Annotated in this window: 54 protein-coding genes (2 of these 54 cut by a window edge); 22 read left to right on the top strand and 32 right to left on the bottom strand. The window is 34.5% G+C overall.

Annotated features, from left to right (window positions below):
* From JE46_RS18175 to JE46_RS18165, 3 genes are all read left to right on the top strand, one after another.
* On the top strand, positions 1-420 hold the 3' portion of the coding sequence (locus JE46_RS18175) for an enoyl-CoA hydratase/isomerase family protein (RefSeq protein WP_031456711.1). The gene continues 363 nt to the left of window position 1, outside the view; the window shows 420 of its 783 coding nt (coding positions 364-783); its start codon lies beyond the left edge, outside the window; its stop codon occupies positions 418-420.
* A 100-nt stretch (positions 421-520) separates the two neighbouring features.
* Entirely contained in the window at positions 521-922 is a 402-nt protein-coding gene (locus JE46_RS18170) for a hypothetical protein (protein WP_031456710.1), read from the top strand.
* A gap of 54 nt (positions 923-976) precedes the next feature.
* On the top strand, positions 977-1,504 hold the full coding sequence (locus tag JE46_RS18165; protein WP_031456709.1) for a hypothetical protein: 528 nt from the start codon (positions 977-979) through the stop codon (positions 1,502-1,504).
* Between the two features lie 62 nt (positions 1,505-1,566).
* Here the strand turns inward: JE46_RS18165 and JE46_RS18160 are convergent, their stop codons facing one another.
* The 3 genes from JE46_RS18160 to JE46_RS18150 all read right to left on the bottom strand — a co-directional run bounded on the left by JE46_RS18160 (position 1,567) and on the right by JE46_RS18150 (position 4,649).
* Positions 1,567-2,220 (bottom strand): metal-dependent transcriptional regulator, encoded by a 654-nt coding sequence (locus JE46_RS18160; RefSeq protein ID WP_031456708.1) that lies wholly within the window; start codon positions 2,218-2,220, stop codon positions 1,567-1,569.
* A gap of 94 nt (positions 2,221-2,314) precedes the next feature.
* Positions 2,315-4,183: an Nramp family divalent metal transporter gene (locus tag JE46_RS18155; RefSeq protein WP_031456707.1), complete on the bottom strand. Its 1,869-nt coding sequence runs from the start codon at positions 4,181-4,183 to the stop codon at positions 2,315-2,317.
* Between the two features lie 73 nt (positions 4,184-4,256).
* On the bottom strand, positions 4,257-4,649 hold the full coding sequence (locus tag JE46_RS18150) for a Fur family transcriptional regulator (protein WP_031456706.1): 393 nt from the start codon (positions 4,647-4,649) through the stop codon (positions 4,257-4,259).
* Positions 4,650-4,744: 95 nt separating this feature from the next.
* Here JE46_RS18150 and JE46_RS18145 point away from each other — a divergent pair, with 95 nt between their 5' ends.
* From JE46_RS18145 to JE46_RS18110, 8 genes are all read left to right on the top strand, one after another.
* Entirely contained in the window at positions 4,745-5,098 is a 354-nt protein-coding gene (locus tag JE46_RS18145) for a MerC domain-containing protein (RefSeq protein WP_031456705.1), read from the top strand.
* Between the two features lie 11 nt (positions 5,099-5,109).
* Positions 5,110-6,015, top strand: a complete 906-nt coding sequence (locus tag JE46_RS18140; protein ID WP_031456704.1) for an NAD(P)/FAD-dependent oxidoreductase — start codon at positions 5,110-5,112, stop codon at positions 6,013-6,015.
* Positions 6,016-6,136: 121 nt separating this feature from the next.
* Complete coding sequence (locus JE46_RS18135; protein ID WP_031456703.1) at positions 6,137-8,353, top strand: TonB-dependent receptor; 2,217 nt, start codon at positions 6,137-6,139, stop codon at positions 8,351-8,353.
* A gap of 108 nt (positions 8,354-8,461) precedes the next feature.
* Complete coding sequence (locus JE46_RS18130) at positions 8,462-8,926, top strand: thioredoxin family protein (protein ID WP_031456702.1); 465 nt, start codon at positions 8,462-8,464, stop codon at positions 8,924-8,926.
* A gap of 17 nt (positions 8,927-8,943) precedes the next feature.
* A complete protein-coding gene (locus JE46_RS18125) occupies positions 8,944-10,101 on the top strand; it encodes a lycopene cyclase family protein (protein ID WP_031456701.1) in 1,158 nt (385 codons plus the stop codon).
* A 237-nt stretch (positions 10,102-10,338) separates the two neighbouring features.
* Complete coding sequence (locus JE46_RS18120; RefSeq protein WP_031456700.1) at positions 10,339-10,749, top strand: BrxA/BrxB family bacilliredoxin; 411 nt, start codon at positions 10,339-10,341, stop codon at positions 10,747-10,749.
* Positions 10,750-11,019: 270 nt separating this feature from the next.
* Positions 11,020-12,378 (top strand): oxygen-dependent tRNA uridine(34) hydroxylase TrhO, encoded by a 1,359-nt coding sequence (gene trhO, locus JE46_RS18115; RefSeq protein WP_031456699.1) that lies wholly within the window; start codon positions 11,020-11,022, stop codon positions 12,376-12,378.
* Positions 12,379-12,480: 102 nt separating this feature from the next.
* On the top strand, positions 12,481-13,485 hold the full coding sequence (locus JE46_RS18110) for a virulence RhuM family protein (protein ID WP_031456698.1): 1,005 nt from the start codon (positions 12,481-12,483) through the stop codon (positions 13,483-13,485).
* A 183-nt stretch (positions 13,486-13,668) separates the two neighbouring features.
* Here JE46_RS18110 and JE46_RS18105 read toward each other — a convergent pair whose 3' ends face one another.
* Complete coding sequence (locus JE46_RS18105; protein ID WP_236010648.1) at positions 13,669-15,006, bottom strand: ankyrin repeat domain-containing protein; 1,338 nt, start codon at positions 15,004-15,006, stop codon at positions 13,669-13,671.
* Positions 15,007-15,030: 24 nt separating this feature from the next.
* The gene (locus tag JE46_RS18100) at positions 15,031-16,212 is read right to left on the bottom strand and encodes an ankyrin repeat domain-containing protein (protein WP_031456696.1); all 1,182 of its coding nucleotides are present in this window, start codon (positions 16,210-16,212) and stop codon (positions 15,031-15,033) included.
* A 353-nt stretch (positions 16,213-16,565) separates the two neighbouring features.
* On the opposite strand from JE46_RS18100, the gene JE46_RS18095 reads away from it, so the two are divergent.
* From JE46_RS18095 to JE46_RS18065, 7 genes are all read left to right on the top strand, one after another.
* Positions 16,566-17,921, top strand: a complete 1,356-nt coding sequence (locus JE46_RS18095) for a PSP1 domain-containing protein (RefSeq protein WP_031456695.1) — start codon at positions 16,566-16,568, stop codon at positions 17,919-17,921.
* Complete coding sequence (locus JE46_RS18090; RefSeq protein ID WP_031456694.1) at positions 17,905-18,384, top strand: gliding motility lipoprotein GldH; 480 nt, start codon at positions 17,905-17,907, stop codon at positions 18,382-18,384. Before JE46_RS18095 ends, JE46_RS18090 begins: the two co-directional genes overlap by 17 nt.
* Positions 18,385-18,393: 9 nt before the next feature.
* On the top strand, positions 18,394-20,703 hold the full coding sequence (locus tag JE46_RS18085) for a penicillin-binding protein 1A (protein ID WP_031456693.1): 2,310 nt from the start codon (positions 18,394-18,396) through the stop codon (positions 20,701-20,703).
* 169 nt (positions 20,704-20,872) lie between these two features.
* Positions 20,873-21,574: a CoA transferase subunit A gene (locus tag JE46_RS18080; RefSeq protein ID WP_031456692.1), complete on the top strand. Its 702-nt coding sequence runs from the start codon at positions 20,873-20,875 to the stop codon at positions 21,572-21,574.
* 97 nt (positions 21,575-21,671) lie between these two features.
* Positions 21,672-22,562 (top strand): class A beta-lactamase, subclass A2, encoded by an 891-nt coding sequence (bla, locus tag JE46_RS18075; protein ID WP_031456691.1) that lies wholly within the window; start codon positions 21,672-21,674, stop codon positions 22,560-22,562.
* A gap of 76 nt (positions 22,563-22,638) precedes the next feature.
* The gene (locus JE46_RS18070; protein ID WP_031456690.1) at positions 22,639-23,292 is read left to right on the top strand and encodes a CoA transferase subunit B; all 654 of its coding nucleotides are present in this window, start codon (positions 22,639-22,641) and stop codon (positions 23,290-23,292) included.
* A gap of 337 nt (positions 23,293-23,629) precedes the next feature.
* Positions 23,630-26,395 (top strand): M4 family metallopeptidase, encoded by a 2,766-nt coding sequence (locus tag JE46_RS18065; protein ID WP_031456689.1) that lies wholly within the window; start codon positions 23,630-23,632, stop codon positions 26,393-26,395.
* 206 nt (positions 26,396-26,601) lie between these two features.
* On the opposite strand, the gene JE46_RS18060 is transcribed toward JE46_RS18065, so the two are convergent.
* On the bottom strand, positions 26,602-29,256 hold the full coding sequence (locus JE46_RS18060; protein WP_031456688.1) for a TonB-dependent receptor: 2,655 nt from the start codon (positions 29,254-29,256) through the stop codon (positions 26,602-26,604).
* Positions 29,257-29,448: 192 nt separating this feature from the next.
* Between JE46_RS18060 and JE46_RS18055 the strand changes: the two genes are divergently transcribed.
* Positions 29,449-30,336, top strand: a complete 888-nt coding sequence (locus tag JE46_RS18055; protein WP_083480902.1) for an SAM hydrolase/SAM-dependent halogenase family protein — start codon at positions 29,449-29,451, stop codon at positions 30,334-30,336.
* Between the two features lie 81 nt (positions 30,337-30,417).
* On the opposite strand, the gene JE46_RS18050 is transcribed toward JE46_RS18055, so the two are convergent.
* The 10 genes from JE46_RS18050 to JE46_RS18005 form a co-directional block, all read right to left on the bottom strand.
* Positions 30,418-32,022 (bottom strand): fumarate hydratase, encoded by a 1,605-nt coding sequence (locus JE46_RS18050; RefSeq protein WP_035136800.1) that lies wholly within the window; start codon positions 32,020-32,022, stop codon positions 30,418-30,420.
* 70 nt (positions 32,023-32,092) lie between these two features.
* Entirely contained in the window at positions 32,093-32,839 is a 747-nt protein-coding gene (locus tag JE46_RS18045; RefSeq protein WP_031456685.1) for a hypothetical protein, read from the bottom strand.
* Between the two features lie 18 nt (positions 32,840-32,857).
* Entirely contained in the window at positions 32,858-34,297 is a 1,440-nt protein-coding gene (locus JE46_RS18040) for a nucleoside recognition domain-containing protein (RefSeq protein ID WP_031456684.1), read from the bottom strand.
* 123 nt (positions 34,298-34,420) lie between these two features.
* Positions 34,421-35,497: a winged helix DNA-binding domain-containing protein gene (locus JE46_RS18035; protein ID WP_031456683.1), complete on the bottom strand. Its 1,077-nt coding sequence runs from the start codon at positions 35,495-35,497 to the stop codon at positions 34,421-34,423.
* Between the two features lie 76 nt (positions 35,498-35,573).
* On the bottom strand, positions 35,574-36,287 hold the full coding sequence (locus JE46_RS18030) for a 3'-5' exonuclease (RefSeq protein WP_031456682.1): 714 nt from the start codon (positions 36,285-36,287) through the stop codon (positions 35,574-35,576).
* An 84-nt stretch (positions 36,288-36,371) separates the two neighbouring features.
* A complete protein-coding gene (locus JE46_RS18025; RefSeq protein ID WP_031456681.1) occupies positions 36,372-36,596 on the bottom strand; it encodes a hypothetical protein in 225 nt (74 codons plus the stop codon).
* Positions 36,597-36,624: 28 nt separating this feature from the next.
* Entirely contained in the window at positions 36,625-37,101 is a 477-nt protein-coding gene (locus JE46_RS18020) for a methylated-DNA--[protein]-cysteine S-methyltransferase (RefSeq protein WP_031456680.1), read from the bottom strand.
* 207 nt (positions 37,102-37,308) lie between these two features.
* Positions 37,309-38,124 (bottom strand): NAD(P)H-binding protein, encoded by an 816-nt coding sequence (locus JE46_RS18015; protein ID WP_031456679.1) that lies wholly within the window; start codon positions 38,122-38,124, stop codon positions 37,309-37,311.
* Positions 38,125-38,264: 140 nt separating this feature from the next.
* Entirely contained in the window at positions 38,265-38,714 is a 450-nt protein-coding gene (locus JE46_RS18010) for a GNAT family N-acetyltransferase (protein WP_031456678.1), read from the bottom strand.
* Complete coding sequence (locus JE46_RS18005; protein ID WP_031456677.1) at positions 38,699-39,601, bottom strand: LysR family transcriptional regulator; 903 nt, start codon at positions 39,599-39,601, stop codon at positions 38,699-38,701. The genes JE46_RS18010 and JE46_RS18005 overlap by 16 nt, the downstream gene beginning before the upstream one ends.
* A gap of 143 nt (positions 39,602-39,744) precedes the next feature.
* Between JE46_RS18005 and JE46_RS18000 the strand changes: the two genes are divergently transcribed.
* The gene (locus JE46_RS18000) at positions 39,745-40,140 is read left to right on the top strand and encodes a rhodanese-like domain-containing protein (protein ID WP_031456676.1); all 396 of its coding nucleotides are present in this window, start codon (positions 39,745-39,747) and stop codon (positions 40,138-40,140) included.
* A 67-nt stretch (positions 40,141-40,207) separates the two neighbouring features.
* Here JE46_RS18000 and JE46_RS17995 read toward each other — a convergent pair whose 3' ends face one another.
* From JE46_RS17995 to JE46_RS17980, 4 genes are read right to left on the bottom strand one after another with little or no spacing between them, the layout of a single operon-like run.
* The gene (locus JE46_RS17995; RefSeq protein WP_031456675.1) at positions 40,208-41,077 is read right to left on the bottom strand and encodes a tetratricopeptide repeat protein; all 870 of its coding nucleotides are present in this window, start codon (positions 41,075-41,077) and stop codon (positions 40,208-40,210) included.
* A gap of 17 nt (positions 41,078-41,094) precedes the next feature.
* Positions 41,095-43,506 carry a M28 family peptidase gene (locus JE46_RS17990; RefSeq protein WP_031456674.1) on the bottom strand — a complete coding sequence of 804 codons (2,412 nt, stop codon included), beginning with the start codon at positions 43,504-43,506 and terminating at the stop codon, positions 41,095-41,097.
* A gap of 9 nt (positions 43,507-43,515) precedes the next feature.
* Positions 43,516-43,863, bottom strand: a complete 348-nt coding sequence (locus tag JE46_RS17985; protein ID WP_031456673.1) for a hypothetical protein — start codon at positions 43,861-43,863, stop codon at positions 43,516-43,518.
* Positions 43,860-45,389, bottom strand: a complete 1,530-nt coding sequence (locus JE46_RS17980) for a bifunctional GNAT family N-acetyltransferase/carbon-nitrogen hydrolase family protein (protein ID WP_031456672.1) — start codon at positions 45,387-45,389, stop codon at positions 43,860-43,862. Before JE46_RS17980 ends, JE46_RS17985 begins: the two co-directional genes overlap by 4 nt.
* A gap of 176 nt (positions 45,390-45,565) precedes the next feature.
* On the opposite strand from JE46_RS17980, the gene JE46_RS17975 reads away from it, so the two are divergent.
* Positions 45,566-45,889: a single-stranded DNA-binding protein gene (locus JE46_RS17975; RefSeq protein WP_031456671.1), complete on the top strand. Its 324-nt coding sequence runs from the start codon at positions 45,566-45,568 to the stop codon at positions 45,887-45,889.
* A 137-nt stretch (positions 45,890-46,026) separates the two neighbouring features.
* Here JE46_RS17975 and JE46_RS17970 read toward each other — a convergent pair whose 3' ends face one another.
* From JE46_RS17970 to metG, 9 genes are all read right to left on the bottom strand, one after another.
* Complete coding sequence (locus JE46_RS17970) at positions 46,027-46,719, bottom strand: DUF2461 domain-containing protein (RefSeq protein ID WP_031456670.1); 693 nt, start codon at positions 46,717-46,719, stop codon at positions 46,027-46,029.
* A 90-nt stretch (positions 46,720-46,809) separates the two neighbouring features.
* Entirely contained in the window at positions 46,810-46,995 is a 186-nt protein-coding gene (locus tag JE46_RS17965; protein ID WP_029271150.1) for a hypothetical protein, read from the bottom strand.
* Positions 46,996-47,074: 79 nt separating this feature from the next.
* Entirely contained in the window at positions 47,075-47,593 is a 519-nt protein-coding gene (locus JE46_RS17960) for a ferritin (protein WP_031456669.1), read from the bottom strand.
* An 81-nt stretch (positions 47,594-47,674) separates the two neighbouring features.
* On the bottom strand, positions 47,675-49,153 hold the full coding sequence (locus JE46_RS17955; protein ID WP_031456668.1) for a hypothetical protein: 1,479 nt from the start codon (positions 49,151-49,153) through the stop codon (positions 47,675-47,677).
* Between the two features lie 39 nt (positions 49,154-49,192).
* Positions 49,193-49,822, bottom strand: coding sequence for a chloramphenicol acetyltransferase (locus JE46_RS17950; protein ID WP_031456667.1), 630 nt, complete (start codon positions 49,820-49,822; stop codon positions 49,193-49,195).
* A complete protein-coding gene (locus JE46_RS17945) occupies positions 49,822-50,529 on the bottom strand; it encodes an HAD family hydrolase (RefSeq protein WP_031456666.1) in 708 nt (235 codons plus the stop codon). Before JE46_RS17945 ends, JE46_RS17950 begins: the two co-directional genes overlap by 1 nt.
* 139 nt (positions 50,530-50,668) lie before the next feature.
* Entirely contained in the window at positions 50,669-51,559 is an 891-nt protein-coding gene (locus JE46_RS17940; protein WP_031456665.1) for a DMT family transporter, read from the bottom strand.
* A gap of 92 nt (positions 51,560-51,651) precedes the next feature.
* The gene (locus JE46_RS17935) at positions 51,652-53,073 is read right to left on the bottom strand and encodes a hypothetical protein (RefSeq protein ID WP_031456664.1); all 1,422 of its coding nucleotides are present in this window, start codon (positions 53,071-53,073) and stop codon (positions 51,652-51,654) included.
* 134 nt (positions 53,074-53,207) lie between these two features.
* Positions 53,208-55,265: a methionine--tRNA ligase gene (gene metG / locus JE46_RS17930; RefSeq protein WP_031456663.1), complete on the bottom strand. Its 2,058-nt coding sequence runs from the start codon at positions 55,263-55,265 to the stop codon at positions 53,208-53,210.
* A gap of 304 nt (positions 55,266-55,569) precedes the next feature.
* Between metG and JE46_RS17925 the strand changes: the two genes are divergently transcribed.
* A complete protein-coding gene (locus JE46_RS17925; protein WP_031456662.1) occupies positions 55,570-55,797 on the top strand; it encodes a CDGSH iron-sulfur domain-containing protein in 228 nt (75 codons plus the stop codon).
* 51 nt (positions 55,798-55,848) lie between these two features.
* Here the strand turns inward: JE46_RS17925 and JE46_RS17920 are convergent, their stop codons facing one another.
* The 3 genes from JE46_RS17920 to JE46_RS17910 all read right to left on the bottom strand — a co-directional run.
* Positions 55,849-56,343: an SMI1/KNR4 family protein gene (locus JE46_RS17920; protein WP_236010649.1), complete on the bottom strand. Its 495-nt coding sequence runs from the start codon at positions 56,341-56,343 to the stop codon at positions 55,849-55,851.
* 5 nt (positions 56,344-56,348) lie between these two features.
* The gene (locus JE46_RS17915) at positions 56,349-57,251 is read right to left on the bottom strand and encodes a PhzF family phenazine biosynthesis protein (protein WP_031456660.1); all 903 of its coding nucleotides are present in this window, start codon (positions 57,249-57,251) and stop codon (positions 56,349-56,351) included.
* Positions 57,252-57,408: 157 nt separating this feature from the next.
* Positions 57,409-57,671 carry the final stretch of a YdeI/OmpD-associated family protein gene (locus tag JE46_RS17910; RefSeq protein ID WP_031456659.1) on the bottom strand. Its footprint extends 316 nt past the window's final position, so the window shows 263 of its 579 coding nt (coding positions 317-579); the start codon falls outside the window, past its right edge; the stop codon is at positions 57,409-57,411.

Raw genomic sequence — 57,671 nt, 5'->3', positions numbered from 1 at the left:
TTCAGAATAGCTTCTGACAATGCCAAAATGGGTTTGCCGGAAGCTTCTTTAGGATTGATTCCGGGTTATGGAGGAACACAACGTTTACCGCAATTAATTGGCAAAGGACGAGCGATGGAAATGATTATGACGGCAGGCATGATTTCTGCCGATGAAGCAAAACAATACGGATTAGTAAATCATGTTGTTCCTCAGGCAGAACTTTTATCATTTACAAATGTAATTGCCCAAAAAATCATCAAAAATGCCCCGTTTGCAATCAATAAAGCAATAAAAGCCATCAATGCAAATTATAAAGATGGAAAAGATGGTTTCGAGACAGAAATAAAATCATTCGGAAAATGTTTCGGAACTCAGGATTTTAAAGAAGGAACAACGGCATTTTTAGAAAAACGAAAAGCGCAGTTTACAGGAAAATAAAATTATACCACAAAGTTGTATAGAGATTTTACACAGATACACAAAGTAATTAAAAAACACACTTTGAATCTTGAAACTTTAGCAACTAAAACATTAAAAAATGTCATACGAACCTATATTTGCTCTTTTTTGTGAACGCGTAAAAGAAAGCATTCAAAGCGGCACCTTTGCCAAACTTACCTTAGCTAAAACCATTGGTGATACAGAACTGAAAAATATTTATTTCAGATTGGTTTTAAATGAAGATGAGACTTTCTCAATTTCGTTAACTTTCCGCTATAAAACTGAAGAAATCGAAAGTATTCATACTCTCGATGAAGCTTTGTTGGTTTTAGGCACTTACATCAAAAACCCATTTTTAACAGCACTTTTATTCACAATAGAAAATGATTTGACTTTCAAAGTGAATAAAAAAAATGCCGGAAGTATTATCGAACAGCCGCCGACTTTCAAAAATGCGTCGCCGGTTATGCTGGAAATGATTGATAAAGGTATTGTTTAACAGGTTTGTAAATAAAATTTAAGTTTAAGAAATCCAATAATTAGAATTTAACCAATGAACAAAAAAATTATCATTATTATAATTGCTTTGGCTTTTATAGGTACCGGAGTTACTGCTCAGACTAAAATGAAAGAATATAAAGCCGGACATGTTTTTAATATTAGTCTACCGGATTATATGAATAAAACGGCAGGGATAAATACCTCTTCGGCTATTCAGTATAAAAGTGAGGTTAAGGAAGTTTACGGATTTGTAATATTTGATACTAAAGAAGAATTAGGGTATTTAGAATTAAATTACAATTCTATAAATGACTTTTACGAAGATTTTATGAAAGATTTTTTAACGGATGAAGATAAGAAAGAGATTTCTAAATCTGTTTCTAAAAAAATAGGAGAAAATAATTTTATAGAGTCAGATGCTACTTATTTTGATAAAGATGCCAATATGGAGATTTATTATCTGATTGGGATTGTCGAAACTAAAAAAGCATTTTATAAAGTGTTGTCATGGACTTCTAAAGAAAAGAAAGATACGTTTAAAGCCGATTTTCAAAAGATATTATATAGTTTGAAAGACTAAATTGCAAAAGCCCAAAAAGAATAAATTTTCTTTTTGGGCTTTTTTTAATAGTAATGTTGAACTTAAATCAGCTTCACAAATAAATTAGAAGCAATTTTGTTCGAAATAGATAATTCTCTTTCGTCCACTTTGATTTTTACGGATAAATCAAAAGCTTCTTTCGACTGAAACATAATTTTAGATCCCAAAGCTATTCCTTGTTTATCCAGATATTTTAAAAACTCAGACGAAGTATCTTTTACACCTACACAAACACCAATTTGTTTTTCTGCCAATTCTGAAAGTAAGTGTTTTTCAATTTTAATGATTCGTCCGTTAGCATCCGGAATGGGGTCTCCATGCGGATCCTCTGTTGGATTTCCCAGAAAATCATCCAAACGGTTGATTAGTTGTTCTGATTTGATGTGTTCAAGCTGTTCCGCAATATCGTGCACTTCATCCCAGCTGAAATTTAATTTTTCTACTAAAAAAACTTCCCACAAACGATGTTTTCTAACAATCATTTTTGCAGATAGTTTTCCGTTCTCAGTCAATGAAACTCCCTGGTATTTTTTATAATTCACCAAATCCTTTTCGGATAGTTTTTTAAGCATATCAGTAACCGATGATGCTTTTGTTTCCATCATTTCGGCTATAGCATTCGTGCTGACTTCAGTTTCTAATGAAGCCGTAAGATGGTAGATCGCTTTAAGGTAGTTTTCTTCTGAGAAAGTCATTTCTTTTGAGGTTCTAAGGTTCTGAGATACTAAGGTTCTAAGTTTAAAAGCATTCAAAGAAAAACCTTAGCAACTTAGGGCCTCAGCACCTTTTTTATTTAACAATCAACAAAGGTATCGAAATTTTATGTCTCAATTTGTCTACTGTTGTGCCAAAAAGAATATCTTTTAATCCTGTGTGACCGTGCGTTCCCATTACTAAAATATCAAAATTGCCCTGATTGATTATCTTCGGAATCACGCTGTCAGGTTTTCCAAAACCAAGTGCAGTTTCTATTTTGAAGCCTTTATTCGAAAGCAGCTCTTTATATTCTAATAATAATTTTTCGTCTATTGTTGTTTCGTGATCATCAACATTGCCGCCATACATTAAGGCACCAACAGTTTCAACAATATGAATTATGGTATATTGTGCATCGATTCCGCCCAGTTCGAAAGCGTTGTTTAGTGCGGCTTCATCAGCTTTTGAAAAATCAACTGAGATGGCTATATTTTTCTTAGTATAAGTTTCTTTTGGAGTGTATTGTAATTTTAAATGATGAGGTGAATGATTTTCAATATTTGATTTTGCTCTTGCAATAAAAGGCTTAAATACAATATAAAGTAACAATCCAAGAAATCCAAAGGCTAAAGGAACAACGGTAAACCAAAGAATCGTTGGATTACTTGAGCTTTCGAGCCAGGAAGTGATTTCGTCATAAACCAATTTAGCATTTAGAGAAACAATAATGGATGCGATTATCCAGGCAGCGATTTGAGTGGTCTTTGAAATATGGAAACCTTTCATTTTGGTTTTATCGCTCACAAAATGAATCAAAGGAATAATTGCAAACCCCAATTGTAAACTCAAAATAACCTGACTTAAGATTAGTAACTTTCCCGTTACGCTTTCCCCATAAATTAAAATCACAACAACTGCCGGGACTATAGCAATCAAACGTGTTATGATTCGACGAACCCAGGGCTGAATCCTTAAATTCAAATAACCTTCCATCACAATCTGTCCGGCTAAGGTTCCGGTTACGGTTGAACTTTGTCCGGCGGCAATCAAGGCAACAGCAAACAATATTGGGGCCCATTTGGTTCCAAGCAAAGGTTCTAAAAACTGATGAGCATCCTGAATTTCGGCCACTTCAAACATTCCGTTTTTGTAAAACGTGGCTGCTGCCAAAATTAGAATGGCTGCATTTACAAAAAAGGCTAAGTTTAAAGCAATTGTCGAATCTATAAAGTTGTATTTCAAAGCCTGTTTAATTCCGGCTGGTGTTCTGTCAAATTTTCTGGTTTGTACCAATGAAGAATGAAGGTACAAGTTGTGAGGCATTACCGTTGCGCCAATAATTCCGATTGCAATGTATAAAGCCGCTGAACTTGGAATTGAGGGAACCAGTCCGTAAATCACTTTGTCAAGCTCCGGTTCAGCAAAAATCATTTCAAAGATGAAAGAAAAACCAATAATAGCAACTAAAACTATAATAAAGGCCTCCATTTTTCGGATTCCTTTATTAATTAGAAACAATAACAGAAAAGTATCCAAAACAGTTATCAAAACCCCTTCAATAAGCGGAATATCAAACAATAAATTAATCCCGATTGCCATTCCCAAAACTTCTGCTAAATCACAGGCTGCAATGGCAATTTCGGCTAAAAAGTATAATATGTAATTGATGAATTTCGAATACGTTTCACGAGATGCCTGAGCCAGATCACGCTGAGTCACAATTCCCAGCCTTGCACTTAAACTTTGAAGTAACAAAGCCATTAAGTTGCTCATCAATAAAACCCAAAGCAAAGAATATCCAAACTGACTACCGCCGGCAATATCTGTAGCCCAGTTTCCGGGATCCATATATCCAACGCTTACCAAATAAGCAGGACCTAAAAAGGCTAATATTTTACGAAATCCTGTTTTTTTATGCTCTGTAGCAACCGATTGGTTTACTTCGTCTAAAGATCTTGTCATTTTAAAAATGTTGTTTTAACAAATATATATAAAAATCATATTCGCACAACAAAATTTTTAGACAAGTCTAAAACTAAATGTTCGAATTTAAACAATTAGGGCACAATCCTGATAAAGTGAAATTTATATTATTTACTTTATAATTATGCGGCATGATATAACTTGGTTTTACATTTTCGAGGCAAGTTATTTCAAGACACTTTTCACAGCTAAAATGAGCATGATTATGAATATGGACCCGCTGTGCATGATGATTACATTTTGCATATTTTACAGTACCGTCAAGATCAACTATTTTGTGCACGATATCATCATTAACCAGCCGGTCTAAAATTCTGTAAATGGTAACGCGATCACACACATCTTCAATTTGTTTGTAAATTTCTGTGTGTGACAGAGCAGTTTTAGATTTTCCAAAAATCTCTAAAACGGCCGTCTTTGCTGTGGTATTTCTCGTTGTTTTCATTTTTTTTAGAATAAAAATAATATCGCAACAATGTTGCAATTTGGTTTTTATGTGTATATTTGCAACAAAATTGCATTAAAGCAAATGTACATGAAATGAAGAAAACTGCAACACCTTTTTATGATATTTTAGGATTGTCAACAGCGACTATTTGTTTAGTTCATTGTTTGATTTTTCCACTTCTAACCATTCTCCCTTTTGGGCTAAATCATAATCCGGTAATTGATTTGCTGTTTGCTTTAATTGGTGTTTTTGCTATTTTCAAAATTATAAAAAAATCATCGGTTTTAGTATCCTCAATTTTGGTTGTTTCGATGAGTCTTATTTGGATTAGTATTTTAGGTGAAATGATATTTGAAATTCATATTGACTTAATTTACTTAGGAGGAATCGGAATGATCATCGGACATTTATTGAATTATAAATTACACAAAAAGCAAAATCATTAAAAATTACCCTTATGGAAAAGAATTTTGAAGTGATTATTATTGGAGGCAGTTACAGCGGTTTATCTGCAGCGATGAGTTTAGGACGTTCTTTACGTCAGGTTTTACTTATCGACAGTGGTTTGCCATGTAACAGGCAAACACCACATTCTCATAATTTTATTACTCACGATGGGGAAAATCCTGCAGAAATTTTGGCGAAAGCTAAATTGCAGGTTGACTTTTACAAGACAGTTCAATTTTACAATCGACTTGCCAGTGAAGTTGTTAAAACACAAAATGGTTTTGAAATAAAAACAGAATCGGGGGAACTATTTACGTCTAAAAAGCTATTATTTGCAACAGGCGTTAAAGATTTATTTCCGGAGATTAAAGGTTTTGCAGCATGTTGGGGGATATCGGTTTTACATTGTCCGTATTGTCATGGTTATGAAGTCAAAAATCAAAAAACAGCTATTGTTGCCAATGGCGAAGTGGGTTTTGAATATGCAAAACTGATTTCGAACTGGACTAAAGATTTAATATTATGTACAAACGGGAAATCAGAATTAACTTCTGAACAAATGCAGATTCTTAAAAAGCATGCTGTTTTGATTTTGGAAGAAGAATTAGAGTCTTTTGAACATAATGACGGATATATTTCGAATATTGTTTTCAAAAATGGAGAAAAGATTGATGTAAAAGCCATTTATGCAAGACCAGCATTAAAACAGCATTGTTCGTTGCCACAAGTTTTAGGCTGTGGACTCAGTGATCAAGGATTAATAAAAGTCGATTTGATGCAAAAGACAACTGTTTACGGTGTTTATGCAAGCGGAGATGCTACGACTCAAATGCGTTCTGTGGCTTTGGCAGTTTCGTCCGGATCTTTTGCTGGGGCGGCAATTAACAAAGAACTTATTGAGGAATCATTTGTTTGAGCTATTGTTATGTTTAAAGAGAAATATAACATCTTAATTTAAATTGAATTATTTTTTTTGACTTATAATCATTGTTTGTCAAATTTAATTTTTAGTTTTGTCTAAATTTAATTTTATGATAATGAAAAATTCAATAGTAATATTGATTCTGTTTACTTTACAATTTTCTTATGCACAGGAAATCACTTCTGTTTCCGGTTTTGTTTCGGGTGAAGGAAGAAAAATACAAGCTGCAAACGTTCATTTATTAGGTACAAAACAAAAAACAGTTACGGATAGTTTAGGATATTATTCGTTAGAAAATGTTGCTGTTGGAAATTACACGATTCAAATTTCTCAAATGGGTTTTCAGAGCTTGAAAAAGAAAATTCAAGTTATTAAAGATGCTGTACAATCCTATAATTTTGAATTGACTGATAATGATAATCAATTAAATGAAGTGGTAGTTTCCGGAACTTTAAAACCGGTAAAACGATTAGAAAGTGCTGTACCTGTCGAAGTTTATTCTTCAGTTTTCTTCAAAAAAAATCCAACTCCAAGTATCTATGATGCACTGCAAAACATTAACGGTGTTCGACCACAGCTCAATTGTGGTGTTTGCAATACAGGAGATATTCACATTAACGGATTAGAAGGACCGTATACATTGGTTTTGATTGATGGTATGCCCATTGTCAGCAGTTTATCGACAGTTTACGGGTTATCCGGAATTCCAAATTCTTTAGTGGAACGAATTGAAATTGTAAAAGGTCCGGCTTCTTCTCTGTATGGAAGCGAAGCGGTTGGAGGCCTAATTAATATTATCACTAAAAATCCAACAAATGCACCGGTTTTTTCTGCAGATTATTTTACAACTACTTATTTTGAAAGTAATCTCGATTTAGGAATGAAGTTTAATGCCGGAAAAAAAGCAACTTCAATTTTAGGGGTTAGTTACTTTAACTATGATCAGATAATAGATAAAGACAAGGATAATTTTACAGATGTAACCCTTTCAGAAAGGATTTCGGTTTTTAATAAATGGAGTTTTCAGCGAAATAATAATCGGTTATTTACTATCGCAGCCCGCGGAATGTATGAAGATCGATGGGGTGGGGATGTACGCTGGGAGAAGAAATACCGCGGAGGTGATGAGATTTACGGTGAAAGCATATACACCAAAAGAGGAGAATTAATAGGAAGTTACCAATTGCCTTTTGAAGAAAAACTGATGCTTTCGTTCTCCGGAAACATACATTATCAGGACAGTCGCTACGGGACGACATCGTATATTGCTAACCAAAAAATTGGTTTTTTGCAGTTAACCTGGGATAGAAAGATTGGTCAAAATGATTTGCTTGCCGGAATTGCAAATCGCTATACATATTACGACGACAATACAGCAGGGACAAAAGATGCCGAAAGTACATGGCTACCCGGAATTTTTATTCAGGATGAAATTACGTTTTCGCCAAAAAGTCAGGTTTTGTTGGGAGCGCGTTACGATTATAACTCTATTCATGGTTCCATTTTTACACCAAGATTTGCTTATCGTTTCAAGGCAAATGAAAACTCCATCTTCAGATTAAATGCCGGAACCGGATTTCGCGTTGTGAATTTATTTACAGAAGATCACGCTGCACTTACAGGTTCAAGAGATGTTGTAATTGCTAATAATTTAAAACCGGAGAAATCTGTAAATGTGAATTTAAATTATATTCAGAAGATAAATTTTGGAAATGGAACTTTTATAGGAATTGAAACGACAGCTTTTTATACTCGTTTCAGCAATAAAATCATTTCAGATTACGAAACCGATCCCAATAAAATCATTTACGACAATATCGATGGTTATGCTTTAAGTCAGGGAATCAGTACCAATGTTGATCTGAATTTTCCTTCAGGCTTAAAATTTATTCTTGGCGCAACATTTTTAGACAACAAAAATGTGCAGGATGGGATTTCGGAAAGACCTTTTCTGACAGAGAATTTTACAGCAACCTGGAGTGTTTCCTATAAAGTAAAACCACTAAAGTTATTAATAGACTATACAGGTAATGTATACAGCCCAATGAAATTGCCTTTGCTGGGCGAAACCGATCCAAGAAGTCCTGAGTCGCCCTGGTACAGCATTCAGAATATTCAGTTTACGTATTCCGGCTGGAAGGATTTTGAAATTTACGGCGGAATCAAGAATCTGCTGAATTTCACACCAATGCAGAATAACCCGTTTTTGATTTCCGGTGCTGATGATCCGTTTGATAAAAATCCGGATGGTTTACCTTTTGATACCACCTATGTATATGGGCAGAATCAAACTATTCGAGGTTTTTTTGGGTTGCGGTATACTTTCAGGTAAATGCAGATGTCTGGAAAACATTTGTCAGGCTGAGCGGAATCGAAGCCCTTTCCAATTTACTAGCCTTCGACTCCGCTCAGGTTGACATCGGATTTAAAAAACTAACAAATGAAAAAGCTAGCTATAATTCTCCTCTTTCTCGGAATCAACTCAACAGGATTCAGTCAGCTTCAAAACAGATCATTTGAAGCAATGGATAGTTTACAGCAAATTCAAAAGCGAAAAATAATCGTTTTTATCCATACTGACTGGTGTCAGTTTTGCCAGCGTATGAAAGCGACGACTTTCAAAAATCAGGAAATTATTGAAAAATTAAATTCAAATTTTTATTTTATTGATTTGAATGCAGAAGAAAGAAGAGATATAACTTTTAATAATCAGTTGTTTAGATATAAACCTTCAGGAAATAATGTGGGTGTGCATGAACTGGCTTTACAGCTGGGAAGGATAAATAACCAGATTGTATACCCGGTTTTATGTGTTTTAAATCAAAAAAATGAAATCATCTTTCAGTATAATAGTTATTTAAGCCCGAAGGATTTTAAAATTCTTTTACAAAAATTGGAAGAATAAAATTGCTATTTTTGAGAATGAATTCTTCAGAAATCAAACACTTCGATTATATTTTTACAGGAACAGGTCAGGCTGCTTTGATGACGGTTTACAAGATGATTTTGTCCGGAAAATTCGCGGATAAACTTATTTTATTGTTAGATCAGGATTCAAAAAAAACAAACGACAGAACCTGGTGTTTTTGGGATAAGAGTGAAAGTATGTGGGATTCTGTTATTTCAAAAAAATGGGATATGGCTTTGTTTGCCAATGAAAATTTCAAGCGAGATTTAGAGCTCAGGCCTTATCAATACAATAAAATTAACGGGTTAGATTTTTATAATTTTGTTTTTAAAGAGATTTCTAATAATTCCAATATCACTTTTTTGACTGAAAAAGTAACGGATATCAATGAACTCGATACTCATGTTTTTGTAGGTACAGAAGAAAACAGATATACGGCCAATTACTTATTTAACAGCATTTATACTAAGGATTTTACTCAGAATCAGAAAAAATATCCCGTTTTACAACAGCATTTTACAGGTTGGTTTGTGAAAACAGAAGCCGAAGTTTTTAATCCTGAAAAAGTTACTTTTATGGATTTTTCGGTAAAACAAAAAGGAAATACAAGGTTTATGTATGTTTTGCCTACTTCTAAAACTGAAGCTTTGGTCGAATATACATTGTTTTCAGAGAAGCTGCTTGAAAAAGCAGAATATGAAAAGGAAATTCAAATTTATCTTAAGAATTTTGGCGCCGATCAGTATCAAATTATCGAAAAAGAACAAGGCAGCATTCCGATGACCTGTTTTCCATTTTGGAATAAAAACACTAAAAGAGTATTAAATATTGGTACTGCAGGAGGCTGGACAAAAGCAAGTACAGGTTATACGTTTAAAAATTCAGATAAAAAATCATCTGAATTGATTGCTTTTCTTGAGACTGAAAATTTTAAAATGTCATCGTTTCATAAAAAAAGCAAATTCTGGTTTTATGATTTATTACTTTTGGATATTCTGTATAGAAATAACGAATTAGGAAGCCGTATTTTTTCATCTTTATTTAAAAAAGATAATCCAGCATTGATTTTTAAGTTTTTAGATGAAGAAACCAATTTAATAGAAGACCTTAAAGTGATTTTAAAATGCCCTAAAATGCCATTTATAAAGGCATTGTTTCGGTATTTATTTTAAACACAATTCTTGTCATTCCGTAGGAATCTACATTTATAAATAACAGACTTGAGATTTCTACGGAATGACAAAATTGAACGTATTATCAGGATGCTATTTTGACTTTCAACTTTATGACCTTCCAACTTTCGACTTCATCAATCGAACTATAACAAAACTTTATACTTCAAATTAAGTTGTTGCCACTAAACTTTGTAACTTTGCAAAATCAAAAGTTAAATTTAAAAGATAAATAATATGTATCCACAAGAAATGGTAAAACCAATGGAAGCTGAATTGACATCTGCTGGTTTTCAAGATTTACATAGTGCTGACGCCGTAGATAACGCTATCAAAGCTGAAGGTACCACTTTAGTAGTTGTAAACTCTGTTTGTGGTTGTGCTGCAAGAAACGCACGTCCGGGAGCAAAAATGAGTTTAGAAGGCGCTAAAAAACCAGATCACTTAATTACAGTTTTCGCTGGTGTTGACAAAGAAGCGGTTGATGCTGCAAGACAACATATGTTTCCTTTTCCTCCATCATCGCCATCTATGGCCTTGTTCAAAAACGGAGAATTGGTTCACATGTTAGAGCGTCATCACATCGAAGGACGTCCGGCAGAATTGATTGCTGAGAATTTGCAAGACGCGTTTAACGAGTTCTGTTAATTTAAGTTACGAAGCTATATGAAGACTGTCTATTTATTTAGGCAGTCTTTTTTATTTGAAGCTATTCCGGCTGTGCGCTCTATCTTTTGTGCCAAACCCCGGCACAAAAGGATGCCGCTCCCATCCGGGCTAAAAATCAAAGTATCAAAGACCTTTAGGTTTTCAACGACTTTTTAAAACTTAGGAACTCAGAATCTTTGCAACTTAGGTGCTTTTTTCTAACTTTGCACCTTTCAAAAAATAATTTCTAAACTTAAAACTGTTTATAGCATGCAACTGTACAACACTTTGAGCGCAGAAGAAAGAGCCATCATGATCGATGATGCCGGTAAACAACGACTAACGTTGTCTTTCTATGCGTATGCCAAAATTCAAGATCCCAAAAAATTTCGCGACGATTTATTTGTAGCCTGGAATAAGCTCGATGCTTTAGGCCGAATTTACGTTGCCACAGAAGGAATAAATGCTCAAATGAGTATTCCTGAAGAAAATCTGGAGGCTTTTAGAGCCACTCTCGAAGTTTACGATTTCATGAAAGGCATCCGTTTGAATGAAGCGGTAGAACATGACGACCATTCCTTTTTAAAATTGACTATTAAAGTTCGCGATAAAATTGTTGCTGACGGTTTAAACGACGAAACATTTGATGTAACCGACATAGGTATTCACCTGAAAGCTAAAGAATTTAACGAAATTCTTGATGATCCAAATACAATTGTGGTTGATTTTAGAAATCATTACGAAAGTGAAGTAGGCCATTTTAAAAACGCTATAACTCCGGATGTAGAAACTTTTAGAGAGAGTTTGCCAATAATTAATGAGCAGCTTCAAAATCATAAAGAAGATAAAAACCTTGTAATGTATTGTACAGGTGGAATTCGTTGTGAAAAAGCAAGTGCTTATTTTAAACATCAGGGTTTTAAAAATGTTTTTCAGTTAGAAGGCGGAATCATCAATTATGCTAAACAGCTTAAAGAAGAAGGTTTGGAAAGCAAGTTTATAGGGAAAAACTTTGTATTCGATAATCGCCTTGGCGAAAGAATTACAGATGATATTATCTCACAATGTCACCAATGCGGAAAACCTTGTGACAACCACACCAATTGCGAGAACGACGGATGTCATTTATTGTTCATTCAATGTGACGAATGTAAATCGGCTATGCAAAACTGCTGTTCTGCTGAATGCCTTGAAGTTGTAAACATGCCTTTGGTAGATCAGGTAAGATTAAGAGCCGGAAAACAAGTTGGTAATAAAGTTTTTAGAAAAGGAAAATCAGAAAATTTAAAATTCAAACATTCAGGGGAGTTGCCTAACGTTGCTTTGGGAGCTGCTAATAAACCTGCCGATATTCGTCAAAAAGTAAAAGTCAAAAAAGTACTTCTTGGAAAAGCAGAACATTATTATGTAAAAGCACAAGTAGGTCAATTTACTGTTGAGAATGACGAACTGAATGCAGAGGACAAAATTTTAATTTCAGGGCCAACAACAGGTGAACAGGAATTGGTTTTGGAAAAATTCATTGTTGATGGTGCCGAAACTCAATCTGCAAAAATTGGAGACAAGGTGACTTTTGAAGTGCCATTCAGAATCAGATTGTCAGATAAAATATATAAGATTTTAGAATAAATTTATTTTAAAACTAATTCAGGAAACCTATTTTGTATTTAACAGAATAGGTTTTTTTTGTGGACATTAGCTACATTTGTTAAAACGCATTACCTACATGTTATGAAGGACGATTTGAAGAATTTTATTTTATATACAGCACCCAGCGGAGAAATTCGTGTTGATGTGTTACTCCAGGATGAATCGGTGTGGTTAACTCAAAAAGCAATATCAGAATTGTTTGGAGTGCAAAGACCAGCCATAACAAAGCATTTAGGTAATATTTTTGAGACAGGAGAATTGGAAGAAAAAATGGTTAGTTCCATTTTGGAACATACCACTCAACATGGCGCAATTAAAGACAAAACTCAAAAAAAAGAAACAAAATACTATAATCTAGATGCCATAATTTCAGTTGGCTATCGAGTAAATTCTGCCAAAGCCACCCAGTTTCGTATTTGGGCGACCCAAACCTTAAAAGAATATATCATAAAAGGTTTTGTGTTAGACGACAATCGTTTAAAACAAGGTCAGGCTATTTTTGGCAAAGATTATTTTAAAGAATTATTGCAAAGGGTTCGTTCAATCCGGGCGAGCGAAAGAAGGATTTACCAACAGGTAACCGATATTTTTGCAGAGTGCAGTATTGATTATGACAGTAATTCTGAAGAAACAAAGAACTTCTATACCATAGTTCAGAATAAATTTCATTTCGCCATAACAGGAAAAACGGCTGCCGAAATCATTTTTAAAACTGCTGATGCCAAAAAAGAAAATATGGGACTGACTAGCTGGAAAAACGGTCCAAATGGGAGAGTTTTAAAATCGGATGTGATTGTTGCTAAAAATTATTTAGAGGAAAAAGAAATCAAACAATTGGAACGTACGGTAACAGGATATTTTGATTATATAGAAGGATTGATTGAACGTGAGAATACTTTTACGATGGAACAATTGGCAACCAGCGTCAACAAATTCCTAACGTTTAACGATTATAAAATTCTGGAAGGCAAAGGAAAAACGTCTAAAATACAAGCCGATAAAAAAGCAATTATTGAATATGAAGTATTCAATAAAACCCAAAAAATAATTTCTGATTTTGATAAAGAAATAAAAAAACTAAAGTAAGAGATTTAGAAAAATATTCGATAATTTATTGAAATAGAAAAATAGTTATTCGCTATTCTTTCTTTTGAGATATATGGTAAACATTTTCTTTTGTCAATTCTAAAGTAAAACCTGAGATTTAAATTAACCAACGGTTGAAACCGTTGGTTAATCTCTAGCAATATAGCACTATTATTTTGTAATTTACCCTTTCAAAATTTTGCTTTTCTCACTTTCAAATTCTTCTGATGTCAAAATTCCGGCATCCAAAAGTTCCTTCAAATCTAATAAGGCTTTTTTCTTTCCTTCCATAGCATTTGAAACATCAGCTTTTGGAGCTTCATCTCTTTGAATTGGTTTTACAACAGTTCCCGAAGGAGCGTATTGCAAAATCAATTCCGTAATTTCATTAAAACCTTTTACATTCGAATAATCAATCGCTTTTTGCTCTTTTATGTTTACGATTGATGCGTCGGCTTTGTTTTCGAGTAAATATTTTACAACGTCCTTCTTTCCGTTTGCAGCGCTGTAATGCAAAGGTGTATTTCCGGATTCGTCCTGGATGTTGATATTGGCTCCGGCATCAATTAATAACTTCACCATGCTTAAATTGCCTTTTTTTGTTGCTACATGCAACAGGCTTTCTCCGCCATAAGAGTAAGAACTGTTCAATGTGAAACCAGAATCGTTTGAAATATTAGTTGCACTGACAATCCAATCCAGATAATCATTCATTGAAGAGGTATCGCCCGCAACAGGTTTGCTGTAATTGACATCAACGCCATTCTCCAAAAACAAGGAAACAATCTCTTTTTGATTATTGGCACAGGCGTACCAAACAGGTGAATAACCAGTATTGTTCGATGTGAAAACATCTGCTCCTCTTTCTACCAATAATTTTGCAAGCATTCTGTTGGTTTCGTAACAGGCAATCAAAAGGGCATTTTCACCGGAATGATTGACCTGATTAATATCTGCTCCATTATCCAAAAGCAAAGTAACCATTGGGATTGATTTGGTATAACATGCATAAAGCAAAGGCGTATTTCCTTGTTTATCTGTTACATTAATATCGGCCCCTTTGTCTAAAAGCAACTGAATAATTTCTCTGTTTAGTTTTGCCGAAGCCAATAATAGCGGAGTTTCTCCATTGTTATTCAGTAAATTAACATCAGTTCCTGCTTCAAGCACCTTTGTTGCGATTTCGATTTGCGCAGTCTGAACAACTAAATGCAGCAGACTATTTCCGTATTTATCATTTTTTGTAATTTCAGCGCCATTTTCTAAAAGATACAAGGCAGTTTGTTTTTGCTTTTGCAGACATGCAAAATATAAAGGCGTTTCTCCCTGATGATCCTCGTAGTTAATATCGGCTCCGTCTTCGGTTAGGATTTTTACAATATCCAGATAACCTCTGTGTGCAGCATAGTGAATTGCAGTTCTTCCTTTTTCGTCCGTATATTTTACATCGACTTCTTTGTTTTGAAGTAGTAATTCAGCTATTTTTCGGTTGCCGTTTTCACAGGCAATTATAAATGACATTGACATGTATAAGTTTTTTAAGTTTTATTGTTTCATTAAAAGTTCAACCGTTTTAATTTTCAGGTTGTCTGCAGATGCCAGCATTAAAGCCGTTTCATCCTTATCATTTGTAATCGAAATATCGGCACCGTGATCGAGCAATAATTTTACTTTTCGATAGGTTTCTTTCGCCATTTCGGTATCATAATTGACATTATAAGCGCAGACTTTATGTAAAATAGTGTTTCCTTGATTGTCCTGTTCATTCACGTCCAAAGAAACGTTGTCTAAAACCGATTTTAAAATATCCGATTTCTTTTCTGCAATAAAATCTATTCCCGATTTTGGCTGTCCGTAATATTGAGCACAGAAATTCACATCGGCACCATCAGCCAACAACCTTTCTAAAAATTTAATATCGCCGGGAGCGCCTGAAACTGAACTGATAAAATTAGTTAATAAAGTTCGCCCGTCTTTATTGAGAATATTAAAATCAGGTGAAGAAATTGAGGCCAGAGTATCGTACATGTCATACGAAAACTGTTCTGCTACGGCATAATAAAATGCAGTATTGTTGAGGTTGTCGGTTTCATTGGTGTCTGCACCGTTTTCAATTAAAAATAGTATAAGTTCTTTTTTGTTTCTTTTAACGGCAGAGATTAACGGAGTTGTTCCGACGATGTTTTTTTCGTTAATGTCAACACCACTTTCCAAAAGTAAAGAAATATATTCTTTAGCTTTCTCTGGATCTAAGCCATAAGAGCTTAGTACATTATAAATGAAATTTTCTCCTGCATTGTTTTTATATTGTGTGTTCGCCCCAAAATCATCTATCAGGATTTTAACAATTTTTGCAGAAGCACCATTTTCAAAAAAATAACCCAATAAAGTCTTATCGCTTATCTCATCATTGATATTGTCTATTTTCGACATCAATCCTTTGAAGAAAATAATAGATTCGTCATCATCTTTTAAATAGCGTGTTAACGGATTAAAAATTGATTTGTCAAAACTGTCAAGTTCGTAAACATCAGTTTCAATAAAGCCGGCTTTTATTAATTTTTCGATGAAATCAATTTCTTTGGCTTCAATAATTTTGGCTGCTATTTGCGAAAAGTTATTTTTTAGATATTGTTCGTTAAAATTTTCTCCGTTATTCAGGCATTTTCTGGCCTCGTCAAATTTTCCCTGAAAAAGGAAACTTTCAATTTGGTTTTGTGTTTGCATTTGATTGAAATGTATTTTAAAATGAAATAAGTTTAATTTTAGTTTGTAATCATTGACTTCCAAACTACGCTGTAAGATAAAACATAAAAATCATAAATATATTTTAGAATAAAAATTAGAAATATCTATTTGTGCTGCAAAACATGCAGAATACATTTTTTCATAGAAATCATCCTGAAACTGAAGTAAAATAAGATTAAAGTTTTAAAGAAATTAACGTAAAAAGATTTATATATTTTATTTAACAACCCTTTAGTTTTTATCCATAAAATGCAAACTAAAAAAAATACTATCTTTACCGATCAAACGTTTATGAACTTAAGTTGCACTTTTGCAACACTACATATATAATTATGGCATGTACAAGTTGTTCAACCTCAGATGGCGGCGCACCAAAAGGTTGTAAAAATAATGGGACTTGCGGTACCGACAGCTGCAATAAATTAACGGTTTTTGACTGGCTTTCTAACATGAGTCCGTCTAATGGAGATGCAATTTTTGATTGTGTTGAGGTTCGTTTTAAGAACGGACGCAAGGAATTCTTTAGAAATTCAGAGAAATTAACCCTAAGTATTGGTGATATTGTAGCCACTGTGGCTTCACCAGGACATGATATTGGAATTGTTACTCTGACAGGCGAATTGGTTAAGATTCAAATGAAGAAAAAAGGGGTGAATCCTGATAGTAATGAAGTTCCTAAAATTTACAGAAAAGCATCTCAAAAAGATATTGATATTTGGTCTGTGGCCCGTGATCGTGAAGAGCCTATGAAAGTTCGTGCCCGTGAATTGGCAATTCAGCATAAACTGGAAATGAAAATTTCGGATATTGAATTTCAGGGAGACGGATCAAAAGCAACATTTTATTACACAGCAAATGACAGGGTCGATTTTAGACTTCTGATTAAAGATTTTGCAAAAGAATTCAGTACCAGAGTCGAAATGAAACAAGTGGGTTTCCGTCAGGAAGCTGCTCGTTTGGGTGGAATTGGTTCTTGCGGTAGAGAACTTTGCTGTTCTACCTGGCTTACCGATTTTAGGAGTGTAAATACTTCAGCGGCTCGTTATCAGCAGCTTTCTTTAAATCCACAAAAATTAGCCGGACAATGCGGAAAATTGAAATGCTGTCTAAACTATGAATTAGACACGTACATGGATGCGTTGAAGGATTTTCCGGATTATGATACTAAATTAGTAACCGAAAAAGGTGATGCTATTTGTCAGAAACAGGATATTTTTAAAGGTTTAATGTGGTTTGCTTACACGAACAATTTTGCAAACTGGCATGTTTTAAAAATTGATCAGGTAAAAGAAATTATTGCAGAAAATAAACAGAAAAACAAAGTTTCTTCATTAGAAGATTTTGCTATTGAAGTAACTTCAGAGCCTGAAAAAGACTTTAATAACGCAATGGGTCAGGAAAGTTTAACGCGTTTTGACCAGCCTAAAAAGAAGAAAAAGCCAAACCGCAAACGCAAGCAGAATGCTGAACCTGCAATAGTAGCGACTCCTGCCAAACCTCAACAGGGAAATAATAATAAGCCTGCAGCAGGAAGTAATAATAGGCCGAACAATAATAAACCCAATAATCAGAATAAATCAAACAATAACAATAAACCCAATCATTCGAATAAACCCAAATCGAATGATAATAAACCAGCTGAACCAAGGAAACCTATAATTATTACTAAAAATGAGAATAAAAAATAGCGGAATTCTTCTTTTGGCAGCCGTACTTCTTTTTTCATGTGATAAAAAAAGAGTATTTGATGAGTACAAATCTGTTGGGAGTGCCTGGCACAAAGACAGTATTGTAACCTTCGATTTGCCAGTATTAGACTCTACAAAACGATATAATTTATTTGTAAATTTGAGAGATAACAACAATTATCCTTTTAAAAATCTGTTTTTAATTGTTTCTCTCGAAATGCCAAATGGCTTTACAAAAATTGATACATTAGAATATGATATGGCTGATGCCGAAGGTAATCTGTTAGGAAACGGATTTACGGATATTAAAGAAAGTAAATTGTTTTACAAAGAAAATATAAAGTTTAGAGGAAAATATAAAGTAAATATCAAACAAGCTGTCAGGCAGTCAGGAAAAATTCCGGGAGTTCAGGAATTAGAAGGAATTACAGATGTAGGTTTTAGAATAGAAAAAAAAGATTAGAAAATAGTTATGGCTACTAAAAAAAACAATCAAACAAATAGTACAAAAGATATTAAATACTATCAAAAAAAATTCTGGAGATTTTTTGCTTATGGATTAGTTGGTATTCTGGCCTTCTTTTTATTTGCTTCATGGGGTATTTTTGGGTCTATGCCATCTTTTGAAGACTTAGAAAACCCGGATTCTAATTTAGCCACTGAAATTATCTCTTCAGATGGAGTTGTTATTGGAAAGTATTTTAAAACAAACAGGTCTCAATTGAAATATTCGGATTTACCGAAAAACTTAGTAGAAGCTCTGGTCGCTACAGAAGATGCCCGTTTTTATGAACATTCAGGAATTGACGGGCGTGGTACTTTAAGAGCTATTTTTACGTTAGGTACAAATGGTGGTGCGAGCACGCTGACACAGCAATTGGCAAAACAATTATTTCATGGAGAAGGATCTAAATTTCTTCCTTTCAGAATAGTGCAAAAAATAAAAGAATGGATTATTGCCATCCGTCTGGAAAGACAATATACCAAAAATGAAATTCTGGCGATGTATTGCAACGTTTATGATTTCGGAAATTATTCAGTTGGGGTAAGTTCAGCTGCACAGACTTATTTTTCCAAAGATCCTAAAGACTTAACAGTAGATGAATCGGCCATTTTGGTTGGAATGTTCAAAAACTCAGGTTTATATAATCCGGTTCGTAATCCAGAGGGTGTTAAAAATCGTCGTGATGTAGTACTGGGTCAAATGGTGAAAGCAAAGATGATTACCGAGCCTCAAAAAGAAAAATACAAGGCATTACCAATTTCTTTAAAATTCAAACTTGAAAGCCACCGTGAGGGAATGGCAACTTATTTCCGGGAATTTCTTCGTGATTATATGAAGAAATGGATGGCAGAAAATAAAAAACCGGATGGTTCTGATTATGATATTTATAAAGATGGTCTGAAAATATACACTACTATCGATTCCAGAATGCAGGGCTATGCAGAAGAAGCTGTAGCAGAACACATGAAGAATCTGCAACAACAGTTTTTTATTGAAATGAAAACCAATAAAAATGCGCCTTTTGTAAATATTACCAAAGCTGAAACAGACAGAATCATGATGCAGGCGATGAAAAATTCTGTTCGTTGGGCCCAGATGAAAGAAATGGACAAAAGCGAAGATGATATCATTGCTTCATTCAAAGTTAAAACAAAAATGAGAATCTTTACCTGGAAAGGAGAGCGTGATACAACTATGACGCCAATGGATTCCATTCGTTATTACAAGCACTTTTTACAATCTGGTTTAATGGCAATGGAACCACAAACCGGAAATATCAAAGCATGGGTTGGAGGAATTAATTATAAATATTTCCAATACGATCACGTTGGGCAGGGGGCGAGACAAGTAGGTTCTACTTTTAAGCCTTTTGTTTATGCTACAGCAATTGAACAATTAAATATGTCGCCTTGTGATTCAATCTTAGACGGACCGTTTATGATTCACAAAGGACGCCATCACGTAACAGAGGACTGGGAACCAAAAAACTCAAACCATACCTATCGCGGGATGGTAACTTTAAAACAGGCATTAGCCGGTTCCATCAACACCGTTTCTGCAAAATTAATAGACAGAACTGGTCCCGAGGCTGTTGTAGAGCTGACTCGAAAATTAGGCGTTAAAACTGAAATTCCGGTACAGCCTTCTATCGCATTGGGAGCTGTTGATATTACGGTTGAAGATATGGTTGCCGCATACAGTACATTTGCGAATCAGGGTGTATATGTAAAACCTCAGTTTTTGAGCCGTATTGAGAATAAAAGCGGAGAGGTAATTTATGAACCAATTCCTGAATCACACGACGTTTTAAACAAAGATATTGCTTTTGCTGTGATTAAATTGCTTCAGGGTGTTACAGAGACAGGTTCGGGAGCGCGTTTGCGTACGCAAGGCGGGGGTAGTGGAGACAACCGTTGGACAGGTTATCCATATATGTTTACGAATCCTATTGCAGGTAAAACCGGAACAACGCAAAATCAGTCAGATGGATGGTTTATGGGAATGGTTCCAAATTTAGTTACAGGAGTTTGGGTTGGCTGCGAGGACCGTTCGGCACGATTCAAAAGTTTAACTTATGGGCAGGGAGCTACAGCTGCATTGCCGGTTTGGGCTTACTTTATGAAAAAATGTTATGCTGATCCTGCACTTCAGGTTTCAAAATCAGAGTTTGAGCGTCCGGCGAATCTTTCAATCAAAGTAGATTGTTACACCAGACCTGCTGCCGTTGTAAAAGATACTACTCAGACAGAACAAAATACAGAAGAGTTCGAACTATAGCTTTAGCTTTTTAAATTAAAAATATCCTTTTGTTACCATCTTAAATTAGATGAATGCAAAAGGATATTTTTTTTGATATACAATAGATTTATTTTTTACGAAATCGTTATAATTCAATCTAAAAATCTTATTTTTATCAAACATTACCCAGTAATAAAGACAGTTTGTTATGATTACAAAAAAAGTAAACAGTGTACACGACGCTATAAAAGGTATCGAATCCGGAATGACCATTATGTTTGGAGGATTTGGTTTATGCGGAATTCCTGAAAATACCATTGCAGCCTTAGTAAAAACTCCAATTACTGATTTAATCTGTATCTCTAATAATGCAGGCGTTGATGATTTTGGCTTAGGTTTGCTTCTTCAAAAAAGACAAATCAAAAAAATGATTTCTTCCTACGTTGGAGAAAATGCTGAGTTCGAACGCCAGATGCTTTCAGGTGAACTCGAAGTTGAATTAACACCTCAGGGAACTTTGGCCGAAAAATGCCGTGCTGCTCAGGCCGGAATTCCTGCTTTTTTTACTCCCGCAGGCTACGGAACTGAAGTAGCCGAAGGGAAAGAAATTCGAGAGTTCAACGGAAAAATGCACATTATGGAACACGCTTTCAAGGCCGATTTTGCTATTGTAAAAGCATGGAAAGGCGATGAAGCCGGAAATCTTATCTTTAAAGGTACTGCCAGAAACTTCAACGCCTGTATGGCGGGTGCTGCAAAAATTACCATTGCTGAGGTAGAAGAGCTGGTTCCGGTTGGTACTTTAGATCCAAACCAAATCCATATTCCGGGAATTATGGTACAGCGTATTTTTGAGGGAGAAAAATTTGAAAAGCGTATAGAACAACGTACTGTAAGACAAAGGAATTAGATAATGAGATAATTTGTCAATTAAATAAATATTGAATGTAAGGCAGAGCATTATCTAATTATCAAATTTTTTAATTGACACATTCAAAATTAATAAGATGACTAAACTTTTTTATACAATTCTGGTTTCTTTTTTATCGTTTCAGACTTTTGCCCAAACAACAAATGAACTTCGTGAAAAATTAGATCAGATTATTTTAGGAAAGAATGCAACAGTTGGGATTTCTATTAAGAATATTGAAGATAAGGATACTTTGAGTATTAATGGAAAACTAAAAGCTCCGTTGATGAGTGTTTTTAAATTTCATATTGCTTTAGCAGTTTTAAGCCAGGTTGATCATGGAAAACTTTCATTAGACCAAAAGATTTTTATTAAAAAGAAAGATTTACTTCCTGACACTTGGAGTCCTATCAGAGAAGATTTTCCAGAAGGGAATATTTATTTAACCCTGAATAAATTGCTGCGTTATACTGTTTCGCATAGCGATAATAATGGATGTGATATATTGATTAATTTAGTTGGAGGTACAAAAACAGTACAAAAATTTATAAATAAACAAGGAATTAAGGATTTCGTCATCAAGGTCAACGAAGAGCAAATGCAATCTTGGGAAAACCTTTATGTAAATACTTCAACTCCGTTAGCAACAACTGAATTGCTTGAAAAATTTTATAACGGAGCAGTTTTAAAAGAAAATACAACCAAATATTTATACCAAATAATGGTAGAAACATCAAGAGGGCTTACCTGGATGAAAGCCGGACTTCCCGAAGGAACGGAATTGGCACACAGAACTGGTATATCAGGAACAAATGATAACAATCTCAGAGTTGCCCTGAATGATGTAGGCATTGTGAAACTTCCAAACGGAAAGCACTTTATTCTTTCGGTTTATTTAAAAGAAATTACTGAAAGCAAAGAAGATACAGAGAAAATAATTGCAGATATTACAAAAGCAACCTGGGAGTATTTTACGAAAAAGAATTAGATAATGAGATAATTTGTCAATTAGATAATTAATGTTCAGTGTAACTAGAGCATTATCTAATTGACACATTGAAGATATGTTAACAAAAGAAGATATAGCAAAACGAATTGCAAAAGAAGTAAAAGACGGCTATTTTGTCAATCTTGGTATTGGGATTCCAACACTGGTTGCAAATTATGTAAGAGATGATATTTCTGTAGAATTTCAAAGTGAAAACGGAGTTCTCGGTATGGGGCCTTTTCCTTTTGAAGGAGAAGAAGATGCCGATATTATCAATGCCGGAAAACAGACTATTACAACGCTTCCGGGAGCGAGTTTCTTTGACTCTGCTTTTAGTTTCGGAATGATCCGTAGCCAGAAAGTTGATTTAACGATTTTGGGAGCGATGGAAGTTTCTGAAAACGGTGATATTGCCAACTGGAAAATTCCGGGTAAAATGGTAAAAGGAATGGGAGGCGCTATGGATTTGGTGGCTTCTGCCGAAAATATCATCGTAGCCATGATGCATGTCAATAAAGCAGGAGAATCTAAAATTCTTAAAAAATGTACTTTACCCTTAACAGGCGTAGGATGCGTTAAAAAAGTAGTAACCGAGCTTGCAGTTCTCGAAGTCACGAAAAATGGTTTTAAGCTCTTAGAACGTGCGCCAGGTGTTTCTGTTGAACATATTATTGCTTCAACTGAAGCAGATTTGATAATTGAAGGAGAAATTCCGGAAATGGAAAGATAATTAATTTTGTTATGCTAAAATAGGAGAGGCCAGCTAATCAAGCTGGTCTTTTTTTGTTGAATAAATTCTAAAATGCCTATCTTTTTTCTATTAATTATTGTTTTACAATATTTTATAATTAAGTAATATGTCGTTTTTGGTGTAAATTTTTACAAAATCCTTACATATTGTTAAATAAAAGTGAGTTTAAGATAAAAAGTGTTGTGTTTTATCGATTAAAGGCAAATTTCATCGATAAAATAACAAAATTGAAATATTTTTGTCTTAAATTAAAGTATTTACTTACATTAAATATTTTGTTTTAATTTATTTACCAAAATTTTAAACCCCTTTTATTATGGAAAAAAAATTACCAAAAATTGTCACTACGACAGTTATTATGTTCACATTTTCTTTAACCGCATTTTCGCAAATTACAGACAAACGCGTAAGTCAGAAAAATGTATCCGAAAACGGATTGCCAAGTTCAATTATCTTTAACGAAAGTGCTTCTTACAAAGATTCCGATTCAAGAAAGGTCTTTCAGGATCAATTAGGGCTAAAAGAGAATCAGTCTTTTGCCAAAATCAGGACCGAAACGGATAAAGACGGTTATACTCATGAAAAATTTCAATTGTATAATCAGGGAATTAAAGTTGAGTTTGCAAACTATAGTCTGCATTATAAAAGTGGCAAATTAGTTTCTATGAATGGTGAATATTATGACCTTGAAAATGTAGAAACAACACCTAAACTTTCTACAGATGAAGCTTTTAATAAAGCAATAAGTCAAATCGGCGCAAAGCAATATCTGTGGGAGACTCCGCTTGATGCAAAAGAAATGAATTATGAAAAACCAAAAGGAGAATTGGTCCTGTTACCTGCGATGGAAGATCAGGGGCAAAAAAGGACAAGGGATAATGTTCGTTTAGCTTACAAGTTTGATATTTATGCCACAAATCCCGTAAGTCGTGGGGATGTTTACATAGACGCTATTACCGGAAAAGTTTTATTTTACAATGCAACGATAAAACATCTTGGGAAATATAGCCATGGCAAATCAAAAGCAACAAGTATAGACCACTCAAAAGCATCTTCAAGCTCTAAAGTTGCCATTGTAGCCGCTAATGCAGCTACACGTTATAGCGGAACGCAGGTTATACAAACAACTCTAAGCGGATCGTCTTATAGATTGGCAGATGCAACAAGAGGGTTGGGTATTAATACCTTTAATATGCAAAAGGGAACCAGCTACACTGCCGCAGTAAATTTTACTGATGCAGATAATAACTGGACTGCAGCAGAGTATGCAAATACAAACAAAGATAATGGTGCATTGGATGCGCATTGGGGAGCAGAAAAAACGTATGATTACTGGTCTAGTGTACATGGCAGGAACAGTTTTGATAACGCAGGTACTATCATAAAAAGTTATGTGCATTACAGCAATGCATATGATAATGCTTACTGGAACGGAAGTGTAATGACTTACGGAGATGGAAGTGGAACCTATTTTGATATTTTAACATCAATTGATGTAGCTGGTCATGAAATTGGTCATGCCATTTGTTCCTACACAGCAAACTTAGCTTATCAAAAAGAGTCCGGAGCAATGAACGAAGCTTTTTCGGATATTTGGGGAGCCTGTATTGAGTATTTTGCCGCACCAACAAAATCTATATGGTTAATTGGAGAAGATATAGAAAGAAGATCAGGACATGCTGCTTTACGATCAATGAGTAACCCAAATGCTGAAGGGCAACCAGATACTTATGGCGGAACCTATTGGATAAACCCAAACTGTACACCTACAGAATCCAATGATTATTGTGGAGTACATACAAATTCCGGGGTACTAAATCACTGGTTTTATATTTTGGCAGTGGGTAAGACAGGTACAAATGACATCGGAAATGCCTATAATGTTACGGGCATTACAATTGACAAAGCAGCAAAAATAGCGTATCGCCTTGAGAGCGTTTATTTGACGGCTAATTCAACTTTTGCAAATGCAAGAACTTCAGGAATACAATCGGCAATTGATTTATATGGTGCAGGATCAGCAGAGGTTATTGCGACAACAAATGCATTTTATGCTGTTGGGGTTGGAGCAGCTTACAGCAGTTCTACAGATACAACAGCGCCAACGGCACCGGCAAGTCTGGCAGCTTCAGGTACTACAGGCACAACAACAAACTTATCATGGACGGCCTCAACAGATAATGTAGCTGTTACGGGGTATAATATTTATCAGGGAACAACTTTAAAAGGATCATCCACAACAACAACTTATGCCGTAACAGGTTTAAGCGCTTTAACTGCTTATAGTTTTAGTGTAAAAGCCAAAGATGCTGCAGGAAATCTTTCTGCTTCCAGCAATACTGTAAATATTACTACTACTGCAGCGACTGTAACCTATTGTACTTCTCAGGGAAATAGTGCAGCAGACGAGAGAATTGGTAAAGTGGTATTTGGAACAATTAATAATACTTCAACAGGAACTACCGGTTATGAAAATTACACTGCTGTTTCTACAAATGCAGCAAGAGGAACTGCTTATACTATTACGATTACTCCAAGCTGGACCTCTTCTGTTTATAGCGAAGGTTATGCTGTTTTTATAGATTATAACCAAGATGGTGATTTTGCCGATTCAGGTGAAACTGTTTGGACAAAGGCCACATCAACAACGACTCCGGTAACGGGAACAATTACAATACCGGCAACAGCAACGCTTGGAACAACCAGAGTTAGAGTTTCTATGAAATACAACGGAATTCCAACATCTTGTGAGTCTTTCTCTTATGGTCAGGTAGAAGATTATTCGATAAACATTACAGCTTCAGGAGCCATTACAAACGAAGAAATTGCTGCAGGATTAGTTGAAACTACTGAAACTTCAAGTTTTGCATTATATCCAAATCCAGTTGCAGATGAGCTAAATGTATCGTTTTTAAACAATACAGGATATACCTTTAGAATTGTAAATACTTTGGGACAGCAAATTATTACCGGAGAACTTTCAGGAAGCCCTATTGATGTAAGTGCATTAAATACGGGAGTTTATATTATCGAATTAAATAACGGAAGTAAAAAAATCGTTAAGAAATTTGTTAAGAAATAATTGAATTTGAGTTAGTAAAAACGGAATGCCTCGCAATCTTGCGGGGCTTTCTTATGTAGATTTTCAGGTTGTAATTTCAAAAAGAACCGAAGTAAAATTTAAATCCACATAAAAAACAATAACCGCCTATTTAGGCGGTTATTGTTTTTTTAGACACTTTACTTCTCCGTTATTTTGCTACTATTTTGTCTTATTTGAGTTCAAAATTATAAAGTAAAACTCAATCTTCCAAAGTAATAAGCTCCTGTTGTACCCATCTGAACCGGTGCATATTTGAATACTCCGTAATAGCTGTTTTCATAGATTTGTTTATCAGGAAAAATATCAAATAAGTTATTAGCTCCCAACGCAAACTGAATTTTTGGTGTTATTTTGTAAGCTACAGTCAAATCAGTAACCACTTTTCCGTTGTGTTTTTGGATTCCTCCAAAAGGAAAACCATTACGAATAACTTGTCCGAAATAAGTATTTCTCAATAAAAAATTCCATTTGTCTAAACCATAATTAATGGCAAAAGTACCTTTATGCTTTGGCGTATTGGTCTCAATCAAACTTCTTTCCTGTGGACCGTAATACACATCTTCCTGACCCACAAAAATAGAAGGAATATTATTTAGCTGATCATCAACCTTATTGTCGTTGTAATTGTATAATAGAGAAAGATTCAATTTACCTTTTCCAAGATTTAAATCATAATCAATTACGATATCAAGTCCGTTAGTTGTTGTGTTGATAGCGTTTGTAAAGAAACGACCCGTTTGCGCTCCGTATTGAGCAAACAAATCACGAAGTTCCTCAACAGGCTCTCCATAAGCATCGTTTCCTAAATTTCCAGTAAGGATAATTCTATTATCAATTTGAATATGATAATAATCTGCTGTGATATGCAATTGTTTTGTTGGAGAAAAAACAACACCTACACTATAATTTCTTGAAGTTTCTTCTTTCAATTTCGGAATTCCGAGTTGTTTTGCCACATCGCTGTCATTTCTAAAAATACCCGAATTAAGGATTTCTCCATCAACAACATCGGTAGCAATATTATTAAAATACTGCTGATGTAACGAAGGTGCTCTAAAGCCAGAACTAATTGCTCCACGAATCGCGAGATTGTCTAGAAATTTATATCTCGCAGATAGTTTTCCGTTTATCGTATTTCCAAAATCAGAGTAATCTTCATAACGACCCGCAATACCCACTAAGAATTTATCTGTAATATCTGCTTCAACATCAGCATAAACACCAACACTGTTTCGGTCTTCATTAACCTGGTTCAAAGGAGAAAATCCCGGAAATGATTGCGCTCCGCCATCAATATAAGAAGCTTCTTCACCGGGAACAATTTTATATTTTTCAAAACGATATTCAGCACCGAAAGCAACATTCAATCCATTAAAAATTTCTTTGTATAATCTTGAAATATCTGCATTTACAGTATTTTGAAGAAAAGAATGATTTCCGGCCTCAAACTCTGTTGGACTTGCATCTCCTAATGAAACGTTATTTGTATTTGATACTTCGTAAACAAATTTATTTTGTCCGATGGTATTGCTTAAATCCAGCTTCCACTCTCCAAATTTAAATTTAAACCCAAAAGAAGAAGAAAGATCTGTTACAACAGAATTTAATTCAGGCTGAAATCCAAATGGAAAAATAGAAGCGACAACATTTTCAGTTTCACTGGGCAAACGTCTGAATCCGTAACCAGTCCCTTTTCTGTGACTGACCCCTCCTGAGGCGTAAAACTCTATTTGTTCGTTTAATGGAATAGAAGCATTAAAGAAACCCTGAATATTTTGAATTTTAGCATCTCCAATCTGAAAATTAAAATCATCACGCTTCAATCTGTTTTGTGCTAATAAATCATCATCGATTTGGCGGGATTGTGCAGGATCATCTGCAAAATCATAAGCAAAAAAGTTTCCCTGAGCAGATTGATCAAAAATAATCAGGTTATGGTTTTGTGAACGGTTTGTCTTTTCACGGTTATTGAATTCTCCCGAAAGATTGATAAAACCTCCTTTGCTTCCAATTTTTGTTCCGTAATTTAGATTTAAATTTGTCGTTTGTCCGTCATTTCTTGAAGTTCCTCCATAAGTTGCATTAGCTTCTAAACCTGCATTGTCTTTTAAAACCAAGTTGATAACACCCGCAATAGCATCAGAACCATATTGCGCCGCCGCACCATCACGTAAAACCTCAATTCGCTTAATTGCCGATGCCGGAATTGCACTTAAATCGGTTCCAACAGAACCGTTTCCAACCGTATTTTGATAATTTACCAGCGAAGTAGTGTGTCTTCTTTTACCATTGATTAAAACCAAAACCTGATCTGGTCCCAAACCTCTCAAAGAAGCCGGATCAATATGTTCTGTTCCGTCAGCCGAAGATTGTCGATTGGAATTGAAAGACGGAATCAAATAAGTCAATATGTCGTTTGTAGTGGTTTGGGGTGTAATATTTCTGATTTTAGCTAAATTCACAACATCTACAGGAACTGCCGTTTCAAGTTTGCTTTTCTTTGGATTTCGGCTTCCCACAACCACAATTTCATCCAGATTATTGCTTTCAATGAGGAGCTGAATTTCAACAAAATGATCTCTTGTCACCACTTCTTTGGTTATATATCCAAGTAAGGAAACAATTAAGGTTGGAGAATTTGTTGAGGAAGTAATTTTAAATTTTCCAGATGCATCGGTTGTAACGCTGGTTTGAGACCCTTTAATAAGAACTGTTGCAAATTCTAATGGATCTCCGTTTTCATTTGTGACTGTTCCGTTGATTTCGTGATTTTGGGCGAAAAACAAACTGCTAGATAAGCTGAAAATCAGTGTGATTATAAGTTTTAGTTTTTTTCTCATAAATTCGTTTGGTTTAAGTATTGTTTTGCAAAGAATAGTTATTCCCTATTAATTACATGGGATAATGAATAAAATGCAAATGTAACTGTAAAACATTAAAATTGATTTATAAAATGATACTTTTTATAGGTTTTATATGTTATTTTTTGATATTTATGAAATACCTTTGCGTAAATTTTAAAAATAAAAAAAATGAAATTACGGTTATTACTTTTTTTGTTTGTCGTTACATTAAATGGCTTTTCACAAAATAATGTATTGGTTTTTCAATCTGATTTTGGTTTGAAAGATGGAGCAGTTTCTGCTATGAAAGGAGTTGCAATGGGAGTTTCAACCGATTTGAAAATATTTGACTTAACACACGAAATTCCTGCTTTTAATATTTGGGAAGCAGCATACCGCTTATCACAAACGGCTCAGTATTATCCTGCGGGAACTGTATTTGTTTCGGTTTGTGATCCTGGTGTGGGTACAGCAAGGCATTCTGTTGTTTTACTGACAAAATCAGGTCATTATTTTGTAACTCCGGATAATGGAACTTTAACCTTAATCGCTGAGCAATTGGGAATTCAGGAAGTCCGTGAAATTGACGAAGTAAAAAACCGCCGTCAGAATTCAAATGAATCTTATACCTTTCACGGGCGTGATGTATATGCTTTTACAGGAGCCCGTTTAGCTTCTAAAACGATTACTTTTGAAGAAGTCGGTCCGAAACTGGCCAGCGAAGTGGTAAAAATTGATTACCAAAAACCTGTTTTCGAAAAAGGAATTATAAAAGGAGGAATTCCGATTTTGGATATTCAATACGGAAATGTCTGGACAAATATTGATAAAAAAACATTTGCTAATCTTGGTTTAAAAGCAGGAGATCTTGTTAAAATTCAAATTTTCAACGGAACTAAAAAAGCATACGAAGGAAAATTAAAGCTTGTAAATACTTTTGGAGAAGTTTCAGTAGGAACAGATGTTTGTTATTTTAACAGTCTTTTGAATTTTTCATTAGCTGTAAATCAAGGCAGTTTTTCAGCAAAACATAAAATTTACAGCGGTGCAGACTGGAGTATTCTGCTTAGTAAATAGTCCTTACCAAAGGAAATAAAAAAACCGCTCAATTTTTTGAGCGGTTTTTTTGTGTATATGTGAATCTTCTGGTATCAAGGGCTATAGGTTTTCGAAGAAATCATTCCCTTTATCATCCGTAATAATGAAAGCAGGGAAATCTTTTACAGTGATTTTTCGAACAGCTTCCATTCCTAATTCTTCAAAATCAACTACTTCTACTTTTAAGATATTGTCCTGAGCCAAAATAGCGGCCGGACCTCCGATTGACCCCAAATAGAATCCGCCGTATTTGTTGCAGGCATCCGTAACTTGTTTGGTACGGTTTCCTTTGGCTAGCATCACCATACTTCCGCCATGTTTTTGAAATTCATCCACATACACATCCATACGTCCGGCAGTTGTTGGTCCAAAACTTCCTGAAGCCATTCCTTCAGGAGTTTTTGCAGGTCCTGCGTAATAAACCGGGTGATTTTTAAAGTATTCCGGCATTGGTTTTCCGGCGTCTAATAATTCTTTAATTTTTGCGTGTGCAATATCACGGGCAACAATAACAGTTCCGTTCAGTTTTAAGCGGGTTTTGATAGGATATTGTGATAGTTTTGCTAAAATATCTGCCATTGGCTGATCTAAGTCAATTTCAACCGGAGCTTCTAAATGTGGTGCTGTTTCCGGTAAAAATTGTTTTGGATTTACTTCTAACTGCTCAAGGAAGATTCCGTCTTTTGTGATTTTTCCTTTGATATTTCGGTCTGCAGAACAGGAAACACCTAATCCAACCGGACACGAAGCTGCGTGACGAGGCAAACGAATTACACGTACGTCATGCGTAAAATATTTTCCTCCAAACTGAGCTCCAATTTCACTTTCCTGACAGATTTTCTGAACACGCTCTTCCCATTCCAAATCACGAAACGCCTGACCCGCCATGTTTCCTGAAGTAGGCAGATTGTCGAAATAACCTGCAGATGCTTTTTTAACTGTAGCTAAAGTAGCCTCTGCGGAAGTTCCTCCAATTACCAAAGCTAAATGATAAGGCGGACAGGCAGAAGTTCCTAAATCTTTGATTTTTGCACGAATGAAAGCATCAAGAGATTTGTCGTTTAGTAACGATTTTGTTTGCTGGTATAAATAAGTCTTATTTGCAGATCCTCCACCTTTTGCCATAAACAGAAATTCGTAAGAAGCTCCTTTTTTGGCGTAAATATCAATTTGTGCCGGAAGATTCGAACCCGAGTTTTTCTCTTCAAACATCGAAATTGGAACGATCTGTGAATAACGTAAATTTCTTTTTTGGTACGTATTGAAAATTCCTTTGCTCAGCCATTCAGCATCATCAGCACCGGTGAAAATGCTTTCGCCTTTTTTTGCCATAACGATTGCAGTTCCGGTATCCTGGCAGCTTGGCAATTGTCCTTCGGCAGCAACAGAAGCATTTTGAAGTAAATTGTAAGCCACAAAACGATCATTGTCTGTCGCTTCAGGATCGTCAAGAATGTTTCTTAGCTTTTGCAAATGCGTTGTTCTCAACATAAACGAAACATCTGTTAAAGCTTCTTCAGCTAATAATTCTAACCCTTTTGGGTCAACGGTTAAAACTTCACGTTCTCCAAATTGTTCCACTTTTACAAAATCTGAAGTAATTTTGCGATATTGAGTTTCATCCTTTAGAATAGGATAAGGATCCTGGTATATAAAATCAATCATTTCTTGGTTTTTTGGCAAAGTTAAAAATTATTTACCTAAGAAAGAATTTGAATTATAAGTGTTTCGGAGTTTATTGTTGGTTATGAAACTCATTGAAACTCATCTTCTTTTCAAAATAAGGTTTGTCTTTTGCAGAAAGCAGCTTTTTTTTCCAGTGATTTCCTTTTAGCGAAAATGAAATGGAATCAGAATAGGTTACAATTCCGGAATCTTCATTGTTATCATCTCCGGGCTCAAACGAAACGGTTTTGCAGTAAAAACTTTCAGGATCGTTTCCTGATGCATTGCTTACAAGTTCAGTCCACGTTCCCCAGCCGCTGTCTGACATCGATTGCCACTGATGGACAAGCTGTAAATTATGGTTTTTCAGATAGTACAGATAATTTTCATGCGTATAACCGCAGGCAGGATATCCAAAACCAATTTGTATAAAAGAAGAGTTTTTGCCTGATGCATTAGTCAAACCTGATGATCCTCCCCATTCGGCACCTTTTTCGTAATTGGTAATAGTAATTCTGGAAGACGTGATTTTGGTTTTGTTCTGATAAAAATCAAGTCTGAATTTTGAAGTTAGGATGCTGTCTTTGTCCACTTTCAGTTCTGTCAAATTTGCCAGAATATGAGTGAACTCGGCATTTTTTTCATTTGAAAGGAAAATGGTATCTGTTCGTAATGTATTTTCTTCTGCTTTTGTTTTATCAGTAACAGCAGGAAGTTCTGTTGTTTCAGCAGAATTTACATCTGCAATCACACTTTTTTTCTGTTCTTTATGGCAGCTTGCGAGAATCAATAAGGTAAAAAGATGTTTAATTTTCATATTTAAAATCTCCAAATTTTAAAAAAACCAGGTCGCCACAAAAATAGCCGTAATCACACAAATTAAATCAACCAAAAGCATGGTGCCCAAAGCGTAACGAGTATTTTTAATATTTACCGAACCAAAGTAAACCGCAATTACATAAAACGTACTTTCGGCGCTACACTGAAAAATACTGCTCAGTCTTGCTGTAAGGGAATCTGCTCCAAAAGTATTCATTGAATCAATCAAAAATCCTCTTGATCCAGCAGAACTGAAAGGACGCAACATTGCCACAGGAAGTGCATTCGTAATTTCTTTACTCACTCCCATATTCGAAAAGATGAATCCAATGGCATCACTGATGATTTCGAACAAACCGCTGTTTCTGAATAATGAAATAGCAACCAGCATTCCTAAAACATAAGGAAAAATCGTAACTCCAGTCTTAACTCCGTTATTTGCCCCCACTACAAATGTGTCAAAAACTGTCGTTTCAGCTTCCTTAAATTTTTTCTCATGTATAAAAGAAAAGATCAGGGTAAAAGCAATTATCGTTACTAATATTAATCCCGAAAGGTTAGAAGTGAAATAGTTTTTTCCGATTAAATCTAAATGGTTTACATACATTAGAAGACCAACAATCGCAGCAATTAAAGTCATTAAACCAATAAGAAGCGAAGCACTTTTGAAATTGATTTTTTGTTTCACACCTACAATTAAAAAAGCGGCAATGGTTCCTATGAACGAAGTAATGATACAAGGCAGCATTACATCTGCCGGATTACTCGCATTGGCAGCAGCACGATAACCGATGATTGAAGTTGCAATTAAAGTCAAACCCGAAGCATGAAGGCACATAAACATAATTTGTGCATCACTGGCTTTGTCTTTTTCGGGGTTTATTTCCTGTAAACTTTCCATGGCTTTAAGTCCGAATGGTGTTGCAGCCGAATCTAACCCTAAGAAATTCGCAGCAAAGTTTAACGTCATGTAGGATATCGAAGGATGGTTTTTAGGAATACTCGGAAATACTTTTACAAATACCGGACTCAATACTTTAGCAAGTTTTCCGGATGCTCCTGAAATAATTAGAAGTTCCATTAATCCGCAGAAAAATGCTAAATAAGCCATAAGCGGCAGAATTAAATCAAGTAAGGTACTTTTACAAGTTGGCAGTAAACCATCTGATTTTTGAAGGCCGCTGTAGATTTTTACGGTTTTGTTTTTATAAACATAGGTTGTATCGGCATTTAGCGTGTCACGATTTACCATCATGGTTTGTTCCGGAGCAGTTTTAATACTGTCTTTGATGAAAGCGGGAAGTTGTTCAACGTATTTTTCACAAACCAAAATCGGATCATCTTTCTTTCCATTCAAAACAGAATCAATAGTATACGTATTGGCAGTAAATAAACTCACTACAATAAACACAATCGAAGAAATAAAAATCGTTAACCAAAATCTGCTTAATACCATAATTGTAATTTTTTGTAAATGTAATAAATCAATTGCAATGACAATTGCAAAAGTCAATTTCGTGATTTAAAGGTGAAATTGATGATGACACTTAATTTAATTTCATCGAGGGCTAATTTATTTTCATTCAAATAGAATTTTGGTTTCAAGATAATTTTCGAAAGATTTAATTCCTTCAAACAAAATCTGTTTTTTGCTAATTTCGGTCTGAGTAAAAAAGTCTGTTTCAATCTTGACATGATCTTTTTTGATGGTTCGTTTCCAGGTTCCAATGACTTTTCCGTTTTCTACAATTGTGGGTTTAAAAATGCCGTTTTTGGTAAAAGCTTTTGGCTGATGTTCTAATAAAATGGAAGATTCGCGATTTTTATACGAAATTAAATACTCGTCAAAAGCGGCAAGGAAATGTACGCTTTCGCTGAAATTTTCTGGGACAGGATAATATTTTCCGAACCAATATTGCTGATTATCAATAGCAAAATAGTTTAATTGCAACGAAATTGCGTTAATTATAGATTTGCAAATTGTTGTAGAAAAACCGGACCAGTGTGAAAAATCTGCGACTGTTGCCGGACCACGGCTTTCAAAATAACGTTGGGCAAGTTTGGCCAAAGCTTCTTCTTTGGTTAATTTGGTTTTTGGTTTAGGGACCCTTTCTTCAAGTAAGGCATATGTCATTTTTTTGCCTTTCATTTTTCCGTTGCAGACTAAACCATCTAATTCTGCATACATCATGATTAAAACAGGACTTAATTTATAATCGCCGGAAAATTTTTTGACATTAAGTTTCTGTATGATTTCATCCCGGGTTAAATGATTGTTTCCGGCAAGTATCTTTTCTATTGCTGAGTTGATCTTGTCAAATTCCTTTTCGTCACAGCCATATTTTTTTGTTTCGGCAAGAATAATGCGTTTGACCTGTGGTCCGGAAACATCGAGCATCCAGTAAATATCTTCTGCTGAAACCAAATGCCAGGTTGGACGTAAAATATGGGTTCGGATTATCTTTCCTGAACTAATGGCTTCTTCGATTTCCTTTTCAGTAGCATCACAACGGGAGCCAATTGCCCATTTTGCCATTTCGTAATCCTGAGCCTGCATGGCGCCAAGATGTTGTACAATTTCTTCAGGCGAACTATGACTTGTTTTATCAAGTTTTTGTGAAATGAGACGATAATTTGAAATTTCGTGATGTGTCATCTTTACTATCTTAAACCATATAAGTTATGTAAGTTCATTAAAAAGCTTTGCGGCTCTGGACCTTTGAACCAAAAAGTTATACATGAATAATTTCCTCATCAATCAACAAATCTTCTCTGCGCAAACGAAGAAAAATCTGTGCTACGGCAATTGTATCTTTTTCACAATAGGTTACAATTCGGTCAATATCTTTCTCCACATAAAAAACATGCGCGACCTGGCTTCCGTCGATATCACCTTTTGGAGACGGAACTCCGAGGATTTTGGTCAGTAATTTTAAAGAAGTAAAATGTTTGTAATCGCCAAACTTCCATAATTCCAATGTATCGAGATGCGGAATTTCCCATGGCTTTTTGCCGAATAAATTCAGTTTATCCGGAATCGCAATTTGGTTAATAATCATTCTGCGGGCAAGAAACGGAATATCAAATTCTTTGGCATTGTGCCCGCACAAAAGATGCTGCGGTTGATTGAAATGATTGTTCAGCAGATTATTAAAGTCTTTCAGGATCTTTTTTTCTTCTCCAAAAAAAGAAGTTACCCTGAAATTCCGAATATCTCCTTTGATCGTAAAATACCCAACCGAAATACAAATGATTTTCCCAAATTCAGCCCAAATTCCGGCACGATCGTAAAATTCTTCGGGCGTAAACTCTTCTTTTCGCTGATATTGCGTTTTCAAATCCCAAAGTGATTGCATTTCTGCATCGAGTGAATTGAAGTTTTCTTCTTCAGGAACGGTTTCTATATCAAGAAATAAAATGTTGTTGAGGTTTATTTTTTCAATCATTTTTGGAGACTTCTTAGATATTTGTTGGTTAGACTTACTTATATTTTTTTACAAATATGCGTAAAATTCTTACTCTTTTTAAATTTATTTTATGAATTTACAATTAATGCCAAGTTTGTCTGCTTCTTTCAAAAAATATTTGGCTAAGTTTTCATTATCTATTTCCAGAATTATTTGAATATCTTCCAAAAGGTTGTCGAAATTAGTTTTACCCTCTTTTAGATCTATTCCTAATATTTCTTTTTGCAGCTTTACAAACGAAACTCCCTTTATGCCTTCTCTCCAGCTTTCTAAAACTATTTTAGCCATAATTTTATAGATGAATAATAAGTTATGACTAAAATAAACTTTGCTGTGCAGAAGGACTTTCGTGCTCCAAAAGCCATTTTTTGCGCCATATTTCTCCTGCATAACCCGTAAGAGATCCGTTTGTACCAATAACCCGATGACACGGAACCACAATCCAAAGCGGATTTTTACCATTTGCCGATGCTACAGCCCGAATTGCTTTTACATCTCCAAGTTTTTTAGTCTGATCCATATAACTTACTGTTTTTCCATACGGAATTTCCAATAAGGCTTTCCAGACTTTCTGTTGAAATTCGGTTCCTTGTGGATTAAGTTTTATATCGAAATTGGTTCTTTTACCTTCAAAATATTCATTTAACTGGGAAACAGCTTGCTGCAGAACTTCAGGAATGGTTTGTGAAATTTCATTTGTTCCAACATCAGAAACAGAAATTACCGAAATACCATTTTCATCTCCAATGATTTTGGTGATTCCGAGTGGTGAATTGATATAAACTGTTTTCATGATTTTTCGTTTTAACCGCAAAGACCCAAAGTTCGCAAATATTTTTGAACGATATAAATTATTTAAGTTTAAGTGTTTTGCTTTACTTATATAAAATTCAATGTCTGGCTGAGCGAAGTCGAAGCCTTTTGTTTTCATAAGCCTTCGACTTCGCTCAGGATGACAATCGTGTTAGGAGATAATAAAACTTAAATAATTTATTATAGTTTAATAATCTTCCAGTCTAAATTTATAGTTTAAAACGGTTCCAATTTTATCGCTTGAAATAACCTTTTTAATATTCGATTTTTCGGGACTGAATTGTGGTAAAGGCAGCTTTTGTTCCGCTGCTTTTTGAGTGTAATAATCTTCTCTGGTTGGATGAAATGGCGCAACAGCATTAAAAGCGTCATTCCATTTAGATTGGTCTATGATTTCTTCAATGATGCTGATACAATCGTTTTGATGAATCAGGTTTACGGGAGCATCTGCATTTGCCAAGTTTTCTTTTCCTGACAAGGAAGTCACAGGATGACGATCTTCTCCAATTAATCCGCCGAAACGCAGAATTGTGGTTTCGAAGTTTTGGTTTTTACGAAGCAGGTTTTCGGCTAAAAATAATTGTTTACCACTTTCTGTTTCAGGATTTGGATTTGTTTCTTCCGTAATCAAATCGTTTTGATCTCCGTAAACCGAAGTAGAGCTCACAAAAAGCACTTTTTTAACGGAGGAATTCTCAACAAACGGAATCAGGTTTTTGATTTTTTCGACAAAAACTTTCTTTTCAGAATCCGGATTGACAGCTCTCAGTTTTGGCGGAATATCAATAATCAGGATTTCGCTTTCCGCTAAAAAAGCATTGATGCTTTCAGAGATACTTTCGCTTTCAAGCGCAACTAAAAACGGATTTATCCCTGCGCCTTTTAAAATCGGAAGTTTGTTTTCGGAAGTAGTGGATCCATTTACTGAATTTCCTTTTTCGATTAGTCTTTTTGCCAGCGGTAAGCCCAACCAGCCACAGCCCAGTATGCTTATTTTTGTCATTTTTTAAGATTCAAAATAGAAAGGTTTTTTTCTCTCTCGCAGATTCGGCAGATTTAGCAGATTGATTTTAAAATAATCTGCGAAAAATCAGCTTTAAATCTTTTTAAATCAGCTTGAAAAAAAAATACAAGATTAATATTTTACAAAGTTAAAGTAAATCGGACTTTTTCTTTTCCTTTTGCACCAATTCTGTTGTAAAATTTAATGGCCCTTGTATTGAATTCCGGTGTTTGCCACTGCATATTGATGCAGTTATTTTTGATTCCGATTTCTTTTAGTTTTTCGATTAAAACTTCGCCAATTCCAAAACTTCTTACTTCTTCTTCCAGAAATAAACAATCCATATACAAAAAAGAAGAAGCATCCCAGGTTGAAAAATCAAAAGTAAAGGATGCGTAACCCACAATTGTTTCTTTCGTGGCAACAACTAAGCAAAATAATTTTGGATAATCATTAAATAATTCTTTTTTTAAGCCTTCTTCTTTTCCTTCCGGATCATAATCAGCTTGCTCAAATTCGGCATGTTTTTGACAGAGAACAACTAGTTTTGACAAATCAGCTATTTCGCAGTTTCTTATTGAATATTCCATTGCAGATTGATTTCAGTTTGTATAAAGCTGATGAAATGATTGAAATAGTCCGGATAATTTTCATTCGCTCTAGTAGCGATAAAGTGTTTTCTCTTTAAACCATTTTTACCAACTTTAATCGCTTTGATCGGGCTGGATTGTAAATGCGGCTGAACTGCCCATTTTGCCATTGACATTACACCCATATCCGCCTTTACCATTTCCAGAGACGCTTCTGTCAAAGGCATGGGAGTTATTTTCTTCGGACTCACTTTGGCCGGAGCCAAAAGAAACTGATGAATGGTAACGGTTTCCATCGGAAGTGAATGAATAATGAGATGTTCATTGATAAAATCTTCTGCAACGACATACTTTTTATCTGCCCAGGCATGATTTTCAGAAACGACCATCATGACTTCGTCCTGAAACAGTTCTGTGTATTTGATAGTATTGTCTTTAACCGGATCACTTATAATAGCAATATCAATGGTGTTGTCTAAAAGTTTCTGCAATGGAATATGAGTGGCCTCTATCACAATTTTCAGTTCCACATTGGGATACAAAAGATGAAACTGTTTCAAAACCGACGGAAGCCAGTGATAGCTCGAAAAACATTCAGTACTGATTCTAATTTCGCCATATTCTCCAAAAACCATTTGTTTGATTTGGCTTTCGGTTTCTGACAGTTTGTTCAGAATTTCATTGGCGAGATTGTAGATTTTTTCGCCCGCTTTGGTCAAAACCAGTTTTTTGTTGGTTCGAAGAAAAATGGCAGTTCCTAATTGATATTCTGCTTCCTTGAGCTGATGACTCAAAGCCGATTGTGTTAGGTGAAGTTTGTCAATCGCTTTAGTAATGCTTCCTTCTTCGACAATTGCTTTTATCAATTTTAAGTGACGTATTTCCATTTCTCAGTGATTAATACACAAAGAAACAAAATTTTAGACTGGCTTTTGTATGAAAAAAAGTAATGTTCTGCATGAATTCTTTTCGTTTTTATGAGAGGTAAAACCATCCTAATTTTGAAAAAATAAACTTTAAAACATTAAATATGGAAGCACAGATTAAACATTACGAAAACAAGCTGGCCTTTGAAATGGATCCGTCAGACTTATTTGAAGCCCTGAACGATGGAGAAAACATAATTGTAATAGATGCCCGAAAAGCTTTTGGCTACGAAGAGGAACATATTCCAAACGCGCTTAATATTCCACACCGCGAAATGAATTTAGAAACCACACAGCATTTAGATAAAGATGTTTTGTATGTTACCTATTGTGCCGGAATTGGGTGTAATGCCTCAACAAAAGGAGCTCTAAATATGACCAGACTAGGATTTAAGGTAAAAGAATTAATTGGCGGACTGGAATGGTGGAAAATCGATGGTTATGCAACCGAAGGCGAAAAGGGAGTGAAGGAAGGATTGAAGGTTGAATGTGCGTGTTAAATATAAAAGGCAGACTTTTCATTAAGTCTGCCTTTTGAAATTGTTCTGAACGATTTAAGATAAATATTTATTCTATTTTAATATCGTTCTTCTCAGCAACTTTTTTGAATAGATCTTCTTTGTTTTCGCTTTTCATTTTCTGATAAATAGCGCCAATAATTTGTTCTGTGTCTTTTGTGTAGTCAGATTTGCCAATAGTATAAATACGATGTGCTTTAAAAATATTGTCTAAAGCTTTTTCAGAATCATTGAGGGTAAGGTAATTTTTTCCTGCTCCAAAAAAGCCTTCTGCATTATTAGGGTCAGACTTTATCAGTTTTTCATAATAAGTAATAGCTGTTTTATAATCTGTTTTTAAACTGTAAACAACGCCAATATTTACTAAAGCAAAATCACCTTCAGGGTAAATTTCGAGTGATTTTTTATAATATTTGATCGCATTGTCATAATCCTTTAATTGTCTGTAACACATCGCAATGTCGTCCAAAGCCAAAACAAATTTTGAATCTTTTTTTAGAGCCATTTGGAAAGATTCAATCGCCAGTTCATATTTTTGGTCACGCATAAAATCTTTAGCAATAATATAAGAGTTTTGCGCTTGTTCGTTTTTTGAGTCAGTATAAAAGGGGCTTGGATTACTTATTACTGGTTTAGTCGTAATTTTACCGCAGGTTTTACTTAAAATTTCAGCTGTTTTTTTAAAAAGACTCTGAATTCCTTCAACCGTATTTATGGATTCTCTAACCTTTGTGTCTTTGTCAGCCATAACAATCTCAGTCATGGATTCACTTACACAGCTTGTGTAAATTTCGTCAGTTATTTCAGCCTTTTTGCTTAGACAGTCGCATGTCAGTTTAGCTATTTTTTCTTCAGTCGTTTGAGAAAATCCGTTATGGAAACTTACAGAAATTACAAAAACCCAAAATAATTTTTTCATAAATACGGTTTGAATGATTATTGATTTATGACTTCTTTTTTAACTTTCATTACCGGTGTCAGACTGTCTGTTTTTACTGTAGTACTATCAATTACCGGAGTAGTTTCTATTGGTTTTACCGACGCTGTATGTCTTTTAATTTTTTGCTGAATCAAAACAGCATCATTCAAAACAAAAGGTGTTGGCATCATCCAGTTGCTTCTTGGTTTGATATTAAACAGCGGATTGGTCATTAAATCGAATGAACTTTCGATCAAATCCATATCAAAAACAGAAGATTTATTAATAACGAATTCCATCACAAGAGGTTCGTTACCCACAACATAGTAGCATAAAATTTTGCTGTCCTGTCTCTCTAAACGATTTCCTTTTTGTCCGGAAGTCGAAACGCCATTGGCTTTAAAATTATAAAAAGACATTTTTGGATTTGCATAAATATCGTAGCGATTGACTTTACGGTTTGGCGTAATTTTTATTTTCAAATATCTTTTGCTTCCAATAACACTGTCTCTTAGAAAGGAAATGGTTGGTTTTGGAACTTCTATTTTAGGAGCAATGGCGCTATATGTAAAAGCAGAATTGTACTTGCTTGCTATTGGCAGACCATTTAAACCAACCGCTTTTTGATTCATATTTCCCAGATATGTTTTAGTCCATTCATCCAGATTGGTATCATAAGTTGTCCAGACGGCAGAATCTGTTTCGGCATTATAAACGTATAATAAACTGTTTGATTTTGCCTTTCCAGGTTCATAATCTGAGTGATAGCCTGCATAAACAAAAAAGCTGATTGATATGATAAAGAAAAGTATCGTCCAGGCACCTTTTCTATAAAATGATCCAAATAGCGGGAGCAATAATCCGAAAAGTAAAACCGTAAGAACTGAACTTCCGTAAAGTATTTTTAAACCTAAACCAATTGGAAACATGATGATAAACGGTGCTACAATTGCTAATGCAGGAATGCTGAACAACAAGTTTAGGCCTATGCTGTAATGTTGGGTAAGGACAAAAACTCCCAATAAAAAAATTCCAAAATAAACAGGAATAATCAGGAATCCTGCTCCCGTTAATTGATTGGCTAAAACGATATTGATGATAATCCATAGCAATAATGACGCTACGAAATGATTCATCGTAATTTTTGCTTCAGAAAAATGATGGTAAAAAGCAAAACAAATGGCAATGCTAAGTGTTACAAAGGCGCCAATGTAAGCATGGCCATTATAGGTAAAACCATTTAGCAGATCAGTGTATTGCGGATAAATTTGCAGGACGATTTTCCAGCCTAAAAAAGTGACCAAACCAGCAATAATCATGGAACCTAGCAAAGGAACAAAACCTTTAAAAATTTCCCTGAATGAAATAACGTGTTTTACTTTTCCGATAAAGATAAATAAAACCAGTAATCCTAAAGCAATGATGCTCATTGGGAAAACCCATGAAAAAGGATAATTTATGAAGAATCCGAACGGAACACTAAAATAAACATTGTCCTGTGTGGTGTGAGTAGAGTTTAAATCAATATTAGAGAAGTATTTTAATAAAGGCATCAAATAAGATCCCTGATGTGTTAACGTGGTTTTGTTTAAATGCTGAATATCATCTTGCTGGGTGTGATAATTATAATGACCATCAATAAAAGCAAAATTGAAACCCTGAATGTTTCCCTGTTCTCTAAAAACAGTTAAATCGGTGTCATTTGGAAGCATTTTGTAAATACTGTACATCAGCGAGTTTGAAACCGGATATTTTGCTTTGGCATTCGAAAATTCTTTTACAAGAGCCTGATTTCCTTTATTGGTTTCCATCAGCATATAGCTTGGTCCGGACGAACCTCTTGCTTCAAAATTTAAAACCAGTCCAACCTCTTTAGCCCACGGATGCTGATTCACAAACAGGGCAGCACCGTTTAAACCCAGTTCTTCAGCATCTGAAAAAAGGATAATAATATCATTTTTGTGTTTTTCGTTGGCGTATAAAAAGGCTCGCACACCTTCAAGAATTGTGGCAACTCCCGAGGCATCATCACTTGCGCCTTTAGAAAAAGAATGCGGGGCACTGTCATAATGTGAAAGCAACAACAGGGCTTTTGAACTATCAGTTCCTTTTATACGTGCCAGAATATTTTTGGATTTTACCAAAAGACCCTTGTCATTCAGCGTAAAGCCTTCCTGAATCGAGGTTTCGAGACCAATTCTGTTTAATTCAAGTTTAAGGTAATTAGCAACTAACTCATGATTGGTAGAGCCAACAAAATGGGGCTTTTGGGCTATAATCTGAACCTGGTTGAGTGCTCGTTCTGTTGAGAATTCGGCAAGAGCTTCTTCGTCTTTAGAAATATACTGGGGCATCATTGAGGCATAGATGATGGCCAGAATTCCTAAGACCCCTAAGAAAGCCAGAATTGAAGTAGGATTTTTTTTCATATTGTGGTATTAAATTTCTTTTTTTACGAGCATAAAATAATCATTGTCCAAAGACCGATATCCCTGATCGTACAGAAAATAGTAGGTATTCCCTGTTTTGGTCTGCAAGATATTGGTAAAGAAATCAAAATCAAAACCTTTATTGAGCATTTTATCACGTGTTGCTTTTGATTTTCCTTCCGAATTTAATTCAGACAAAATACGATAATTTTTACGCAGTTTGTTGTTTACATTGCGCATAAAATTTGTGCTGTCTTTATTTATTTTATTGTTGTAGGCATTACGGCAGCTGTCTGAGCAAAACTTTTTATCTTCCCGGCCTACAATTTTTTCGGAGCATTCGAGGCATGTTTTCATGAATCAATTTTCTTTATTTCATATAAGTCTGTTCTTCTGTCTTTCAGCGTATGTACACTTCCATGCTCATGCAGTTCTTTTAGTAAATTCAAATCAACATCAACAATAAGTGTCATTTCGGTGTTTGGAGTGGCTTCGGCTTTGATACCATTGCTCGGAAAAGCAAAATCCGAAGGCGTAAAAACGGCTGCCTGCGCATATTGAATATCCATATTATTTACTTTCGGAAGATTCCCCACGCAACCAGCAATAGCAACATAACATTCATTTTCTATTGCACGCGCCTGTGAACAGTGTTTAACACGTGTATAGCCATTTTGTGTATCGGTTAAAAAGGGTACAAAAAGAATGTTCATTCCTTCATCTGCCAGTAATCTTGGGAGTTCCGGGAATTCGACATCATAACAAATCAAGATTCCTATTTTACCGCAATCGGTATCAAAGGTTTTAAATTGGGATCCGCCTTTCATTCCCCAGTGTACCACTTCGTTTGGTGTGATGTGAATTTTGGTATACATTTCGGAAGTTCCGTCTCTTTTGCATAAAAAACCAACGTTGTATAAATTGCCATTATCTAAATACGGCATACTTCCGGTTATAATATTGATGTTGTAAGAAATAGCAAACTCCTGAAAACGTTTCCTGATAGGATCAGAATATCGGGCAAGTTCTCGAATTGCATTGGCTTCAGATAAATGATTGTAATCGGCCATTAAAGGAGCAATGAAAAGTTCCGGGAAAAGGGCAAAATCGCTTCCATAGCCGGAAACTACATCAATAAAAAACTCTGATTGCTCAAAAAATTCTTCCAGATTATTCAATTGACGCATTTGCCATTGTACAAGTCCAAGGCGAATAACACTTTTTTCGAGATTAATCAGTTTGGGACTTTCATCATAATATACATTGTTCCATTCCAGAAGAACGGCAAATTCTTTCGATTCCTCATCTCCTTCCAGATAATTTTTGATAATTCGCAAAACGTGAAAGTCGTTACTTAGCTGAAATGAAAGCACAGGATCGTGTAATTCCTTGTGCTTTACTTTGTCGATGTAGTTTTTTGGCGTCATCTTTTTAGAATGCTGCGCATAATTTGGAATTCTGCCTGCAAAAACAATTGCTTTTAGGTTCAATTGTTCGCATAATTCTTTTCGGGCATCATACAAACGTCTTCCTAAACGAAGTCCGCGATAATTTGGATGGATAAAAACATCTATTCCGTATAAGATTTCTCCGTTTGGATTGTGAGTCGAGAAAGAGTAATCACCAATAATTTGTTTGTAGTTGTGTTTTTTGTCTACTAATTTTTCATTAAGAATTAATGATAATGCAGATCCCACTACTTTTCCATCAACTAAGATAACCAGCTGACCTTCGGGAAATATAGAAAGTAGTTTTTCGATTTCATCAGCTTCCCAATATGAATTGGCCATTTCAGGATAGGATTCCACCATTGAATTCTTTAACTGTTTATAGTCATCAAATTCTAAATTCCGTAATTCTACCTTATTAATTTGAGTCTGCATGTGGTGTATTTCTCTCAAATATAGTAAAATATTTCCATTTACAAACGGTTACAAACAGTTACAACCGAAAGTAAATAGTTTGCTACCGACTAATCTTTGAAACCCGTCACATCTTTGCACTGTTGAATTTGACGAACGAATTCGATTTTATATAACCCTTAAAAATAGTATACGCCATGAAAAACAAAGTACAATTAATCGGTAATGTAGGTAATGATCCTGAAATCAAAACATTAGACAGCGGAAGAAAATTAGCGCATTTAAGTATTGCTACTAATGATAAATACACCAATGATAAAGGTGAAAAAGTAGAGCAAACGGAATGGCATCGTGTTACTGCCTGGGGTAAAACTGCCGAAATTATCGAAAAATATGTTGTAAAAGGAAAAGAAATCGCCGTTGAAGGAAAACTAACCCACAGAAGTTACGATGATAAAAACGGAGAGAAACGCTACGTTACAGAAGTTGTTGTAAACGAAATTTTATTGCTTAGCAAGTAATGTTTTTATTTGTTGGTTAAACCTGACAGGCTTTAAAACCTGTCGGGTTTTTTTATTTTCATTAAAGATAATCCTTCGACAAGGAGCTTCGACTCAGCTTAGCCTGAAAACTTTAATTCTAATCATAAAATATATAATTATAAAATCGAAGCGCCGTTGATATCGCTAGTGAGTATTTCGCTCATATAATCAAAAAAAGGCCTCATGTTCTGCATGGTTTCCAAAGCCTGTTCTAAAAACTGCGGACTCAAAACTTCATCATCTGTAAAACGTTTAATAATCAAAAACTGTTTAAAGCGTAATAAATCAATCGCTTTATGATTGATGTCAAAACCTTTTGGCGCTGTTTTGAGCTGTTCTCCCTGTAAAGTTCCAAAAGTATTTCTAAAAGCTTTTGAATTTAGTATTTTTTGAAATGATTCAGAATCATGGTCAAATTCGGTTCGGATGCGTTTTAAATCTGCAGCATTCGGTCCCCAAAAGCCGCCGGCAAAAAAACTGTTTCCTTTTTCAAGATGAAAATAATAACCACCACGTCTTGCCGCTGTTGCGCGTGTATAACTGCCTCCCCAAAAAGTTTTAAACGGAGTTTTGTCTTTAGAAAAACGAATATCGCGATAAATTCGGTACACGCTTTTTTTGCCTGAACTTGTTTCCAGAACATCTGTTTTAGAAAGTTCGTGAAGTAAAGCCTCTGCAAAAGTTTCAATATAGTTTAACTCGATTAAATATTCTTGTTTATGCGCTTCGAACCAGGGTTTATTGTTGTTTTCTTTAAGCTGCTGCAAAAAATCAAGAGCAGATTGTGGAATTATGATTTGTTTTTCCATATAAATTTAAGTCTTTAAAAAATCAGAAGTTGACTGCAATTTAAAACTAAAAAACCCACCGGAAAAATTGGGTGGGTTTTGTCTATATCGTTAAGCAGTCTTTTTGAATAAATCAAACATAGGACAGCGTGAGCAACGTTTCTTTTCACTTTTTTTGTATTTCTCACAGCAAGAAGATTTACAGTTTTCAATCTTCTTAATTTTATCAAGGATATCTTTGTTTTTCTTTTTCTTTTTATCCTTTTTCTTGTCTTTGTCTTTTTCTTTCTTGCTCAATTTTCCTCTGTATTAAAAACAGTGACAAATATAAACAGAAAATATTATTTTTATATATTCTAAATAAACTTTAACTTTTTTATTTTGGATTAATTGCAATTGAGCTTGTAACGGTTAACTGCTGAATATCACGATCGAACAGGTAAAGTCCGCCTTTGTCTTCACCAATTAAGTTGATTTTGTCCAGAATAGATTTAGCTGTAGCTTCTTCCTCGATTTGTTCAGAAACATACCATTGTAAGAAATTATGTGTAGCATAATCTTTCTCTTCAAAAGTAATGTGTACTAGCTCATTGATCGATTGCGAAACAAAAAGTTCGTGATTATAAAGCTCCTCAAACATTTCTTTAAAAGTAGAATAGGAAATTCTGGGTGCTTTTAAATCTGTAATCTGAGCATGTCCGCCACGTTCGTTTACATACTTTACTAATTTAAGCATGTGTGCACGCTCTTCGTCTGACTGGGTGTACATAAACTGAGCGATTCCTTCTAATCCATGTACTTCAGCCCAACAAGCCATTGAAAGATAAGTTTGCGAAGATTCTGCCTCTATACGGATTTGTTTGTTTAAAGCCGTTTCAATATTTTTTGATAACATAATAGATGTCTTTTTTGTAAAGTTAAAAAAAATAATTCAAACCATTTTTTGGATATCGGAAAAAACATAAGAACATTTTGATTAATTCTTAGTCGATTTAAGGTTATAAAAAGAAATAGGCTGTGAGAAAATAGCTTTATTAATGATTGAATTTTTTTCTTCATAATAAAACCCGTCTGTAAATTTCCGCATGATGTATTGTTTTGAAGCTATATCATAATAGCTCAAAATGTAATAATCTTTTAGTTTAAGAATATTTTGCAGCGAAATATTTTTATTGATACTTAAATAATAAAAAACATTATCAATAGCCAAAGGTTCTGATTGTTTGTTTTTTACAAATTCTAAATCCGAATTAAGCATAGCATCAAAATAAGCCATTTTACTTGAATATTCTGAGTAGCCTCCAAAGTCATTATCAAAAAAATCTGCCAGTAAATTGCTCTGTATGTTATCAAAACCTGAAATCTGATATTCTACAAATCCGCCAAAAGATATTGATGTATTTTTCTTGTTTTTAAAAACTGTTATTCCCGCATTTAATGTTGAAAGCTGTTTTAAAAACTTCTCAGTAGTTTTTATCTCCTGAGGATTTTTATCGTTTATCTGTAAAAAGAAGGGTGAATTTTTAAAATTAACGGAGTCTTTTTTTGAGACAGAGAGGCTTTTAAGTGTTTTGCCTGAATCAAAATCTTTGATTTCAAACAAAAGTTCTTCTTTGCCTGCCTTGATTTGCAGTAATTTGTTTTCGTAAAAAAAAGAGTTGGAAGTTTTTGATGGTGTTTTAGAGACAGGCTGATTGAAATTTTTCTCGGTAACATCTACAGTGATAGTATTTAGATCTAAAACATGGGTCTTTTTTAAACTGTAATCGAATGTCAAAAAAATATGATCGCCTGATACATACATTTTGGTTTTTTTAATCGTTTTATCTAAGGTATTAAAACTATCAGGATCTATTTTTTCAATTGGGTAATATCGGATAACGGTATTGAAAGCCAAATTTTGCTCTTTATCATTCTGAAACAGGATTCCTGACACATCAAACATTTTCACTTCGGCCTTTCCATTATTAAATTCATAGAGTAACAGATGCTGCCTATTTGTTTCCTTACACAGCATATAAAAATTATTGTTTTTTTGGTAAGTCGTTATTACATTTTCGTTGTTTGGTGACAAATCAAAATTTAAAGCTTTTGAAGTTTTTGTTTCCAGATAATATTTAATAATTCGGATGTTTCTTAAATTATTTGTTGCCCAATAAAGCAGAGGATTTCCGTCATCCCCAATACTATGACCAATTAAAGACCTGTCTTTTTCCATTTTTATAGAATCGGTAAATTGATTTTTGAGAAAAAGAGATTTATTGTATTTTAAGATATTAATGTATTTATCATCTGCTGCAAAAACATAAATGTCATTAGTTTTTACATCTTCAATATTGAGTATCTGACCATTTTCTAAAGGCCTGTTTAGGTTTAATGAAAAAGAATTTAATACTGTCTGGCTGAATGAGACAGCATTATAAAAGACGCATAAAATAAGGAATAGTTTTTTCATATCTTTTTACGCTCAAATATTGTTCCGTTTTTTATCTTCTTATTGATTCATAAGCTCTTGAAAAAAATCTGTAAACCGACCTACATGCAATCCATCCATCAATCCGTGATGAACATGTACAGACATAGGCATCGATTTTTTCCCGTTTTCTAAGGTAATCATTTTTCCAAAAGAAATTTTAGGACAGCTATCCGGATAAGTGTAACTGCGTGCGTGAGAAAGTGAAGTGAAATTTATCCACGGAATCGCCGAAAAGTGAATCAGATTATCATCATCAAACGATCTTGTAAAAAGTCCGGGAGTGTTTTGGATACGCTCAATTTCTGTATAAGCATTTTTTTCAAAAATTCTGAAAGCCGGATTGTATTCTATTAATGAAAAGCCGAAAGTACCGTCTTTGCGGCCAATTGTTGCAGAAACATCTACACGATCATTAATGTAAATTTGATTTTCAGAAATGCGATATTTAAAATTCTCAATTGAATTTACCGCAATCAATGTTTTATGAAGATAAAAGATAAAAAAAGAAGTCTTTAGGTTTTTAGCAGTTTGATAGGCTATTGTACAATCAATCTTGACAGTAACACCAAAAAAAGGTTCTTCCATTTTACTGAAATGCTCAAAATGCTCTTTTCTATTCCAGTTTTCTAAATCTAAAAGGGTTTTCATTATAATAAATTATGGACAACTTCTGTTATTTTTTCGAACGAACTAAAATGTTCGTGTTCAACTTTATGATTGATTTTTTCATGTTCCCAGGTTGTGTGAAACGGAATATGAACGGCATAACCGCCAATTCCTAAAACAGGCAATACATCTGATTTTAACGAATTTCCGATCATCAAAAATTCATGCGCCTGAATATCTAAACGGCCTAATAATTTTTGATAATCAATTTCCTGTTTGTCTGACATGACTTCAATATGGTGAAAATAATGTCCCAAACCGGAGCGATGCAATTTACTGTGCTGATCTTTTAAGTCGCCTTTTGTAGCTACGACCAGTTTGTATTTTCCATGTAATGACTGAAGGGTTTCTTCGATTCCGTCAAGCAGTTCGATTGGTTTTTCGAGCAATTCTTTTCCGTATTGAATGATTTTTTCAATGACTTCAACCGGAATGGTATTATTCGAAATATTCATTGCTGCTTCGATCATCGATAAAATATATCCTTTGATTCCGTAACCGTATAAAGGAAGATTCTCAATTTCGATTTTAAATAGCTCCTGAGAAATTCCCTGATGTGAAAGATAATCTTCCATTAAGGCACAAAATTTATTTTCGGTTTCCTGAAAGTAAGGTTCGTTTACAAATAAAGTATCATCGGCATCAAATGCGATTACTTTTAAGTTGGGTATTTTGTTTTTATGTAACATGGTATATTTTGTTTCAAGTTTGAAGTTTTCTTTGTTTCAGGTTTTTTTGCTACGAATTACACGAATTTCCTCTAATTTGCAGAACAAATTAAAATAATTTTAAAAAATCTGTTCAATGTGTCGAATCTGCGTGAAACCTTTAATCAGTCTTAGAAGAAAGCTTTTTTAACGAAATAGTCTTATCGTAAAAAGTAATCCGGATTCCGAAAAGCAAAATGATTCCGCCAATAACCATTTGTAAAGTTATTTTTTCTTCTAAAAACAACCAAGCTAATATTGAAGTAATTACAGCCTGACTTAATAAACTTAAAGAAACCCTCGTAGCACGCATGTGCTGGGTTGCATAACTTACCGAAAGCCACGCACACAATTGACAAATTACCGCCTGCAATATTAATATAAACCAGCCTGTATCTGAAAATCCGGTAAAAGGTTCGTTTAGTAAATAACTAAGTATCCCTAAATAAATACTGGAAGCGAATAAACTAATGGTCATAAACGATAAAACATCCACCTTTGAAAGAACATTTTTGCTGATCAAAAGATAAATTGAATATAAAATACCGGATAAAACAGCAAACAGAAATGCCTGATTGAAATTCAATTCCACAAAAAAGGCAAAGCCAACCAAAGTCACCATTCCGAATAAGGATACCAATGTTCCAATCCAAAAGTTAGTAGCAGGTTTTGATTTCAGGAATAAAAAAGAACCAATTCCTACCCAAACCGGAGACAGATTGGTCAGTAACGAAGCCTGAGTAGCACTCGAGTCCTGAATGGCGATATTCCAAACGGCAACATCTGAAGCAAACAGAATACCGCAAAGTGCAGCTAAAAGAGTAAATTTTAATGTTGGCAGTTTAAAGTTTTTGCTCAAAAGCACATAAGGCAAAAGTAATGTCACCGCAAAAAACATTCTGTAAAATGCCGAAATTAATCCTGGCGTTAATTTTAGTTTTACCAAGATAGGGAAGATGGAAATACAAAGTATGCCGCAGATTAAGGCTAATCTTGGTTTGGTGAGTTTCATTTTTGGTTTTATTAAGCGAAAATGCAAAATTAGCATTTTGAAAGCGTTCTTTCAGAAAAAAACTCCCAATTCATAAAATCGGGAGTTTTGTATTAATCTTCAAATTTTCTAATAATGTATTCTTTTGTTTTATTATCGTAATATCCCAGATAGTAAGCATCTAATTTGAATAATGTTTGTGCTGAAATAGTATTATTTTTATCAAAAAAAGTACTGATTTTATCAGATGCCAATGGCACTAATTTTCCTTTAATACGATTTCCTGCAGTATCAAACAATCCTTCTGTTTTAACGACTCTTCTGTTAGAACTGGAATCGAAATCTTCCATTGATGTACTAAATACAATATCTTCAGTAAGCCCAAATTGATTTATTGTAGTTTGATCGGCTGATTGTTTTAACTCTGATACACCTCCGAAAGTAATGAATGTGTTTAGACCCGTCTGATAACAGGAAAGTCCAAGAAATAAATTGTTTGATTTAAGAATAAACAGCGGACTGCTTGCTAAAGTTCTTTTAGCTCTTAAACTGCCACCCTGTTCATGAAATTCTGAATTTTTAAAGGCAATTGGTTTCGTTGAATTGGCAAAATATTCTTTTAGAATGTTATCCTCTAAATCTTTTATAGTGAAATAAATGATTCCTGATGAGCTTTTTAGCTGATATAGTTTATTGTCAAAATAAAAGGAATTTGAATTTAAAAATTTTCGATCGCCAACTAAATATTGTTTTTTTATCATCTTTTCGGTAGCAGTAAAACTTTGTAAATCAATTAAAATCAACTGAGTAAAATCGATGTTGGTATCAAGGGTGATTACAAGTTGTTTATTGTTGAAATAGCATTTTCTTTTTTTGGCAGCATCTATTAATGATGTTTGATTTTCAACAGTGATTTTTTGTAAAGAGAAAGGTGCTTCAAAAGGCAATAAACTTTCGGAAAAGGCGGTATATAGATCTGATTTTTTATAGTCTGATGTGAAAAAGTGAAATCCTTCTGTGGTAATTATTTTCTCTGTATAATTGCCTTCGCTGTCAAAAATATACAGTTTGAAGATATCACTGTTTTTTAAAACTGTCAGAATGTAAAAGTTTTCGTCCTGACTGAATTTTTGTATAACTTTTTCGTTTTTTAAAACCAGTTTGTATTCCTTGGTTATGGTTTCACGACTATTAGTATTAAACAATTGGGCAAAAATGGCTTCATAATTAGTAGACGACCAAAATAATCGTGTGTTGCCATTGCTTTTATTATAACCAATTATATTAGTGTAAGTTTTAAGATTTGGCCTTTTAGCAGAGATACTGTCTGCAATTTGCATCTTTTCATTCAGATTAATTGCTTTTATTTTTAGTGAGTCTCTTACAAACAATGTAACTGTTTTTTTTTCAGGGTTAGTAATTTGAAAAACAGTACTACTTTTTTTTAGTTCCAGAGGTATTGAATTTACAATTTCCTGTGCGAAACCGGATATATTTATGAGAAGTAAAAGGCTCAAACAAATTGTTTTTTTCATGATTTGTTTTTTTTAGTTAATTAATTTATGGATATCGTTTTTTTTCTAAAAACAATAAGTCAGATATTTAAAATCAAAAAGCGTGAATCAATTAAAAACTTAACCGATTCACGCAATTTATAGAAGTCATAAACTTAGTTTACCGTCTCCCCATTTGGAGCATCAGCATCTGGATTTATAAAAACCAGTTTACCTTCGGCATTTGTTGTCATCAGGATCATTCCCTGGCTTTCAACTCCACGTAATGCTCTTGGTGCCAGATTAGCTAATACAGAAACACGTTTCCCGATTATTTCTTCAGGAGAAAAACTCTCTGCAATTCCCGAAACAATGGTACGAACGTCGATTCCGGTGTCTACCTTTAAAACTAAAAGTTTGTTTGCTTTTGGCATTTTTTCGGCTTCCAGAATAGTTCCTACACGAATATCCATTTTAGCGAAATCTTCAAACTGAATCAAATCTTTTTGAGGTTCCGGCTGTTTGCTTTCAGCAAGATTAGCTGTTTTTGTAGCTTCCAATTTATCTATTTGTTTTTGTATTTCTTCATCTTCAATTTTTGCGAATAATAATTCTGCTTCGCCAATTTGGTGTCCTTCAGGAATTAATTCTGAATTTTCAGCAACATCATTCCATTTCAGTTTTCCTTGGTTTTTTAGAATATTTGACAATTTATAAGCAGTAAAGGGTAAAAACGGTTCAGCCAAAACGCTCAACGCCGCAGCAATTTGAAGTGCTACATACATTTGTGTTTTTACACGCTCCGGATTGTCTTTCATTACTTTCCAAGGCTCTTCATCGGCAAGATATTTATTTCCTAAACGGGCAACATTCATCAATTCGCCTAAAGCTTCACGGAATCTGTAACGCTCTACCGAACTTGAAATCACAGCCGGATACGCTTTTAATTCGGCTAAAGTATTCTCGTCAACTTCAGATAATTCATTTGGAGTTGGAACAAATCCGTCGTAATATTTGTTGGTTAAAACCACAACACGATTAATAAAGTTCCCGAAAATAGCAACCAGTTCATTGTTATTTCTCGCCTGAAAATCTTTCCATGTAAAATCATTATCTTTAGTTTCAGGAGCATTTGAGGTTAAGGCATAGCGCAAAACATCCTGTTTTTCCGGAAATTCTTCTAAATATTCGTGCAACCAAACTGCCCAGTTTTTTGAAGTCGAAAGTTTGTTTCCTTCTAAATTCAAAAACTCATTTGCAGGAACATTGTCCGGTAAAATATAGCTTCCTTCGGCTTTTAGCATTGCCGGGAAAATGATACAGTGAAAAACAATATTGTCTTTCCCGATAAAGTGAACCAGTTTCGTGTCTTCATCTTTCCAGTACGGTTCCCAATCTTTTCCTTCACGGGCAGCCCATTCTTTTGTTGATGAAATATAGCCAATTGGCGCATCAAACCAAACGTAAAGTTTTTTTCCTTCGGCACCTTCAACCGGAACATCAATTCCCCAGTCAAGATCACGTGTTACTGCACGGGGTTCTAATCCTCCATCGATCCATGATTTTACTTGTCCGTAAACATTCGATTTCCAGTCATTTTTGTGACCTTTTATAATCCATTCGTTTAGGAAATCAGTATATCGGTCCAAAGGTAAAAACCAGTGTTTGGTCGATTTCAAAATTGGAGTTTCACCTGTAATCGTTGATTTTGGATTGATCAAATCGGTAGCATTCAAAGTCGATCCGCATTTTTCGCACTGATCGCCGTAAGCTTCAGGGTTGTCACATTTTGGACATGTACCTACAACAAAGCGATCTGCCAAAAACTGATCTGCTTTTGCATCGTACAATTGCTCCGTCACTTCTTCAATAAAATCGCCTTTATCATACAATGTTCTAAAGAATTCCTGAGCGGTATCATGGTGAATTTTAGCCGAAGTTCTGGAGTAATTATCAAACGAAATTCCAAAATCAGCAAACGATTTTCTAATAATCCCGTCATATTTATCAATAACTTCCTGTGGCGTAACTCCTTCTTTTTTTGCTTTCATCGAAATGGCAACACCGTGTTCATCGCTTCCGCAAATAAATGCAACGTCTTTTCCCTGCAAACGCAGGTATCTCGAATAGATATCTGCAGGCACGTAAACCCCCGCCAAATGCCCAATGTGGATTGGTCCATTGGTATAAGGCAATGCTGCTGTGATCGTATATCTTTTAGGATTCTGTGTCATTATATGAATTTTAGAGTGCAAAAATAAGCAATAGAATTGAGATTTTGTTATTTCGCGGAGATTCACAAAGAAAAGTACAGAGATTCGCTAAGATTTTGTGGATTTTCTCTCGTAAGTAGCAAAGTTTTTTGTTTCATGCAGATTAAGCAGATTTTCTTAATTTTTTAAACTAAAAATTAAACTTTGCGAATCTTTGCGGTATAACCTCATAAAATAGAACCAGTTTAAACTAACACGACAAGTAAAATCTTCAAAATATATTTCGCAATCTTTGCTATCCAAAAAAACAACAAAAACAAATTTTATGAGCAAGACAAAACTAATTATCAATAAAAACGGATCAATCAAAATTGAAGGAGATTTTGAAATTATGGATCCGGAAGGAACAGTTTACGGATTACAAGGAAGAGCAGCATTAGGGCTTTGCCGTTGCGGATTATCTGCAAACAAACCTTTTTGCGATGGCGGTCACAGAAACAACTTCGAACATGATTCTGTTGCATTTGATTTACCGCCTATGAAAACGAATTAAGAAATTGTATTTTTGAACGATAAAAAAGCTGCACTTTAAATGCAGCTTTTTTTATGATTCGTGTTCTTTGACTATAAATTCAAGTACGTCTTTAAAGTATTCATTCAAATTTCCGAAAGGATGTTCACCTGGATACCAATTAGCAAATTTCCAGTATTTCCATTCTTCGTTTTCTGATTCGGGAGGGATGAGTAAAAAATATTGTTCTTCTTCTATTCCTGCAATAAGAATGGCATTTTTTAATTCTGGTAAATAAGAATAAGCTTCAATTGTAAAGGGTTCAATATTTTTTAAGAAATCAATATTTGAGATATTTTCAAAACTTGGTTCTATATCATTTGGTGCAGAAAAACCATTAGTTATTTTTATAAACTCAATGTAATCCTTAGGTAATTTTATACCGAGTCTATTTTCAGTATTACTTATTTGTTTTTCAGTTGCAGGAATAGTTCCTAGCCAATTATTTTCAATTTGTTCTGATGTGAAATTGAAATCTTCATTTTTAATTGCTTTTTCAGAAATAGTAGTTAATAATTTTTCCATCATTATTTTTATATATAAAGCTCCCCCTTCATCGTAATAATCGAAGAACCACCCACTAAGATATCATTTTCCCTTATCATGACTTCAATAATAGAAGGCTGATTTAGTTTTACACCCTGCAAAATTTTATATTCAGTATTCAGTTTTGCCTGTTTTTTTGAAGTTAAAAAACCAATTAATGGACCGGCAGCTGTTCCCGTAGCAGGATCTTCATAAATTCCGATAACGGGATTGAAAAATCTGGCTTCGGCAATGTTGTCTTCCTTTTGATTTGAAATGGTAAAACAATAAAATCCTTCCGATTGGTATTCTCTTGAAATTTCAATTAGAAGCTTGTGATCAGGAACGATGCTGTTTAAAATTTGACTGTTTTTGATGGGCACCATAGTATGAGCGACTTCGGTTTTTACAATTGTTGGAACAAAATCATTACTATCTAAATCTTCAATTTTTAAACCAAGCGCCACAGCCAGTTTATAAGTAGGTATTTCCTTTTTGATAACAGCCAATTTTTGATGCATTTGTACAACAGGATATTGCGTAACCGAGTCAAAACTTACCGTTAATGAAATCGGAGATTTTTTCATTATAACAAATCGGTTGTTTTCTGATTGTTCGTCAAATATTGGCATTTTTTTAAGCAAAGCCCCGCAGACTGCACCCAGTAAATTATGTCCTGCACCGTCAATTTCGATGCCGGTTGGAGTAAACGAACGAACATTTAATGCCTTTTGTTCCTTTGAATAGTAGACGAAAGAAGTTTCGGAATAACCAAATTCTTTAGAAATATCCTGATACGTTTTCAGTGCTAAATTTCCGGTAGTAAAAACAACAGAGAGCGGATTTCCCTTATAACTTTCATTCGAGAATACGTCTAAAACATAATATTCTAATGCTTTTCTTTCTGTCATACTTTCCTTTTTTAGTGCTTGAAACCTTTTTAGAGGGAATAAAATTACGTTTTATTCTTGTATTTCAATTATAGCATTAACCTTCCATACGTTATTTTAGTATTACTTTATGATTAAAATTTGTTTTCTCTGTTACATAAGAGGCTTGCATTATTTTCTAATCATTTAATCCTTTTCCGTAAAGAATTTGTGGTGTACATTTTTCAATTCTTGCGACTCTGGTTTTGGATTGCTTTGGCGCAGAAAAATATAGCATATAGGCCCTTTGTCGTCCAGGTGTCAAAGCTTCGAAAGCGGTTTTCAGATTTGGGTTTTCATCTAATTTCTTTTGAAATTCTTCAGTAATTTTGAATTCTTCGGTTTTTTTAAAAGTAAATTTCAAACCTGCTTTTTCTACTTCAATAGCTTCATAAATATACG

This window comes from Flavobacterium chungangense LMG 26729, assembly GCF_000735715.2.
GTDB lineage: Bacteria > Bacteroidota > Bacteroidia > Flavobacteriales > Flavobacteriaceae > Flavobacterium > Flavobacterium chungangense.
This window is presented reverse-complemented; position numbering and strand designations above follow the sequence as displayed.

What these genes read in the sequence shown, in the direction of transcription:
- JE46_RS18170 (WP_031456710.1), top strand. Translation starts at nt 521, where the DNA reads ATGTCATACGAACCTATATTTGCTCTTTTTTGTGAACGCGTAAAAGAA.
- JE46_RS18165 (WP_031456709.1), top strand. Translation starts at nt 977, where the DNA reads ATGAACAAAAAAATTATCATTATTATAATTGCTTTGGCTTTTATAGGT.
- JE46_RS18160 (WP_031456708.1), bottom strand. Translation starts at nt 2,220, where the DNA reads ATGACTTTCTCAGAAGAAAACTACCTTAAAGCGATCTACCATCTTACG.
- JE46_RS18155 (WP_031456707.1), bottom strand. Translation starts at nt 4,183, where the DNA reads ATGACAAGATCTTTAGACGAAGTAAACCAATCGGTTGCTACAGAGCAT.
- JE46_RS18150 (WP_031456706.1), bottom strand. Translation starts at nt 4,649, where the DNA reads ATGAAAACAACGAGAAATACCACAGCAAAGACGGCCGTTTTAGAGATT.
- JE46_RS18145 (WP_031456705.1), top strand. Translation starts at nt 4,745, where the DNA reads ATGAAGAAAACTGCAACACCTTTTTATGATATTTTAGGATTGTCAACA.
- JE46_RS18140 (WP_031456704.1), top strand. Translation starts at nt 5,110, where the DNA reads ATGGAAAAGAATTTTGAAGTGATTATTATTGGAGGCAGTTACAGCGGT.
- JE46_RS18135 (WP_031456703.1), top strand. Translation starts at nt 6,137, where the DNA reads ATGAAAAATTCAATAGTAATATTGATTCTGTTTACTTTACAATTTTCT.
- JE46_RS18130 (WP_031456702.1), top strand. Translation starts at nt 8,462, where the DNA reads ATGAAAAAGCTAGCTATAATTCTCCTCTTTCTCGGAATCAACTCAACA.
- JE46_RS18125 (WP_031456701.1), top strand. Translation starts at nt 8,944, where the DNA reads ATGAATTCTTCAGAAATCAAACACTTCGATTATATTTTTACAGGAACA.
- JE46_RS18120 (WP_031456700.1), top strand. Translation starts at nt 10,339, where the DNA reads ATGTATCCACAAGAAATGGTAAAACCAATGGAAGCTGAATTGACATCT.
- trhO (WP_031456699.1), top strand. Translation starts at nt 11,020, where the DNA reads ATGCAACTGTACAACACTTTGAGCGCAGAAGAAAGAGCCATCATGATC.
- JE46_RS18110 (WP_031456698.1), top strand. Translation starts at nt 12,481, where the DNA reads ATGAAGGACGATTTGAAGAATTTTATTTTATATACAGCACCCAGCGGA.
- JE46_RS18105 (WP_236010648.1), bottom strand. Translation starts at nt 15,006, where the DNA reads ATGTCATTTATAATTGCCTGTGAAAACGGCAACCGAAAAATAGCTGAA.
- JE46_RS18100 (WP_031456696.1), bottom strand. Translation starts at nt 16,212, where the DNA reads ATGCAAACACAAAACCAAATTGAAAGTTTCCTTTTTCAGGGAAAATTT.
- JE46_RS18095 (WP_031456695.1), top strand. Translation starts at nt 16,566, where the DNA reads ATGGCATGTACAAGTTGTTCAACCTCAGATGGCGGCGCACCAAAAGGT.
- JE46_RS18090 (WP_031456694.1), top strand. Translation starts at nt 17,905, where the DNA reads ATGAGAATAAAAAATAGCGGAATTCTTCTTTTGGCAGCCGTACTTCTT.
- JE46_RS18085 (WP_031456693.1), top strand. Translation starts at nt 18,394, where the DNA reads ATGGCTACTAAAAAAAACAATCAAACAAATAGTACAAAAGATATTAAA.
- JE46_RS18080 (WP_031456692.1), top strand. Translation starts at nt 20,873, where the DNA reads ATGATTACAAAAAAAGTAAACAGTGTACACGACGCTATAAAAGGTATC.
- bla (WP_031456691.1), top strand. Translation starts at nt 21,672, where the DNA reads ATGACTAAACTTTTTTATACAATTCTGGTTTCTTTTTTATCGTTTCAG.
- JE46_RS18070 (WP_031456690.1), top strand. Translation starts at nt 22,639, where the DNA reads ATGTTAACAAAAGAAGATATAGCAAAACGAATTGCAAAAGAAGTAAAA.
- JE46_RS18065 (WP_031456689.1), top strand. Translation starts at nt 23,630, where the DNA reads ATGGAAAAAAAATTACCAAAAATTGTCACTACGACAGTTATTATGTTC.
- JE46_RS18060 (WP_031456688.1), bottom strand. Translation starts at nt 29,256, where the DNA reads ATGAGAAAAAAACTAAAACTTATAATCACACTGATTTTCAGCTTATCT.
- JE46_RS18055 (WP_083480902.1), top strand. Translation starts at nt 29,449, where the DNA reads ATGAAATTACGGTTATTACTTTTTTTGTTTGTCGTTACATTAAATGGC.
- JE46_RS18050 (WP_035136800.1), bottom strand. Translation starts at nt 32,022, where the DNA reads ATGATTGATTTTATATACCAGGATCCTTATCCTATTCTAAAGGATGAA.
- JE46_RS18045 (WP_031456685.1), bottom strand. Translation starts at nt 32,839, where the DNA reads ATGAAAATTAAACATCTTTTTACCTTATTGATTCTCGCAAGCTGCCAT.
- JE46_RS18040 (WP_031456684.1), bottom strand. Translation starts at nt 34,297, where the DNA reads ATGGTATTAAGCAGATTTTGGTTAACGATTTTTATTTCTTCGATTGTG.
- JE46_RS18035 (WP_031456683.1), bottom strand. Translation starts at nt 35,497, where the DNA reads ATGACACATCACGAAATTTCAAATTATCGTCTCATTTCACAAAAACTT.
- JE46_RS18030 (WP_031456682.1), bottom strand. Translation starts at nt 36,287, where the DNA reads ATGATTGAAAAAATAAACCTCAACAACATTTTATTTCTTGATATAGAA.
- JE46_RS18025 (WP_031456681.1), bottom strand. Translation starts at nt 36,596, where the DNA reads ATGGCTAAAATAGTTTTAGAAAGCTGGAGAGAAGGCATAAAGGGAGTT.
- JE46_RS18020 (WP_031456680.1), bottom strand. Translation starts at nt 37,101, where the DNA reads ATGAAAACAGTTTATATCAATTCACCACTCGGAATCACCAAAATCATT.
- JE46_RS18015 (WP_031456679.1), bottom strand. Translation starts at nt 38,124, where the DNA reads ATGACAAAAATAAGCATACTGGGCTGTGGCTGGTTGGGCTTACCGCTG.
- JE46_RS18010 (WP_031456678.1), bottom strand. Translation starts at nt 38,714, where the DNA reads ATGGAATATTCAATAAGAAACTGCGAAATAGCTGATTTGTCAAAACTA.
- JE46_RS18005 (WP_031456677.1), bottom strand. Translation starts at nt 39,601, where the DNA reads ATGGAAATACGTCACTTAAAATTGATAAAAGCAATTGTCGAAGAAGGA.
- JE46_RS18000 (WP_031456676.1), top strand. Translation starts at nt 39,745, where the DNA reads ATGGAAGCACAGATTAAACATTACGAAAACAAGCTGGCCTTTGAAATG.
- JE46_RS17995 (WP_031456675.1), bottom strand. Translation starts at nt 41,077, where the DNA reads ATGAAAAAATTATTTTGGGTTTTTGTAATTTCTGTAAGTTTCCATAAC.
- JE46_RS17990 (WP_031456674.1), bottom strand. Translation starts at nt 43,506, where the DNA reads ATGAAAAAAAATCCTACTTCAATTCTGGCTTTCTTAGGGGTCTTAGGA.
- JE46_RS17985 (WP_031456673.1), bottom strand. Translation starts at nt 43,863, where the DNA reads ATGAAAACATGCCTCGAATGCTCCGAAAAAATTGTAGGCCGGGAAGAT.
- JE46_RS17980 (WP_031456672.1), bottom strand. Translation starts at nt 45,389, where the DNA reads ATGCAGACTCAAATTAATAAGGTAGAATTACGGAATTTAGAATTTGAT.
- JE46_RS17975 (WP_031456671.1), top strand. Translation starts at nt 45,566, where the DNA reads ATGAAAAACAAAGTACAATTAATCGGTAATGTAGGTAATGATCCTGAA.
- JE46_RS17970 (WP_031456670.1), bottom strand. Translation starts at nt 46,719, where the DNA reads ATGGAAAAACAAATCATAATTCCACAATCTGCTCTTGATTTTTTGCAG.
- JE46_RS17960 (WP_031456669.1), bottom strand. Translation starts at nt 47,593, where the DNA reads ATGTTATCAAAAAATATTGAAACGGCTTTAAACAAACAAATCCGTATA.
- JE46_RS17955 (WP_031456668.1), bottom strand. Translation starts at nt 49,153, where the DNA reads ATGAAAAAACTATTCCTTATTTTATGCGTCTTTTATAATGCTGTCTCA.
- JE46_RS17950 (WP_031456667.1), bottom strand. Translation starts at nt 49,822, where the DNA reads ATGAAAACCCTTTTAGATTTAGAAAACTGGAATAGAAAAGAGCATTTT.
- JE46_RS17945 (WP_031456666.1), bottom strand. Translation starts at nt 50,529, where the DNA reads ATGTTACATAAAAACAAAATACCCAACTTAAAAGTAATCGCATTTGAT.
- JE46_RS17940 (WP_031456665.1), bottom strand. Translation starts at nt 51,559, where the DNA reads ATGAAACTCACCAAACCAAGATTAGCCTTAATCTGCGGCATACTTTGT.
- JE46_RS17935 (WP_031456664.1), bottom strand. Translation starts at nt 53,073, where the DNA reads ATGAAAAAAACAATTTGTTTGAGCCTTTTACTTCTCATAAATATATCC.
- metG (WP_031456663.1), bottom strand. Translation starts at nt 55,265, where the DNA reads ATGACACAGAATCCTAAAAGATATACGATCACAGCAGCATTGCCTTAT.
- JE46_RS17925 (WP_031456662.1), top strand. Translation starts at nt 55,570, where the DNA reads ATGAGCAAGACAAAACTAATTATCAATAAAAACGGATCAATCAAAATT.
- JE46_RS17920 (WP_236010649.1), bottom strand. Translation starts at nt 56,343, where the DNA reads ATGATGGAAAAATTATTAACTACTATTTCTGAAAAAGCAATTAAAAAT.
- JE46_RS17915 (WP_031456660.1), bottom strand. Translation starts at nt 57,251, where the DNA reads ATGACAGAAAGAAAAGCATTAGAATATTATGTTTTAGACGTATTCTCG.